The organism is Alistipes sp. Marseille-P5061, assembly GCF_900290115.1.
GTDB lineage: Bacteria > Bacteroidota > Bacteroidia > Bacteroidales > Rikenellaceae > Alistipes > Alistipes excrementigallinarum.
Genome location: NZ_LT985748.1, coordinates 865,074 through 922,744, shown reverse-complemented (window position 1 = coordinate 922,744; position 57,671 = coordinate 865,074). Strand labels below are relative to the sequence as shown.

Here is a 57,671-nt window from a genome sequence, read left to right as displayed (position 1 = left end):
GCGGGGCGAGTTCTTGAGCGCACGTTTCACCTCTTCATACAGCGATATGTCGGCAATCTTGAGGGGCCGGACGTTTGAGACCGAACCGTCGCGCTCGATTACGCACGTGCAGATGATGCGCCCTTCGATTCGCTTCCTGAGCGCTTCAGCCGGGTAGCGTATCTGTGTCTGGAGCCACTGGGAAAAGGCATGTGGGTTTCCATCCCGGAAGAGGGGCATCGTATCGACTTTCAGATATGGGATGTCTTCGATTGGTGGTATCACGTCATCTTCTCCATCGAGGACAATGGGAGTCACAATTGAGATTGGGGGAAGCTTGAAATCCACCGGGACGACCAGCTTCACGCGGACCGTTTTGCCCTTCTGCATGCCGGGGGTCCAGCGGGGTGAGGTTGCAAGCACGCGCCGCACCTCGTCGGTGAGCAGCCGGTCGGGTGACTGCAGTGCCGTGATGTTGGAGACCGAGCCGTCGCGCTCGACGACGAACGAGCAGACGACGCGTCCCTCGATTTGCTGTTCGATGGCCTTGGCCGGGTAGCGCACCTGAGTCTGGAGCCATTGGCGGAACTTTCCGAGGTCACCGCCCTCGAACGAAGGCATCGTTTCACCCCCGGGGAAGGGGAAGCCCTCTGTCTCCCGGGCCATCTCCCGAATGTTTTGGGTCCTTATATCCACTACGCCGAAGCGTCCCCGTTCCTCGCCGTAATTATCCACGGCTATCTCGGCCGGAATGATGGTCAAATTATAGATGTTTGTCGGAATGTCGTTGGAGTCGGTTTCGATGCCGTCGACCAGGTAGAGCGGTGTTCCCGCCACGCCATTCTTGTCACAAAAGTCGGTGGACCGAATACCTTTGGCCTGTTTGGGCTGTCGGGCCTCGTTGTCCGTATCGCCGGCGCTTTTGTCGAGTATGACAGACTGCGAGAAGCGCTCCTCGCGGGGAACTTTGACCAGTCGGGTCTCATAGCCCGTGCGGGAGACCTCGAGCAGGTGCCCCTGCGGTACGGTCAGTTCGACCACCCCCTTTTTGTCGGTGACCGCACTCAGCGTGGAGCCCTTGACGCGAACAATCACCCCCGAGGCGTCCCGTTTCGTCGTGGCGTGTTTCCCGTTCCGAGTAAAGTCCCTCAAGGCGACTACAAGGTGTACGCGGCAGCCCTTGTCCGAGGGCCAGACCTCCGGCGTGGCAGCTGCGGGCTGCTGCAGGTTCATTTCGGTGGTGACGGCGGGAGTCTCGGCCGTGGCAGCAGGTGTTGCAGCCGGTGTAGTTGCGGCGAGTGCGGCCGGTTCGGCGGTCTCGGCCGGCAGAATGACTGCGGCTCGTGAGGTGAAGGCAAAGGCGCAGAGCAGTCCGATGATGAAGGGCAGTGTGGCCGCAAGTCGGAGCCGTGCATGACGGCTCGGGGTCTTCGAAGTCATCATTTTGAGTCGTTTTTTGGTTAATGAACTGCGCAGCCCGTTGGCTATTTCCGGACTATAACCGAAAAGCTGCATGAAGAGGGTATCTATGTAGCTGTTGAGTGCATATCCCGATGCGAGCACGTCGCTGTCGGCCTCGTACTCCTCGACCTCGACCAGCCGCCGTGCGGCGAGCCAGACGAAGGGGTTCCACCACAGCGCCGCCTTGAGGAGCTCCATGGCGAGCCGCTCCAGCGAGTGTCGGCGGCGGATGTGGCTCGCCTCGTGCAGCAGCACCGCCTCCAGCTCGCGGGGCGGGAGCTGCTCCCAGACGTAGACCCTGCCGAAGAGGGAGAACGCGGCGCACTGCTGCCGCGTGCGGACGAGTGTCATGCTGCCCGTGCGGGTGACTGCGGCGCCGTGGCCGAGCTGCCGGATGCGCCACAGCTGGGCGGCGGCGGCTCCGAGCACCGCGGCCGCACCTGCGGCGTAGAGCCATGTGAGGAGCTCCCCGGCCGTGATGCGTTCCGCCTCGACCACCGTTGCAGGCATCGCCTCGGCAGGGACGGGGAGCCCGCTCTGCGGAGCGGGCGCTGCCGTGAGGTAAATCACCTCGCCCGGATAGAGGGGAATCCGCAGCAGCGGGATGACGGCGGCGAGCAGCGGCAGGGCAAGCAGCCAGCCGCGGCACCAGCCGAAGGCGACGCGGCGGTCGAGCAGCAGGCGGTAGCAGGCGTAGAGTACGCCGCCGCAGGCGAGCGATTCGAGGAGGTAGGTCGTCAGCTCCTTCATGGTTTGTCCGTTTTTGAGGTTGGTTGACTGAGTGCGGGGAGTCGGCGGCTCCGGGCGCTATTTGCGGATGGAGTGCATGATTTCGAGAATCTCCTCCATCTCCTTGATTGAAATCTGTTCGTGCTGCGAGAAGAAGGAGACCATCTGAGCCAGCGAGCCGTTGAAGTAGGAGCCCAGCATCGACTGCATGACGTTTCGGGCGTAGGACTCCTTGGCCACGAGCGGGTGGTAGCGGTGGCTCTTGCCCTCGGCCGTGTGGCCGACAAAGCCCTTGTTCTCCAGAATCTTGAGGAACGTGGCCACGGTCGTGTACTTGGGGTGCGGCTCCCGGGTGCAGGCAATCACCTCGTTGACCGTCGCCTCGCCCAGCTGCCAGAGTATCTGCATGATTTCCTCCTCGCCGCGCGTGAGCGACTGGGCGGGGGTGCTGTTGTTCGTCTTTGTATCCATGGTTTTTCTACGTTTTTTATGGTTTGTGAGCTCTCGGACGGAGCTGCTGTTCGTCGGGTTCAGGCTCCTTCCTGCCCGCTTTTCGGGGTGGGGCGGTTGCGTTGAGGCCTTCCGTTTGCCGGGGTGGTGCTGGTTGCCATCCGTCCTTTCTGCTTCTGACGTCGGTACGGGTTGTTTTTCCCGCCCCTCTGTCCGATGCGCCACCGTGTCGCGCTTTCTGCACTTTCTCACGCTGCGACGGGTTGCTTCTTCCGCCCCTTCGTTCGGTGCGCTGGGGGCTTATCTTTCTCTGCTGTGTTCTCCCCATGCAAATATTCTACTAATTTTTTAGAAATGCAAATATTTCTTCTAAAATTTTAGTAGACTGAGCGCTTTTATCCGTAGAGAGTGGGTGAAGGGGACGGGCATGGAGGCGGAGGGTTGTTAAGGAGGGAATGTCGAGGCTGTTGGGAGGCTGTTCGGAGGCAGTTCGGTCGCATGAAGGGGCGCGGAGCGGTTCAAGTGGGGTGGTGTGTCGTCGGCCGGTGGATAAGGTGAGGTTGGCGCAGCTTCGAATGAAGGGGTGCAGCTCCGAAGACAGTGACGCGCGGTGGAAGGGCAGTTTGGATGCGGGGTTTGTCAGGCGCTCAGCCCGGGCAAAAAGAGCCCCGGCGGGCGGACTGCCCGTCGGGGTGTGGTATTACGGGATAATGGGGCGGTGCAACAGGCCCTCCGTATGAGAAAGGCGTCCTCCCGAACGGTCTTACCGGCGGCGCTCCTCCTCGTTGTCCTTTTCGAGCTTTTGGTCCTCCTCCCAGTCGAACCAGGGGAAGTCGCGGCGCCCGCCCAGCGAGAAGCGGGTGTAGGTGATGGGGAGCCCCTTCTCGAGAAAGAGCGTCTCGTAGGCCGTCTTGACCGAGAGCGTCTCGTCGGCAAAGCCCGAGCCGTAGATGTCGGGTTCGGAGACTTCGCACGGCAGCGCGAAGCGGCGGATAACCTCGTTCGTGTAGGCGTAGAGGTGTTTCGAGTCGGTCTTGAGGTTGAGCCACCCGTCGGGACGCAGCAGTTGGGCATAGCGCTCGAGGAAGAGCGGCGAGGTGAGGCGTTTCTTGGCCCGGCGTGTCTTGAGCTGCGGGTCGGGGAAGGTAATCCAGATTTCCGAGACCTCCCCCTCGCCGAAGAGGTGGTCGATGAACTCGATGCGCGTGCGCAGGAAGGCGGCATTGGTCATGCCCCGCTCGGTGACCGTCTTGGCGCCGCGCCACATGCGGGCCCCCTTGATGTCGATGCCGATGAAGTTGCGCCCGGGCTCGCGTTCGGCCAGCGCCACGGTGTATTCACCCTTGCCGCAGCCCAGTTCGAGGACGATGGGATGGTCGTTGTGGAAAAAATCGCGCTGCCAGTGCCCCTTGAGCGGATGGTCGCAACGGAATATGTCGTCGAATTCGGGCTGCACAAAGCACTTGAAGGTGAGGTTTTCGCTGAAACGGCGCAGTTTGTCTTTTCCCATGACGGATTGGTCGGTTTATTCTGTTTTTACGATGTTGATGCCCACCGCCTCGATGCCGCGCTGCGGCGTTGCGGGGGCGATGACGAGGCGGTAGCGGCCCGTGTCGGGCAGCACGACCCGGCTCCGGAAGGGAGCCTCGCAGACGCGGCTCCGTGCGGCGGGCAGCTCGCTGCGCTCGGTGCGGAGCACGAAGCGCTCCTCGAAGCGGAGCGAGTCGGGCGAGAGGAGCATCACGCGCAGCGGCAGCGAGTCGGCCTCGAAGCGTTCGTTGCAGCGGATGAAGAGGTGCAGGTCGCGCAGCGTGGTGGTGTCGCTGTTGGTAAACGACAGGAGCGCCGGCCGGCTCCAGTCACGAGCGTCGACATCGACTGCGACGCTCTGCGTGTGGGCCATGCAGCCGCCCGCGGCGGCGCAGACCGTCGTTGCGGCGAGCAGCATCCATCCCCGGCGCATCCCCGTGCGGAGGGCTTTGCCCGCGCATGAGGCGACGCTCCATACGCTCCCTGCAGCCCCCGCATGCTCCGCCGCGCGCATGTTGCTGCGCTGTGCGACGGTCTCAGCCGTGCTGTACGGTCGATTCTCTCTACGGCTCGATGCCTTCATGATTGTTCCTAGCGTTTGCCCGCTCCATGTCCGGTTTTCGTCTGGATGGCGTGCGGGTTATCAGGCTTCCTCCGCCTTGCGGCCCCCTTCGGGGCGGCTCTTCGTGCGGCGCTCGTCGCCTCCGGCGGCTCCGTTCGGACGCGGGCGGTTGTGTCGGCTGCGGTTGCGGTTCTGACGCGGACGGTTGCCCTGAGCCTCTCCCTCCGCACGCTGTTCGGCCGGGGCGGCGGTGCGCTCCTCGCGGTGCTCCTGACTGCCGTTGGCTCCGTTGCCATTGTTTCCATTGCCTCCGTTGTTGCGGCGGCGCGAACGGTCGTTGCGGCCGTGTCCCTTCTCGGCACCGCCGCGCTGCGGCGCTGCGCCGTTCTCAGCCGTCGGACGGGCCTCCTCGGCCGAGCCTTCGGCCTGTTGCGCGGCGGCTCCGTTGCCGTTCTCGCGGCGGCTGCCGTGCTGACCGTTGCGGCCGTTTTCACGGCCGTTTTCGCGGCGGTTGCGGTTGCGGCGGCTGCGGCGTTTGGTGTTGTCGAAGCGCGTGATGCTGTCCTCCTCCGAACGGAACGACGGTTCGTCGGTTTCGGGTTCGAGGTCGCTGTCGTCCTGCAGCTGCTCGGCGCGCTTGCCGGCACGGTTGAGCGCCAGAATCTCCTTCACGCGCGAGACGGGCAGCGTGATGATGTTGGCCATCGAATCCTTGCTGCTGCTGAACGACATCGTTCCAGCCAGAATGTCGCTCTTCACCAGATGGAACTCCCCTTCGTCGGTCAGCAGCGGCTCGCGCAGCCGCGGGAACTCCTTGCGGGCATCGGCATAGGCGTCGTATTCGTACATCAGGCAGCACTTGAGCTTCGAGCACTGTCCGGCGAGCTTCTGGGGGTTGAGCGAGATGTCCTGCGTGCGGGCGGCTCCCGTGGTGACGCTCGAGAAGCTCGACATCCACGAGGCGCAGCACAGCTCGCGGCCGCAAGCGCCCAGACCGCCGATGCGGCCCGCCTCCTGGCGCGCTCCGATTTGCTTCATCTCGATGCGGATGTGGAACCGCTCGGCGAAGACCTTGATGAGCTCGCGGAAGTCGACGCGCTCGTCGGCTATGTAGTAGAAGATGGCCTTGATTTTGTCGCCCTGGTACTCCACGTCGCCGATTTTCATGTTCAGACCCATGTCGGCGGCGATTTGCCGCGAGGCAATCATCGTCTCGTGTTCGAGGGCGATGGCCTCCTGCCAGCGTTCGATGTCGTAGGGCTTAGCCTTGCGGTAGATTTTCTTGTACTCGCCGTTGTAGGGGGTGAATCCCGTGCGGCGCATCTGGCGGGCCACCAGGTCGCCCGTCAGCGAGACGATGCCGATGTCGTGGCCCGGCGAGGCCTCGACGGCGACGATGTCGCCCCGCTTGAGGTCGAGGTGGTTGACGTTCTGGTAGAACGAGCGGCGCGTATTCTTGAAGCGCACCTCCACGATGTCGTTCGGCAGGTTGACGGGATAATCCTCGAGCCACGAGGTTTCGTGGAGCTTGAAGCACCCCTCGCAGGGGAGCGCCTCGCACTCGGAACCGCAATCGCAGAAGCTGCAGCCGCGTCCCATTTCGGGTTTGCAGCAGTTTTTATGGTGGTTTACGGTTTGGTCCATGGTGTAAAATTTCCGTAAAGATACAAAAATTTTCCGATTCCTTACGCGGCCGTGCGCAGGCGGTGAACGCTGCGTCGGATGCGGAGTATCAGCATGAGGGCGGCGGCCGAGAGGCCGAACGAGAAGCCCACGAAGAGGCCCGAGGGCCCCATGCCGAGCGTGAAGCCCAGCAGATAGCCCACCGGCAGGTTGAGCACCCAGTAGGAGACCAGCGCGATGGGCATGATGATGTGCACGTCCTGGATGCCGCGCAGGATGCCCACCGAGACGTTCTGCACACCGTCGGCCAGCTGGTAGAGCGCCGCAAAGAGCATCAGCTCCGAGGCGATGGCGATGACCTCGCTGTTCGAGGTGAAGAGGGTGGGAATCCAGGCGTGGAGGGCGATGAAGCAGAGTGCGGCCAGCGTGTTCCACGCCAGCACGAGGTGGTACGAGGCACGTGCGGCCAGCGTCAGTTCGCCGATGTTGCCCCGCCCGTAGCAGTGCGAGACGCGGATGGTCGTCGCCGCGCCAATCGAGAGGACAATCATGAAGGCGCAGTTGCCCAGCGTCATGGCTATCTGGTTGGCGCTGAGCGCCTCCTTGCCGAACCAGCCCATCATGATGCCCGTGCCGACGAAGGCCGACGATTCGAGGAACATCTGTGAGGCGATGGGCAGTCCCATGCGCAGCAGCGAGCGGATGTCGCGGCGGTTGAGGCTGCGCAGCGAGAAGCCGCGCAGGTAGAGTCGGTAGCGCGGGCGCTTGAGGAAGTAGCCCACCATCAGCAGCGGGGCGATGGCGCGCGAGAGCAGCGTGCCCAGACCGGCGCCTTCGGCCCCCATCTCGGGAAATCCGAGGTTGCCGTAGATGAACAGGGCGTTGAAGCCGATGTTGCAGAGGTTGGTGAAAATCGTCACGGCCATCTCCACGCGCGTGTTGCCGACCCCTTCGAGGAACTGCTTGAAGGCGAAGAAGAGCATCAGGAAGGGCATGCTGTAGACCAGCATGTGGTAGTAGGGGATGGCCATGTCGACCACCTCGACGGGCTGCCCGAGGCGGTAGAGCAGCGGTGTGGCGGCATACTGCAGCGCTCCGACGGCGAAGCCCAGCGTCGTGTAGAAGAGGATGCCGTTGTGGAGCAGCCGGGCCGAACGCTCGCGCTCCCTGCGGGCGTAGAGCTCGCCGACGAGGGGCGTAAGTCCCAGCGCGACCCCCACGGCCGCGATGAAGAGGATGAAGAAGACCGAGCCGCCAAACGATACGGCGGCCAGCGGCGTGGAGTCCTCACCGCCGTAGCGGCCGACCATCAGGTTGTCGGCCACCTGGGTGAGAATCTGTCCCACCTGGGTCAGCACGACGGGGAAGGCCAGCCGCAGGTTAGCACGGTATTGCTCCTTGTATGTTGCGAATCGGTACATGCGTCGTATGGCAGTAGGGCTGCAAAGGTACGAATAATTCTCCCGAAAACCGACCATCCTTCAAGATTCGTTCCTGCCCGCATACGGCAAAGGCCGGACGGGAGCGACTCCCGTCCGGCCTTCGTCACCTCGCGTAGGCCGGTTTCCGCATGTCCGGCCTCTACGATTGTCGCCTCTCAGAGAACCCGGACGCAGCGTACGCTGCAGCCCGAAGCCCGCTTGTTCGAATTGAACATCACGTAGTTGGCGTTGAAGTCGACCATCTTCGAGCTTCCTGCGTCAACGGACGAGGTCCAGTAGTATCCTTCGCGTCCCTGGGGGCCGGGAATGAGGCGGAGGACACCCGAATTGTTGGCCATCTGTCCCGCGGCGGGGAAGAACGAGTGGGCGTTGGTGAAGGTCCAGCCGTTGTTGAACGAACCATCGGAGAGGATGGACGACGAGTCAAATGCTGCAGCGCCCGTTGCGGTGAAGCCCGTGAAGACCTTCAGAGGTGCCACCATGTATCCCTCGGGGCAGGGGTCGTAGATGGTCTTGACGGGGGCCGTCTCGTCGGGGTTGCCCCAGAGGTGGTCGTTGCGGTGGGTGAGCGTCTCGGCATCGTCCGAACCGCCCAGACCGTACCAGTCGAACATGTTGTTGTAGGTGCCCGTGAAGAACATCTCGGGATACTGGATGGCCTCCTGCAGCGTGGCGGCATCCGACGTGGTCGAGGTGGCGTATCCCACCATGGGCTGGTAGTCCGTGTCGGTGTAGACGACCGAACCATCCATGAGTGCGCCTCCGCTGTTGAAGCCTACGTAGGGGTCCTTTCTGCCCCACTGGTACTTGAGGCCGTCGTACGAGGAGAGGCTCCCTTCGGGCTGGGTCCATTCGCCCAGGTTGCGGTCCATGATGGTGAACTGCTCACCCTCGGCGTTGGTACAGGCCACATCCTTCACCTCGCTGTTTGCCCAGATGTGCCAGCTCCAGAGGATGGTGCCCCGCTTGCGCGGATAGGGCTCCGTGACGGGCTCGCCGTCCGTTACGGCGATGACGGCGTTGCCGTTGATGGTTCCCGAGGTGGTGAAGAGCACCTTGCCCTCCTTCGTCAGCTCGACGCTGGCGATGACACCGCCGGCCTCCGAGCCGGTCTCCCACAGCACCATCACATCCTTGGGTTCCAACTTGACGGGGGCATCAAGACCCGCAGTAGCGATGCCGTTGCCCATGACGGTGGCATCGAACTGATAGGTGGTGTTGGGCTGCGTGACGATGTAGCAGTTGGCATAGGCGCCGTTGGCGTTCAGGTCGACGGCATCCGCCACGGGAGCGGCAATCCGGACGCCGATTTCACCGTAGGCGCTCAGACCGGCGGCCGAGAGGGCGATGACCGAAACCTTGCCCTCCGTCTCGGCGAAGGTGTTCTCCTCGACCGGGGCCGTAATCTCGATTTTATCCTCCTTGAAGGCTACCTTCCAGCCGTCGGGCTTGCTGATTTGGGTATTCACGGCGCCCGTCATGGTGTAGTCGACGGCGACGGTCTCGCCGAAGGAGAACTCCAGCGGACCCTCCGTGTCGAATGAGAAGCTCAGCTGCTGGGTGACCGGAAGGTTGACAACGGTGCCGTCCATCAGCTCGATGACCAGCATGCCGTTCTCGAAGCGGACATCCTTGAAGAGGCTCTTCCCGTCTTCGCCCGAGGCTGCGACGCCGGTATCCTCCCACGTCACTCCGCCGTCGGCCGAGATTTCCCACGTTTCGGTCTCGGGGTTGATGCGTACGCGGGGCGCCACGGCAGCGGCCGGAATGCGGTTGCCCTCCTGGTCGGTCAGGAAGACAACGGTGCCTTCGGGGTTCTTGTAGGCCCACCAGTAGTCGCCCTCCTCCTCGACGACGATGATGGCCGGGGACCAGTCGCCCGAACCGCTCATGTCGATGGTGACGGTCGTGCCGTCGGAGAAGGTGATGGTCCATCCGTTTCCGGTCTGCACGGCCGAGTCTACGGTGACCTCCTTCTGGTTGAGTTTTTCGATGATGGTTTTCAATGCGTCAATCTCCTCCTGCATCGACTTTTCCAGTTGGTCAAGCCGCTCCGAAAGTCCGTTTACAGACTTCCAAAGGTCCGAGTCGTCGTAGGAGCAGAAGGTCAGTGAGAGCGTCAGCATTGCCGCCAGCAGGCAGCGCAGCAATTTCATTGGGGCAAGCTGTTTCATAGGTAATATATGTTAAGATGGGTTTCGTATACAAAGTAAATGATTTATACGCAAAAAATCGTTAACCTAAGTTCATGCCTCCAGATTTTGCATTTTCGGCAGATTATGGTTAATATTGCGTGCATGAACAAGGATTTGAAACAACTGGTCAAGGAAGAGTGTAAGTTCATGCCCTCCGACGCCCTTGTGGAGCGCTTTCTCGGGGCGATGGAGGAGATTCAGGTCAAACCGCGCCGCCGCATCATCGATTTCGGAAAAATCTGCACCGACGTGTTCTGCGTCAAGAGCGGCATCGTGCGGCTTTTCCATGTGGACGACGCCAAGGAGTCGACCTTCGGCTTTGCCTCTCCCGGTACGATATTCATGTCGCCGCTCTCGTTTTACCTCGACGCACCGGCCTTTCTGATGGCCGAAACCTGCAAGATACCCGCCACACTGCTGCGGATGAACCGTGCAACCTTCTATTCGTTCATCAACGGCTCGGACGAGTTCGCCCGCTGGATGTTCAGCCTGGCATCGGCCCAAATCTGCATCTGCGAGCGGAAGCTTTCGCTCATCAACGGCTCGGCCATGGAGCGTTATCAGGCCGTGCTGAAGAATCGGCCGGAGATTGTCGAGGCGGTAACCGACCGCGTGCTGGCCTCCTATCTGGAGATTACGCCGCAGCACCTCTGCCGGCTCAAGCAGCAGCTCCGCGACAAGCATTCATAGTCACCCGTTCGCCCCCCTCCGGCGATTCGTCTTTGGCGATTTGCCTCCGGCGATTTGTTCCGGTATTTGTCCGCAACTCTCTGCCCGGCCTGTCTGTCCGCGGCATTTGTTTTCGCCTGCTTATCCGCCTGTCTGCCAGCGACGTTTGTCCGCGCCAGTTCGTCCAAGACTTTTTGTCTGCGGTGTTTGCCTACGCCTGTTTGCCCGCGCCTGTGTCGCTGCCATTATCCGATGTTCGCTGCCCGGGATATTGTTCCGGAGAGTTGCCCTGTGGTGGGGGATTCCGGTTGCTCCGGACTCTTTTTGCCGCCGAGAGCAGTACGGAAAAACAAAAAGACCCGATTTCAAGTTGAAATCGGGTCTTTCGTGTGGTACCACCAGGAATCGAACTATGCGATCAAGTGTCTGTATCTCTTTGAATTGGATTTCGGCAAAAGGGACTGTCTCCCGCGGTTGCTCCACCGAAAAACCGCACCATTTTGCAGGGTTTCACGGGGTCGATTTCCTATTACGTTGCAAAGATAACCTTTTATTTTGAAAAGCAAGCAGATGCCTTCCGATTTTGCTCCGCTTTTTATCGTCCTTTCCGAGTTTATAATGCGATGCAATTCTGATCCTGATTTCAGAGTGGAAGTTAGAATCTCTTGTACGGAACCATAGTATAGTAATAGAAAGAGCCAGAATACATTGATTCTGGCTCTTTCTATTTTCCCATCTCAATACCGCCGAAGCAGTAAAATTTAGATTCGGCAAGTAGCCCGCAAGCTGAAAAGGCTCAATGCGTCTCAATACCGCCGAAGCAGTAGAATTTAGATTCGGCAAGTAGCCCGCAAGCTGAAAAGGCTCAATGCGTCTCAATACCGCCGAAGCAGTAGAATTTAGATTCATATCGCCAATGCCGAGTATGTCGTCTTAGCCAGAAAGTCTCAATACCGCCGAAGCAGTAGAATTTAGATTCATATGAATTTCCGGTAGGTACCCTCATCACTGCGACAGTGTCTCAATACCGCCGAAGCAGTAGAATTTAGATTCGATCTTCTGGCCTTGAGGAGCACTCCGAAAGAAAAGTCTCAATACCGCCGAAGCAGTAGAATTTAGATTCCACTGGGCTATTCTGGAAGAAGTCGGTCGTATGAGTCTCAATACCGCCGAAGCAGTAGAATTTAGATTCTTACCTGCTGCACTCCGCAGCCGAGCGTTCTCAAGTCTCAATACCGCCGAAGCAGTAGAATTTAGATTCATTAGCGAATTTTGTGGTCCGGACCGGCGCTACAAGTCTCAATACCGCCGAAGCAGTAGACTGCGAATAATCCATCCACACGTATCGAATGCCAAAGAACCTCCGACCCGTCTTCCAAATTGGGAATCGTTCCAAAAACAAATATAGGCATAAAAAATCACTCCTGCAACTGTTTTCGTGTGTAAAAGGTTGCATGGGCAGCCAAAAAACCGTATATTTGATATATCCATCCTGACCCTGACCGATGAAACCGCGCCGCATCATCCTGATCCGGCATGGCGAGTGCCATGCGAACAACGACGAAAGCAAATTCGCCACGGAGCCCGACTATACAATCGAACTCACGCCAAAGGGTGTGAAGCAGGCCCGTCAGGCCGGACACGCATTGAAAGAGTTGCTGGGTGACGAATCGGTCTATTTCTACATCTCGCCGTTTTGGCGAACCCGCTCGACCTTTGAGAATATTGTCCGCTCCTTTCCCCGGAGCCACGCTTCAATGCTGTACGACACACCTAAAACACAATCTGCTGGGCCGCGTGTGCAACGACAACAAGGAGGGAAGAGCAGGTCGAGGATCTGGGCAGGTCTTCCGCACGGGAGACTGCAGCTATACGATGAAGAGCCTGGGGAACAATGGCAGGTTCTCTGTGAGAAATGGGGTCACGATTATCGCAGTTTTCGACAACTAGCCGATAATCAGGCATTCAAGGCCAGCTTTACCTAATCTGAATTACGAGGCAAGGATTCAGTTGATGATCTATACGACGAATTGGGTCGTGTGTCTGCAGAAGGACTTTCGATGGGTCATACGCATGCGGGTAGCCATGCTCCTACCTGAGACCGGTTCCACAGATAGATCTGGATCAAAAATTATTCCCTAATTGAAAGTGAAAAAGAAAAGAGAAAAATAAGATCAACACCTGCGGCATGTTAATCTGAATCTAAGAATCACTATATTTGCATACCTAAAAGATCTGAGAGCCCTCCCCTCACACTTTTTGAAACACTAGCAGTTGTAAAAGTTGTTGGATAATTCTACTATGAATTAAAATAATACAAAGGTCTTTGATTCGAAGACTTTTTATGCGGTCTTATATTCGCAATGATTGAAAAAAGCAATATTTGACAACTCAAAATCGTGCTCAACGGCTAAAATGGCGTGATAATATGCCATGATTTATAACATCTTTCCCCAGTCCAATGCCTAACGGGAGCGATAAATTTGTCCGAAAATCAAGAGTCATGGAAATCATTTGACATCCTTTATAAGAATAAGATCCCATAACGATTGACCCTGGTCGAATAGTTACCCAAAAACGATGTTCGATTTGCCAATTAACACCTTTTGCAAATGAAATAATATTACCTGTAAGAATAGCTTCAAGCTCCGCCAACCGTTCTTCTTTGGATTCTAATTCTTGCCAAGTCTGGTAATTTTTCTGATTGAGAGGAATCCAGTGTTTAATATGGTATTCTATAGGCGCATCCAATTCTTTTAGGCAAAATTCTTTAATTCGGACATTTTCAACGCTTAGCGGTCCTCGTTTTATATTGTTCAGAAAAATATGGTCAATTAAAAAGTTGCTGCTAAAAAGAAATTGTATTTGCTCTATACCGTCATTGATACATAGGATTGCGGCCTTACCATTAAGAATTCGATATTGAATGAGGGGGTAGTGGTAAAGGTATCCCTTTTCACTGTGGTTGTGGTATAGCGTATGTTCCTTACCTACAGCTTGAATAATAGCTCCACGGAAGGAATCTAATTCATCATACCGCAAGGGTAAATCGAATTGAATAGTCATTAATCGAAGAGTTGTCATATCAATAATACCGGAATCTAACAAATTGGAATCGTGATATTTTTGCGCCATCAGCTTGATATGATATGATTCTTTCGGTAGTAGACGCAACTACGGAATAACCGGATTGTAATAAACGTCCTACTAAATGGAAACAGAATACATGCTCTCCGGTGACATGAAAGACCGTATCGGGACCATATTTAAGAGCTTCGATTTGGCATTGGTTGAAAAAATCTTCAACCATAGGAAGTAGCTCCTCTCGGGATAATTCAGGATTGATTGAAGGGAAAGCAATATCCTTGATAGCTCCCCAATGCTTAATAGCATTCTGTTTTTGTACCTTTCCCCATTGCTCATGGGGATGATTGGATACATTGATTAGCATATTATTCTTTTATCCGAATATCAAAAGTTTATACTTGTTTAGATAGTTTGCCAAATCCTCAATCATTCTCTGAGGATTGTCAGCATCGCCTCTTCTGTTATGGGCAATGGCGTTGCGATTACTCGAAACCTCTTTGAACAAATATGCATAAGCGGTTAGATTTGCTTTGTCCGCAATTATTGCTTCTATTCTTTTTTTTGCATCAGACTTATGATCTTCTGGTTGACGTAAAATGCCAAATAGATGTTTCATACTTTCGCGCCTGCCATAATCAAGAGGATCTCTGCCATCTTCTTCACATGCTCGTGTTACAATGGCTTCGTTGAGCGAAATATAGGCTGCTGCATAGTTGTGGTTGTCATATTGCCAGCAAGCCAGATGATATTGAAAGTTAGAGTGCCTGTATGAATCATCTGCTTTTATATTCAATTGTTTTATAAAATTCTCAATAACTGGCGAAATAACCATTTGGGCAATTCGGGGCAGGTGCTCATTCTTGCGAATAGACAATAATTGTTGGCATTGATTCTCGAGGGCTGCCAGATAATTGAGATTCTTAACATTGGAGAACTCCACAAGTTTTTGTTTTAGATTCTCATCAATCGATCCAAGCAGTTCTGCTATTTTATACGCATCGCCAAACTCCAGGAAACTATATGCTCCGGATATCCAATCATTGGCTTCCAATATGTTTTTCATTTCGACTATGGGTGAATAGCCTAACTCGGAGACCATTTCCAACATACCGTAACAGATGTGACTGATGCGAATCTTTTTTTCACTGACATTCCTCAAATATATAAGCAGATTCATCACATACATTGGTAATGAACGGAATGAATGTGTAATATCGATTATTAATTCGTCCTCTTTCTCAAGATAATGTTCCAATCCTAGAATGATATTGGAGTTTTCGCGGATTTCTTGACTATTAAGCCCATACCGAATTGGAATAACTTTCGAGCCATTACCCAATGCCGCCTCAATATGCTCAATATGGGGTATTGTCAATTCACTCTTATGATTGGCTGCGGTACAATAATCACTGATTTCACACCAAATATTTTCGTCAAAATGATTATTCTTGCTTCCAAAGTAACTATATACCTCATCCCACATGGAATGAACAGTGCCAAGCAGGAAGATTTTGTCTACCTGGTATTTAGTATGAATAGCGGCAGCTACGAATGAATATCGGAAGTCTTTATCAGAGTCATCAAAACGATAATTTGCCACTCGATATTGTCGTGCGGATCGGTCTCCTATTAGAGCACCTGTTCCTAAAAATGAAATCAATACACGTGCCATATGCTACAAATTTATATCTAAAAATACAGATTTTTTATTGTATAACTATTTCTTTTCGAAAAAAACTTTATCTTTGAGAAAGATAAGTTATTTGTAGGAAGTTTAGTAATATATTTCTACAATGCGATAATCAGAAGGTAATATAAAAATGGCTCTTTGATATGTTGTTCCCCTCCGAAAAACGTATTTTTTGCAACTAAAAATCGAAGAAACAGATTGCTATGCAGTATCTTGCGCCTTACAGGCGTAGCCATATCCATTATAACAAGGATTACAACTAAATTTCGTGAATGTATCTCCAGCCGATAGGTGTAAGTCATATCCATTATAACAAGGATTAACCGGGACGTAATCAGAGGAAACAACAGATTGAAGAGGGAGGGAAATCCCGTCGACCTATACAAAAGAACACAAATGACCGAACATCTGTTTCATACGCTGCAAGAGGAGCATCTGCTCGATGCAAAAATTCCGGTGGATGCAGGCGATGCGCCTGCTAGGTGGCTTGCGGCTGCGGAAAAGCCCGTTGCAAAGGAGCTCATTGAGGAGGTTGTTGCTATCGGAAGCCACGATGCATGGCCTCCGGTCGATACGTGGATGACGCTGGCCGAGAAACTTCTTTCGCCGCTCCACTCGACAATCAATCCTTCGCAGACGGTTTATGACCGCTTGCGGGGCCGTATGTTGCTGGCCGACAGCGACGAGTTTCTTGTGGTAAAAGGTAGTTTGAACGGTATTCAGCGCTTCATCTACGATGTCCGTTCGACTGGAGCACTCAAAAACCTGCGGGGCCGCTCCTTTTACTTGAATCTGCTGCTCGATGCCGTAGTAGAGCGCTTGCTCTCCGAGTTCGGATTAACACGGGCTGCGGTGCTTTACAATTCGGGAGGAACGTGTTGTCTGTTTATCCCTTATGCGGCGGAAACCGAAGCCCGTTTCGAAGCGTTGGCTAACGAGATCCGACAGCGGGTTTTTGCCTGCCATGGCGAGCAGTTGGTGTTGCTGAATGCTGTACGAGCTACACGGCAGACGATTCAAAAGGATCTGTCGTCACTTCTGTCGGAGTTACAGAATCGGAAAAACCGTGACAAATACGCACCGTTGCGCGGTTTTACGACCGAACAATGCCAGCTACTCTTCTCTCCGCAGAGACCTGTTGAGGAGTCTTCAGCCCGCTATGTGGAACTTGGCGGTCGGCTTCCGCAGATGGAATGTATGGCGGTGTGCCACATTCCGCAGTCGATCCGCACGGACGGGGTGGAGCCCGGCGGGCTGGGTGTTTACTATTATCTGCTTCGACGAAGTGAGGTGGCTGCATTTACGATGGAGGGGACGTCGCTGGTGCTCTTCAATTCGTATGAACTGCCGCGGGTTACCGTGCCGGTACGCTGTGAATTTGTGGCCGGATGTGGTACTCGTGTCCAGTCGTTTGAGGAATTGCTCGGAACCGATTCCGACCTCAAGCGGCTCGGAATTCTACGTATGGACGTAGACAACCTGGGGCGGATGTTCCGCGAACTAGGACAGGGTACGGATGCACTGCTTCGCTATGCTGCCATGAGCCGACGACTCGATCTTTTTTTCAAGCGGGATCTCAACACCCTTTGGGTCGATGGATTCAGCCGATCGACGGTCATCATTTACAGCGGAGGTGACGACCTTTTCATTGCCGGAGAATGGACCCAGACCCTTCAGTTGGCCCGAGAGATTCACGTCCGGTTCGAGAAGGCGTTTCGGGATGCAGAGGTCGGGGTGTCGGGCGGCATGTCGCTCGTGACGGCCAAATATCCAATCATCCGGGCGGCTGAATTGAGTGCTGAAGAGGAGAGTCTTGCCAAATCGTTCGACTATCGCGGAGAGGCAAAGAATGCGCTCTCGCTATTCGGCGTGCCGATGCGCTGGAACGTCGAGTATGATGCCGTGAAGCGGGCCGGAGAGAGCATGGCTACATTGATTGAGCAGCAGGTACTGGACAAATCGTTCATCACGCGATTGTTGCGCTATTATGAGAATGCAAGTTTCGAAAATCAACGAGTTTCTCCGCTTCGTTTAATTTGGTTGATTATGTATGATTTTAATCGGCTGGCAGAACGGAACAAAAATAACACACGAGCAGTAACGTATTTAAAACAATGTATAAATGATATTGCAACTGGAGTGTCTATTGGAGGAACTAAAGTCACATCTCCATACCATTCTTTACAGTTGCTGTCTGTAGCAGCTCGTCTGGCAGAGCTAAATTTGAGAACAAAACAAATATAATATAAATTATGGCTTACTATTCATACGACAACCAGAGAAAAGGGAATTAGCTGAATTCAACTTGCAAATGCAACAGAATTCTGATTAATAATTTGTTTAAATTTTTCGTTTGGCGTGAGGTATCCAAGTCTTTTACGAGGTCGATTATTGAGTTTATTTTCAATCCACTTAATCTGTTTGTTGGTTACTTCACTAAAGTCCTTACCCTTTGGGATATACTGCCTGATAAGCCCGTTGGTGTTTTCATTGGCACCACGTTCCCATGAGTGGTATGGTTTGCAAAAATAGAATTTTATTTCCAATTTTTGCGCAATTTCCTCGTGCTTTGCAAACTCCTTTCCATTGTCAGCCGTAATTGTGTGTATTAAGTTTTTCACTTTCCGCAGTGCCCATACTGCAATCTTAGCTACCGGGATGGCTTCTTTTCCCGACAACTTGCGTATCCAGACCCTGCTTGTTGCTCTGTCGTTAATGGTAAGAATGGCACCTTTGTGGTTCTTACCAATAATTGTATCTATCTCTAAATCACCAAATCTCTCCTTCAGTTCCACTATCTCGGGACGCTCATCAATATCCACCCTGCCTGGGATAAATCCTCGCCCTGCATTTTTAGAACTACGTTTGGCATACCTGCGACCTTGTCTGCGAAGATATTTGTGCAGTTTGCCACCCCGCCGCTTATCCTCCCAAATCCAGCGATATATCGTTTCGTGAGATACCATCGCAATTCCCTCCAAGCGGCTCCTGCCGACAATCTGCTCCGGGCTGAATCCTTTCTTCAACAGCTTTATTATCCGTTTTCTCATTGCCGGTGTAAGCACTTCCTTGCGATGTTTTTGCTGCTTGCGCCTGTCTGCTTTTCGCTGGGCAAGCTCCATGCTATAGCTACCACTTCGGGCGTCGCAATTGCGCTTTATCTCCCTGTAAACAGTGCTTTTATCTACTCCGATAGCTTCCGCTATTGCTTTTTTGCTCATCGGTATTTGCAACATCATAGAAATTGCATACCTTTGTTCCTCGGTTATATGTTTGCTCATCTGCAACTTTTTTTTCTTTGGACGGACAATTAAAGCAAAGATAGCAAACTTTATCCATTCAGAGTGAGAGAAAGGGGGACATTGTCTCTCTTTCCTCTCTGAAAAATAAATGTTTTTATTGCTTATTATCCGCACCCAAAAAGTTGCATTTATAAGTTGAACTCAAGTTATAATAAGCATACATCTGCTGGTAATCAGTCTATTGAACAACAAAAAATTCTAGCGTTATTCCGTGATGAATGGATAACAACAGGTATAGATGATGCAGGTGTTGATTTTTGCAGTCAGACTGCCCAATATCTACAAAAACAAAGGATGTCTGCATCATATGTGCGTAATATATTTGGAGAATTAAAGCGAATTGAAACGAGAGGTTTTGAAAAAAATCGAATAGATTTTTATATGCTTCGTCCCAAGGTTGCATACGCAACAGCTCGAGCCAAGGAGCGTAATATGGATATGTCTCTTTTATATGAGGTCTATAAAAAAATGACTCCCTGTGTGTGTGATGCACGAACCTTCAAAAATATGGTAAATATGATTGAAGCGATTATAGCTTTCCATAAGGCATTCGGAGGCAAAGAATAATTTTAATCTTAAAACAATTAGAGATGGAAAGACTGATCAAAAAAATTAAATATACAGCAGAAATCGAACTGTTAAGCGGTTTACATATTGGTGGCACCAATCTTGCAATGGCTATTGGCGGGCCAGATAAATTGGTGGTTCGCAATCCGATAGATCAGAAACCCTATATCCCGGGCAGTTCGTTAAAAGGCAAATTGCGTTCGTTGTTGGAAATTGCACTTGGGCAGTATCAGTATGACGAAAAAAAAGGCAAGGCTGTGCCTTGCAGCGATGCATCAATGACATGCGGACATCTTTTCGGAACGGCTGCTACTGGCGATACCTCTCAACCATCGCGGGTGATTGTACGCGATGCCCTGATGACGACCGCTCCTGAGCTCCTTGCCAATACGGATCTTTTCCTGACCGAGGCCAAAACCGAAGTGGCTATTGACCGGATAACGGCCCATGCTAATCCCCGAACGAATGAGCGGGTTCCCAAAGGCGTTTGTTTCCGTTTTGAGGCTATTCTCAACATCTTCTCCGACGATAACGAAGAGGAGTTGTGTAAAAGTCTTGAAAAAGCCATACATCTGCTTGAGGACGATTACTTGGGAGGCAACGGCTCACGAGGTTATGGGCAGATTGCTTTCCGTAACATTCGGACTGAAGAGAAGTCCGTCGAAAGTTATTAGCCATGCCCGAGAACATAAAGATAGCCTGTCTGCAGTTTGATTCGGGCTTCCATCTTGGCATTGGACAAGGAGAGGAGCGAGATCGAAGTATTGCAATTTTGCATTCGGATACGATAGCTGGAGCCTTGTGCAGCATTCGAGCCGAGATGGGTGAGGCGGATATTCGTGGATTCCTTGACAGTTTCCGAGTTAGTTCCGCCATGCCGATATGGCGCGGGCGATTGTTTCTGCCGCTTCCTCCCGACAAAAGTTGTATTCGGGTGCGCGGCAACGATCCTATGCTCAAGCGGCTCAAGCGACTGCAATGGATCGAACAACCCTTGTGGGAACAGCTGGCCCGTGATGGTAAACTCGAGATCAAACCGGCGATGATCAGTCGTTGTGGCACGGCCGTCGCTTGTGGCAGGGGCCAGGAGATTCTTCTGCTGCGAAATTCCCTTGAACAGAAGGTCTGCGTCGGCCATCATGAAGGAGACGCCAATCCCTATTTTTTTGATCGTGTTTTTCTGGGCGATGGCGTGGAGTTTGGCGTTATATATCAAACCGACAATGAAGCGGTATTCCGTGCGACGTGGAACGTATTGTCTGATGTCGGCATCGGAACGGGCAAGACTACGGGTAACGGCCAATTTCGGGTCGACTTCCGGGAGATAACGATTCAAACGCCGGATTCGGATGCCAGTCAACTGCTCTCGATGTGGATACCTTCGGCTGAAGAGTTGGAGCGTGGCTTGGATCCTCGCAGTAGTTATCAACTTCTGAAGCGCGGTGGTTACATGGCCGGCGCATCGACCCCTGCGCTTCGCCATTTTGTTAAAAATGAGGTCTGGATGGTTACTCCGGGAGCAGTCCTTGTCGGAACGAATCCCAAGGGTGTCGTCGTCGATTTGCGACCGGAAGGGGTGAACTGCCATCCTGTTTGGCGCGATGGACGTGCCATGAGCCTGCCTTTCAAATATACGGAAAGTCATGGAAAATAATCTGATGATACGAACAACATGCAAGCTGAGTACACTGACTCCTTGTCATGTTGGTTCTGGAAATATACTCCTTCGCAATCAGGAGTTTGTCACTGACGGTAACAAACTTGGGATAATTAATCCTCGTAAGATTTACGGAATCTTCGGAGAAAACGGAATCGACGCCTGGTGTCGTGCGGTTGAGAATCAAGAAGATATTTACGCAACACTCTGTAAGATAAAGCCTAATATCCAGTTGCGAACCATTTGTAGCCGTATTATGTCTCTTTACGGCGGTTCTGACCAAGTGACGGAATTGCGTGAACAGTTTAGAAACGGAGGAGCAGCGAGTATTCCTGGTAGTTCGATTAAAGGCGCAATTGTTACGGCAGTTTTAGCTTCAAATCCTGATGATCGTAGACTGGCTCTTGATAACATTCGCCCCTCAAATAATCGAATTGTTGATCGCTTTTTCGCCTCGCCTGAGAAATATAATCCCCAAAGTTCATCGCTCCGTTTTTTGCGTGTAAAAGATGCTAATTTTGAGAATGATTCTACAACTGTAAGACATTGTCTTAATTTAAACATTCGTTCATCAAAAGATAACCTTGTTGATGACAAAGCTCGTCAATACGTTGAATGTATTTATGCTGACGCTCCCGCTACATGCGAAATCGATCTGATCAATCGTCAAAGCGATTATTTCCGTGATATGGCTTCCATTGTCAGAAAGATTCCGGAAGCGTTGACCTCCATCGAGGCATTGTTCCGTTGTCTGACAGCCCATACTCGCTCGCTGCTCGAAGAGGAGCTGGACTTCTGGCAAGATTACGATGCAGACGAACTCAACGATTATCTTCCGCAGATCGAGGAGCTGATCACGGAATGCGATGCCTGTAAAGACGGTAGTTCTGCAGTCTTACGTGTCGGTTATGGAAGCGGTTGGAATTTCATGACCGGAGCCTGGAGCCGTCGTCGAACCGAGTTGCAGGATCCGGATCAATGGGCAAATATTTTAGCTCAGGCTCGCAAAGACCGAATGGGGCGCTATCGGGAATATCCTTTCATTAAGACGCGCCGTGTCTTTTATGATGGGCGGAAAGAGCCTATTTTGCCGTTGGGTTTCATGAAACTTGAAGTTACAAGTTGAAACTGCGGATCAATTATTACTTTGATTTGTTTGATAGCCTCTGTATTAACAGCTTATGAAAGATATGAACATTGAGATACAATGTGCACATACCTACCTATGCGGCCATTTGAATACTAAAAAGAGTGCGTCGGATGTTGAACGTAGTGATTCGCGATGGAAACGTGAGATCTGGGACGACAAAAAGTATCGAACAACATGTAATATTTACTACGAAAGTTTTATAGATTCTCTTGTCGAGGTAGAAGGTCGGAAACCTCAGGATTTTTATAAAGGCACCGCCCATTTGACAATGGAGATTAATACTCATTGTCAATTGCGTCATCGTCGTTTTGGTGAGATTGGGTGGAACTTTATGGTATGCAGTCTCCATCTTTTCTTTTTCCCTTATGACATATGTCTTTTTGCCATCGAGATTAGTGAAGACCCAGGCTGTGATCCCGACAAATTGACATTTGCACATAACCTATTGCGAGGAGTCAATGAATATTATGAACCTCGTCCATCTGATCCGAAATCGTGGTCAATGCACGACAATGCTCCAGAATATATTAAAGCAATAACTCCGCTTCTGAAAATATGCGAGGTAGTTGATGGTGAACGGGTGGTGCATGTGCCTCGATATGCAGACTTGACTTGTACCGGAAACAAACTGAAAGCGTTTCAGATATTCAGAGTAAGCGATTTGTCGGATGAATTCTTATACGAATTGGGTTCCATGAGCCCAATTGGTTGCGTCAATGACCCTAAAAGCAATCTATCTCCTTCACAGGACTATTTTGAGCATATTATGGCCAACAATACCATATCTGCTTTCCGGAATTGGAAGGCTTTGGCTTTATTCGATAGTCTTACCGTAATACGGAAAGATGGAGAATGTACAGATATGAAGCATTGGCACGACAGTTATTTTAGATTGATTTATATTCATGCCTATTATCAAAAGACCTTGCTTTTCGTAGTTAATAATCAATTCCGGTCTGATGTGGCAAATGGCAAATGTGAGAATCTTTTGCATCAGATGAAAGAGCAAGAGCATTGGTATGCATTCTCTAACATATCCTACAACTTTTTGCCCCAAATGATATATCAAGCAATCGACACAGGGTTGGAGATTGCATCGGAGAGGGAACAGCTCCATCATTATCTTGTCCAGGAGGCGGAGCGGCAAGAGTCTTTGAATGAACGCCGTTTTGGGAAATTGCTTTCCATATTGACAATATTGACGGTATTATCTGCCCTGTACGACGGCACGTCGCTTGTCAGCGAGATCCTTGGAATTTCGTCAGGAAGTTGTCCATATCGTTGGATTGCAGCAGTATTATCTGGCGTTGTTGTCTTGATCTTTATGTGGTGGATCTGGTCAAATTATTATAAACGTCGGAATAGATTATGAAAAATATAATATTTCCAGCAGATGCCGTTTATCACTCCTTGACTCATTTTGAGGTGTTGGATAGCGCTATTCGAAAGCAATTACATGATGCGGGGTTTGATGATACGCAAATCGATGCTCAGTTGTTAGTTCCGGGATCGAAATTCTTTTCTTCATTTGCTGCATCTCCTCAAATGGTCGTTGATAAATTGAAAATGTTGTTCCCGTCGCAATTTATTAACGCACAACCGGAATCTGACGGAAGGATTCGGCTGTCGTTTGATTGTGGAGAGTATATTGGCAATCAAAACGTCGTAGAAGAACAAGCCCTGACGGATTATGAAAAGCAGACTATCCGCGAAGATATTCGCAACGGATGTCCGGTACGAACCGTGCGTATGGAACGGGTTATTCTTACGCGGATGTGTCAGTTGATTCTTACGATGCAGGATGATACCGGTTATCTGTGTTCGCTGTTCCCCGGAGAATTGGCGCCCCCACTTCCTCGTTCTGAAAACGAAGCACCCGATCCATATTGGGAAACTCATTTGTTTGTGCGATAGTTTGCCGTTTTAATAGTTAATAGACGAGAAAATGTTTGGGTAACAAGTTATGTGACTTTGTCGTTCATGTTTTCTATTCAATGAATGAATAGAAAAGGAAAGGAAAGGTCGGAGAATTTTCTCCGACCTTTTTCTTTGGCTAATTTAGGGACAGTCGTTTAATACCGTCATTATGAGTCAATCGGCAGACTGTCCCGGTAATTTTTCCGATCGAACTCATCTTTTTATATTTTCGGCTCCGTTTCGGAGCCCCTTTTTTCATTTTTGGACCCAACTGGAGCCAATACTCCAGTGAAAGGGCCGTTTCTCACTCACCTCGAACATCAGGCAGCCTGAGCAATTTCGTTGACTTCCCGCCGGACGAGCTGTACTGCATTCGCCGTGTGGATGCCAAAGAAGATGTACAGGATTTCGGTCAACTTCGTCCTTGCCTTGATGCGTTTCAGGCCATAGTGTTCCTTCTGCGTTCCGAACGAGCCTTCCATCCTCGTTGCCCTCACCCTCGCCAGCTCGTTGCGGATGATGTCGTTCTCTTTCTTTTCCAAGGACGGACGGCCACGCTTGACGAATGACGTCTGTATTCCTCTATCCTTGCAGTACCCCCTGTTGGCGCTGCCGGCATAGCCTGCATCTCCTCCGACCTTCTTCGCGTCCACACCGAAGAGCTTTCGGTGCATCTTCAGGCAGTGCGTAAGCCTGGTTCCCTCGTTGAAGGCATTGAATGACAGCTTCTCGATGAATGAGAGTCCGTCAACCTGGATGTTGTTGCACTTCGCACCAAACTCTACGCTCTTCACTTCCTTGCCTCTCACGATCGGCCTCACATACGGCTTGCTGATGCTCACTATCCTGTCCTTGACACTCTCGCGAGGATTGTTGTTCTCGAAGTGGGCCTTCTGCTGGCGGTACACTCTTGTGATGATTTCAATATCGCTCTTCTGTCTGGCTGTCAGCAATTTCTCCGCGCCTGCATTCTCCCTCTCCAGTGTGCGGGTCTGCTTCAGTATCTTCCCCAAAAGGTTGAGCAGGCGTCTGGTCAGTTTCCTGGTCTGGACTTTCGTATGCCTGCGCCGCTTCCTGTACGACAGGTTGGCCTTCTCTACGTCTACGTACTTCGTCCTCGGACGGTGCACATTCAGCTTGGCACTCAGAGTGCACATTATCTCATATGACTTCTCTATTCCTTCCCACAGAAGCTTCGCATCCGTAGGATAGCGCATCTCGCTCTCGTAACAGGTTGCATCCGTATACATCGTATCCAGGTCCTTCATGTACGGTTTCCAGGCTCTTGCCAGTATCTCCTGCTGCTGTTGGATCTTCAGCCCGCGGGCCAGCTCCGAAAACACGTCGTCCAGAAGTTTGTAGTTCGTCAGAGGATGCATCGGGTCTATTCTCACATCGCAGAAGAGCTGATAGTGGACGTTGCCGTTAAGATGCTCCATCAACCTCGGGCTGCTCAGACCTGTGTACATCTTCAGGAACATCAGCGCAACCTTGCCCTCCGGGGTGAAGTATGTTTTTCGCCCTTTCTTCGCTCTCATGCTCTTGCTTATCAGTCCAAAGTTCTCTGCCATCTCACCAAGCGGCAGCCTCTTCCTGATTTTTCCCAGCTCGCTAGTCTCGAACGTCCGCCTATACAATTCATAAAAATCGAACTCCGTGAAAGGAAGATCGGGTGATATTTCAGAGAAATTTTGTACCTTAGCCATGCAGATTAATTTTTGCGATACCTCCAAATTTGGCTTTTCTAGGGCAATTGGAGGTATTCTTTTTATCTTTAGCTAAGATACAAATTTTATATTACATTGGCAATCAATTCGTTATAAAGTTTTTATTCTTTTTACGACAGTCCCTAATTTATCGCGATAATATTAAACAAAAGATAGTATCTGAAAAGAAAATGGGTAGGCTTATGCCTACCCATTTTCTTTTGTCTCAATACCGCCGAAGCAGTAGACTGCGAATAATCCAACCACGTGTATCGAATGCCAAAGGACCTCCGGCCCATTTTCCAAATTGGGGATCGTTCCAAAAACAAATATAGGCATAAAAATCACTCCTGCAACTGTTTTCGTGTGAAAAGGTTGCATGGGCAGCCAAAAATCCGTATATTTGATATATCCATCCTGACCCAGACCGATGAAACCGCGCCGCATCATCCTGATCCGGCATGGCGAATGCCATGCGAACAACGACGAAAGCAAATTCGCCACGGAGCCCGACTATACAATCGAGTTGACAGCAAAGGGCGTGGAGCAGGCCCGTCAGGCTGGGCGTGCGTTGAAGGAGTTGCTGGGTGACGAATCGGTCTATTTCTACATCTCGCCGTTTTGGCGAACCCGCTCGACCTTTGAGAATATTGTCCGCTCCTTTCCCCGGAGCCAGTTTCGCTACAGCGAGGAGCCGCGCCTGCGGGAGCAGGAGTGGGGTTACCTGCGCACCTACGGGGAGTTGAAACGGCTGAAGGCGGAGCGAACAGCATATGGCGCCTTCTACTACCGTTTCCCGGGCGGCGAGGCCGGCACGGATGTCTACGACCGCATCAACGACCTGCTGGGTTCGCTGCACCGCGATTTCCGCGACCCAGACTATCCCCGCAACTGCGTGCTGATTACCCATTCGCTGGCCATCCGGCTCTTTGTCATGCGGTGGTTCCACCTGACGGTCGAGGAGTTCGAGGAGATGCGTTCACCCGCGAACTGCGTCCTGACGATTCTGGAACTGGACGAGACGGGCGACGAATACCGGCTTCTGACCCCGTTGGCCCGGAATCCCGAGGCGCCGATCCGCCGTCGTCCCATCCGCCTGCTCGAGCCGGACGAAGCAGAATAAACCAGCACATAAATTTCTCTAAAATACTCAAGAAAACTTATGGAAAACACATACCAATCCATCGGCCTGTTTATCGATGGAGGCTACTACGCCAAGGTGAACGAGGCGCTTGCCGCACAAGCGTCGCTCAATATCGACATGGGCAGTCTGATGTATCTTGTGCGCCAGCAGGTGGCCCGCATCGGCGGCCACGCTTTGTCGGATTGCCACATTACCGAAAGCCACTACTTCCGTGGCCGTTATCGGGTCTATGATGCCAACAACAAGCACCTGCTCTACAAGGAGCGGCGGTTTGAGGATGCGTTGATCGAGAACGACGTGATCTTCCACTACAAGCACCTGCGCGAGGTGCAGCACGACGGCGAGACGACGGTTATCGAAAAGGGCATCGACGTATGGTTTGCGTTGGAAGCCTACGAGTTGTCGGTCATCCGCAAATTCGACTATGTGGTGCTCATCACGGGCGATGCCGACCACGAAATGCTGATCCGCAAGTTGAAGGCGTTGAAAATCCATGCCGTACTGCTCACGTGGGATGTGGACAGCGACTCGTCGGCTACGTCGAAGTTGCTGAAGGACGAGGCCTGCACGCATATTGAGTTGAGTGAGCTGGTTGCTGCCGACCGCGAGCTGCTCGGGCGTCTGTGCCGCCGCGTGAAGAGCGAGTAAGAGGAGCATAGAGGAATGCAATGAGAAGCAGAAAATATTCTGATGAAATGTCGACTTACTTGCCGGTGTTGTGCAATATCGGACGTACTTGAAGAGCTAACAATCAAGTAAGTTAAATGTGAAACAATGTTTAATATGGTGGTTTTAAGCATATTAACCACATAATGGATGCGCTGAATTATATGAGTTTTTCCGCATTAATTTACACGATATTTACATAAAGAAAGATAGAAGATGGATGAAATATTACCAACCCTCTCTGCGTGCCGTCTCACCGTGCGCTTCTTTGCCGGGGAGCGCACGGCGATGCGCCACTGGATCGGTGCCGTGCTGCGCAATAACTTCCTCTATGCGGCCGACAGCATAACGGATGAACACGGCACCTCCCTGCGGCAGATCATCGACACGCTGCCCCTCCCCGACGACCATTTCCTCTACGACAGACTGAAGGGCGGATTCCCCAAGGGATTCTTCTTCGACTGCTCCGACCTGCCCGTTGAGGGCTCCGGCTTTGAACTTGAGGCGAACCGGGTTTACACCTTCGCACTGGTGCTGATCGGCAGCCATGCGGCATACAAACCGCTCTATGTCGAGGCGCTCCGGCAGATGCTTGCCCGGGGATTCGGCCATCCGGCTGTGCCGATGACCCTTGTCGACATCACCGAAACATCGTCCGATACGCCATCGACCTACTCCCCCGAGACCGGACCTGCGGAGGTGCAGCTGCGTTTCAAAACCCCCGTATGCCTGATACGGATGTCGAATGCGGGCGGCAACGGCTTTCAGGACAAACTCAACAACATGCCCTCTTTCTACCAGTTCGCGCGGTCGCTGACCTACCGGCTGGTGACGTTGGGGATACTCTATGGGGAGCCCCTTCCGTTCGGGACGCGGGACGAAATGGAGCGCTGGATCGAACAACAGGTATCTCCGGCCACGCAGGCCATCCTGCTGCGGGCCAACCTGCTCTACGAACGGCTGCGGAGTACGCCGCGCGTCGGTTCGAATACCGTCTATGTGATGGGCGGCTATGCCGGCCGACTGATATTCGGGAACGTCCCTGCCGGGCTCCTTCCAGTATTGGCTGCCGGCACGGCTTTCGGGGTCGGTGCCGACATCAATTACGGACTGGGACAGTTCGGCATGGAGTGCTGGAACGATAAACCGAAAAAACGGGAAAAATAAGGTGCGAACCGTTGTTTTATACGGTTTTTATCGCTATTTTTGTTCTTGGAACAATCCCTCATGCCGGGAGACGGGCCGGAGGTTCTTTGGCATTCGATACGTGTGGATGGATTATTCGCAGTCTACTGCTTCGGCGGTATTGAGACAATTCTTCATCTCTACTTTTCTACTTTGTTCATAATTGAGACTCGCGGATTTCCGCAATAATGTTCGTTTTCATAATGTGAATCTAAATTCTACTGCTTCGGCGGTATTGAGACTTCTCAAGATAGCCCATAACTTTTGATTATTTAGTTAGAATCTAAATTCTACTGCTTCGGCGGTATTGAGACAAAGATGGCTAAGAAATACTGAAGAAACTGGTTTAGAATCTAAATTCTACTGCTTCGGCGGTATTGAGGCAAAAGAAAAGAAAGGGGTAGGCACAAGCCTACCCCTTTCTTGGGTATAAATGGGATATTTACCGGGCGGTATGGCGGTTGTTATGGAATGCCCGAACGGGAGCCACAATGCGGCGAGGTGTCCGGACGCCCGTCATAGGCCGGATTATGGTTTTACATACCCGATTCGCCGCGTATCGACCTCTTTCCAGACATAATGTTCCACATCGCATAACCGCACCGTGCCGTCGCCGTGCGAATCCCCGGTGCTGATACGCAGCAGGGAGTTCTCGGCAATCGAACGGGCGAGTTTCGACATGGTGCGCGCATTGGCATAGCCGAGCCGGCGGTTCGCGCACAGCGAATGGATGTAGTCGGCCATATGTCGGGCCGCCTCGGGTGAGAGCCGGAGCCGCCTGCGCTGCAGGCACTTCCCGAGAATGGCCAGCAGTTCCTCCTCGGTATAGTCCGCAAAGTGCAGCGTGTGGTCGAACGAGGTGATGCCCCCTTCGCGCAGGCTGCGGGTCAGCAGGTGCGGTGTGCCTTCGTTTTCGGCAATGACCAGCGCATAGGTGCCGGGCAGCTCCATCGTCATCGAACTCAGCTTGAAGCGCAGCACTTCGCTGTTGAAGCGGGAGTCGGGGTGCTTGAAGACGGGAGCATCGCCGTCGATGAACAGCAGCCCCTGCTCGGAGCGTTTCATCGCCTTGTGCAGCAGCTCCTCGGCCTTGAAGTCCGAAACATTGTACAGCGTCTCGGCCTTGAGTTCCACCAGATGCCCCTTCCCGAGAAGGTGCATCGCCCGGAGCAGTTCGGCCATGATGCCCGCCACGGTGCTCTTTCCCGTGCCCGTATTCCCCGTGAAGTTCCAGCGCAGGGGTTCGTTGTCCATCCAGTTACCGCCCTGCGAGTGCATGTAGCGGCTCACGTCGACGAAATCGTGGATGCTGCGCTTGACCTCTTCCAGCCCCACCAGGGCATCGAGCTTCTTGAGCGCTCGGCTTACGGCGGCTTCATCGAATCCGACCTTCTGCTCGCGTGCCGCATCGTCCTCCGTTGACGGAATATCCTCCTGACAGATCAGGCAGAGCCGGTTGCGGTCTTTCTGTTTATCCGCGGGCAGTGCGGCCAGACGCGAACTCATGGCCGGCAGAATCTGCGACGAGATAAGCCGTGTGATATAACGGGCATTCCCCCAGCCGGCATCCTTGCCCGCGAGTTTGAACTCGACCAGTTCACGCAGCTTGCGGCGGGCGGCGGGCGAGAAGCGGAACTGCGAGCGTTCGGCCACCTGGTCGGCGATCTGCATCAGTTCGTCGGCCGTGTAGTCGACGAAATGGAATGTATATGGGATGCGTGAACGCAGTCCGCGGTTGGATGCGAGCATCTCCTCCATCTCCTCCTTATATCCGGCCATGATGACCAGCATATCCACCGACTCCCTGCTCAGTGCCGAGAGCAGCACCTCGAGTGCCCGCGGGCCGAAGTCCTTGTCGTTGCCTTTGGGGGCCAGCGTGTAGGCCTCGTCGATGAACAGGACGTTGCCTTTGGCCCAATTTAGGACATCCTCGGTGTTTTTCTCCGTGTCGCCGACGAACTGGCCGACCAAATCCTTCCGCTCGACATAAATTAAATCACCCTTTGACAGCAGCCCCATCGAGGCGTAGATCTCTCCGATGAACGACGCCACGGTGGTCTTGCCCGTGCCCGGATTGCCCGTGAATACCATGTGCAGGGGCGGCATGGCCGTTTCGATGCCCTGCTCGTTGCGCAGCATCATCAGCTTGACCATGTTCAAATGGGCCTCGATGCTCTTTTTCAACGCTCCGAGCCCCACCATGTCGTAAAGTTTGCGCATGGAGCCTTTATAGTCTTTCACGTGCGGTGTCGGAATATCCTCCCGCTCGATGGTCAGCATGTCGAACAGCGATACAGGATTGCGGCGGGCAAGGCGTGAGGCCATGGCCGGGAGAATCTCCGTCTGGAGGAGAGTCGCGATGTAGCGGGCGTTGCCGAACTTCTCGTCCCGCAGCCGATAGTCGTGGCGGATCTTCATGCGCAGCGCCTCGCGGGCCTCCTCCGAGAGGAAGTAGTTGTGTCGGATGCAATAGGAATCGGCAATCTGCATCAGCTCGTCGGCCGTGTAGTCCTGAAAGTGGTAGCGGTTCCGTTCCGGAATACGCGACGGGAACCCTTGGTCGACAGAGAATAGGCGTGTGATGCCGTCGGGATATCCGGCTAGCAGCAGCGCCCAGTCGTTCTTTTGTTCGTCGCTCAGGGTCGTGAGCAGGGTCTCGATGACATTCTTGCCCGGATCGCGAGGGTCGTTCGGGTTGTATAGGTTGTGGGCCTCGTCGATGAACAACACCCCGCCTTGCGCCTCCTGGATAGCCTGCAGGGTCAGCTCCTGCTCGCTGGAGTAGTTTTGGCCCGTCAGCGAACTGCGCTCCTTGTAGACGACATGCCCCGAACTCAATAGTCCCAACTCTTTGAGCATCGCCCCGTAAAGCCGGGCCACCGTCGTTTTGCCCGTTCCGGGATTACCCATGAATGCAGCATGTAAGGAGATCGGCGGCACGGACAAACCGTTCTGCCGCCGCTGGATGGCCATGCGGATCATGTCCCGATAGGTGGCCATCTGTTCCTTTACCTGCGACAAACCGATCAGGGACTTCAGCATCTCGAAAGGCTGTTCGGGCATGTTGGTAATTCCCGAACCTTCGGACTTGTAATAGCCATGGACATCCCGCTTCCCGACATGGAACGTGACGGGCGCGACCATCCGGTCTCTGTATTTTAGCTCAATCACATAATTGCCTTGTGCCCAGCGGAAAGTCTCGTCCTCGTCGAACGAGCAGCACAGAAACAGTTCCGTTATGTATTCAGTATGGGCTACGGAGGGAAAGACCTCTTTGTGTACCAGTAATTGGCCCGTTTCGTCGTAGAGATTGACCGACATCTCGCCATAATGGCATCGGGACAACCTGCTGCTGGCCTCAAAGGCGAGACACACCGATTCCAACCGCCGGACATCGAATGCCCACAGCGACTCCTGCGGAATACCCTTATCCGAACCCAACGGCCCTCGGAACAGGCGTATCGACTTTATCTTCAGCTCACTGTTATTGTCCGTTTTGTTGATTACATTCTCGTTTTCTTGGTTCTCTGCCCCTTTCGTCTCCGAACCTGACAGGTCGCTGAACGGGAAGTCGGAATCCGAGTCCGTGCCGGCATCTGAATCTAAATCGAGGTTGTTTTCTGAGAATTCATGCTGTTTCTTCGAGTTAAAAACCTTCTTCATCAACTCCGGAAAGGCCTTGTCCAAATCCGATTCTTCAGTCTGGATGGAAGCAACGGCTGCAGCCTTTACCAGCAATCGCTTGTCGTCATCGGACGGGCGAAATACGTCTGAAATCGTCTCGTCGATTTCATGAATAACAGTTACCCCGATTTCTTCCCATGCCTCCTCCATCATTTCATAATTAACGATTGAGTAGTTGCATACAAGCAACATCTCAATCTCAGCATCGGGAAGAAGCAGTGCGAGAGCGCATTTTACCCGCTGCATCTCATAGACCGGGGAGACGCGGGGGTCACTTTGTGAAAAATACAACGGCGGCTCAAGCCCGCAACTCTCTTCATCGGCCAACCAGGACTGGCCCCCTTTGGACGCATCGAAGAAATCGAATTTGACCAACAGGAACGAATGATCTTCGCCGACGTATGCCACATCGACCGGAGTTCCGAAAAGAGGCACCTTGCGCACGGACGCATGGCTGTTGAGTTTGTCCAAAACTTCGGACAAACCCTTGCTGTCGGTTTGATCCAATTCGGACAAAAAGGTCTTGAAAAAACTTGCTTCGCTCATGTCGGACAAATATAGGGGAGTAGTCTCTACAAAGTTAACAAAAAATCGCAGTCTGACGCCGATGTGGATCAAAACCTTATGTTGCCCCCGGATTTTGTGCCGCATGAATGCCGAACCGCGAATGATGTTGTCTGGCAATATTGTTGGAAAGCCGGACTTTTCATGTGAATTTTGCCGCAAAAATCGGTGGCCGTTGGCGGTTTTCCGATTTAATTTCCTATTTTTGTAGACGGTTCCGCGCCTCTGCGGACGGAGCCGGACATATTTACGAACGTTTCGTTACGTTTTCTTTCACACTCAAACTTCGCAAATTTGATCTCTTGAAAGAAATGTAACAGGACGCTCCGTGAACGTACGTATTGTGCGGCGGGTTTATGGCCTGCTTTGTGCAATACGCGTTTCGCGTGGGCTGTCCGTGTTGCTTATTTCAAGAGGGGCAGCGAAGGCCTGAGTGTGGGGTAAGTCAATGCGGCAACCCACGTTTTTTTATGGTTTTCGATTACGATTACACGGGCAATCCCGCCCTGCTCGACCGCCGGAAGGTCGCCTTCTTCGCTTCACGCGTCGTCTCTCCGGCTGTCGAGGAACAAGCCTTGCGCTGGGCCAAGGCGTGTTGCGCAACCGATCGCGTCGTTATCAGCGGCTTCCAATCCCCGCTCGAAAAATTTGTCTTTGAACTCCTGCTGAAAGCCCGTCACCCGGTGATCTGGGCTCTCGGGCGTGCCCTCTACCGCTGTTACCCACCTGCCGTCGAAGAGGCCTTGGCCGAGCTGCGCATCTTGATCTTTTCCGTTCGCAACGCTCGCCGAACGGGTTGGCAAACGGCCCAAACCCGCAACTACACCATCGCCACAATGGCCGAAGAGAGCGTCTACGCCCTCCGCTCGGACGGCCGCCCCAGCTCGCTCGATGTCCTCTGCGGGCTGGAGTTGGGGCGCAAACCAGTGCATTGTTTTCCGCAATAAACGTCCCGTTTCGTGGGAAAATTAGTACTGAAATCGCTTCAAAAACTGGCTCTGAATGGCCAAAATTCTGCAGAACTGGACGCCGGAAGCGGACAAATTCCACTGCTTTTTATGACGCAAAATGTCGGATTAGAGGCTCTCAATTGGATGAATTGAGGGCTTAAAAGCACGTCCAAATTCGTGAAATTTGTCCAAAATTTTGCATCCTTAACCGCCCAAAATCGGTCGAAACGGGCTTTTTGAAGTCTGATTTGAGGCGATAAACCGCCACTTTACCACGCCAAAATGGCCGGATCTTCCCTGTTTTCTGGCGAAGGGGTCTCGAAAATCCTTCGCCGGCCAAATTTCGGGTCGGGCCACGGTGGCCCCGGTAAAAAGCGACGACTTCGGAGGAGTTTCCCCCCCCCTTGCGGGCAAGCTGTTTTCTGTTACGAAATCTATTTCGCGTAACGGAAAACACAGCTTGCCGGGGGCAAAACATATAATGTTTCTGCCCCCCCCAAAACGGGTCGAATATCACGCCTCGTTCCCGCTTGTTCGCCGGCCAATCTGAAGAGGCGAACCGCCCGTTCCCGAAGCCGACATCGGGAACAAAACTACCCTGAAACAGAATGAATAACTCTTGAGCTCAAGCCATCATGAGATAGTGATGCCAGGAAATCAATACGGATTGAAGTCTTGGCGTCTTGATCTCCAGAAGTCAAGACCCCCTGATGTCCCGAAATCATGAGCTCTTGGAGTCATGAGCTCCAGAGATCACGAACTCATGACCTCAGGAGTTCGTGATGCCCGGGCTTCAAGAAGTTCTGAAATCTGGAGCTCACTCCCTGCTGAAATCTTGGATTCATGGATTCTTGATCTCTTGGCCTCAAGAACCCTTGACGCCTTGTTTCCCTGAGTTCATGATGCCTTGGGTTACGGATCTCTTGTCCCCTTGATCTATTGGTGTCTGTAGGGGACTTTATATTGAGGGAGCAGAGGTATTAGGATTGCCGCCACCGCCCTTGTCGTACTGACAATCTCCTTCTTCAGTCCGCTCAAAAGCAGAATGTCAGATTTTCTTTTTGGCACGCCAAAGGAATGTTTTCCAATACGCTATTTGGACTCTCACCGACGCCAACCTGTGCCACACCGACGCCAACCACTGCCATAGAACGCGAATGGTGGAGAAAACGCCTCCGCTACCTCTATATTCGCTCTCGAAACCATAAAAGCCAATCATTATGCAAGAACAGAAGAATGAACTTCGGGGCGACAGCCGAACGGTGTCCCTCGATTCCGGGACTTTATCGAGAAAAGTCTCCAACTATGAGCGCCTCTTCCTGCAGCCGGTCAAGACCGCAGCTCTCCACGGCAAGGCCATTTATGTCCGTCCGGAGTTTCACCAACGGATCCTGCGAATCGTGCGACTCCTCGACAACGACAAAGTCTCGATGTACAGCTATCTGGACCGCGTGCTGGAACACCACTTCGCAACCTTCGACGACGAAATTACGATCTGGTGCCGCAGCCGGATCCAGGCTCTTTCCCGGGATCTTAAAACGACTCTGCCATGGGAATAGTCAATGTGGAATTCCGGACCTTCGAGCGGATGCTCGCGCGGTTCGAGGCGTTTGCCCGACGGATGGATGCGCTCTGCCATGCGCACCGTATCGGCGAACCGGAGCCGTGGCTGGACAACCAGCAGGTCTGCCAGCTGCTGAATATCTCCAAACGGACGTTGCAGACCCTTCGCGGCAACGGGTCGCTCTCCTACACGCAGATCAACCACAAGATCTACTACCGGGCAGAAGATGTGCGGTCGTTCCTTGCGGTGCTGGAGGCACGACGCAAGCACGAGCAGAAGCGCAGAAACGGAGTATAAACAGTGGAATCCGGATCATGACACTCTCGTGGTAGTGTCAGGTCGAATCTCGCATCAAACAGACGGAAAATGGGCAATGAATTGATTACGGAGCATGACGAGCGGATCCGCTCATACTTCCAGGCGCTGGAGCGTCTTTCCAAAGCGTTGGAGACGTTGTTTTCGAAGCGCAAATCCTCGTTGGACGGCGAGAGCTTCTATACGGACGAGGAGCTTTCGCAGCGGCTGAAGATCAGCCGCCGGAGTCTGCAGGATTATCGCAATCAGGGACGGATTCCCTACATCAAGCTGGGCGGCAAGATCCTCTACCGTCCCTCGGATGTCGAGCGGATGCTGGAGGAGGGGTATCGTAACGAATTTCGGTAGACAAGGGGCAGAACGAGGTTGCAAGAACAGACAGAAGACAGAAAGGGAACATGGGTAACCGAGCCATCACGGGGTGCAGCCGTTCATGGTTTTTCTCCTTTTCATCGGTAGCATCTTCCAAAACGGGCCGGAGCGAATACGACAACCTTTTTCCCGGGGAGCATCTCCATCTGCGGAGGCTCCTACCGGGAAAACCCCTTCGGGGCATGAGGTTGGCATTTCGCTCCGGCCCATTACCTTGCTGCCGGATGAAAGGAGTATCGTGTGTCACCTATCGGGTATAATAGGGATGATTAAATATAAATTTATACCCGAAAGGGTGCAAAATGAAAAATATTTGATATATTTGTACCCAAAGGGGTATAAATCATGAAACAGACATCTCTATCCAACTCGGTCAAGTCGATGCGCCGACAATATCATCTGACACAGGTGGAACTTGCCGAGAAGTCCGGTGTGGGACTGCGTTTTATCCGCGAACTGGAGCAGGGCAAGCCGACACTTCGTCTTGACAAGGTCAACCAGATTCTGAATCTGTTTGGCTATGAGGTGGGAGCCGTACCGATGACTAAAACCGATGAATGATGAAACAAGCTGTTGTATTTTTTCAGGATCGACGGGCCGGCATCCTGACTGAAGACGAGAACGGTTATACATTCGTATACGATACCGGTTATTTGGCTGCACCGGATGCGCAGGCTGTGAGTCTGACCCTTCCGCTGAGCGATCGTCCCTATCGGGATAAAGTGCTGTTCCCGTTTTTTGACGGGTTGATTCCCGAGGGCTGGTTGCTGGATATTGCCGAAAGGAACTGGAAAATCGATGCCCGCGATCGCATGGCCTTGCTTTTGGCCTGCTGTAAGGATTGTATCGGAGCTGTTGGAGTTCAACCTGTAATCACCAAGGAGGAGTAATCGATGGCGGTATGTTTGTATTGTTACGGGGAGTTGACCGCGGGTGAAAAGGATTTTCACAAGCGTTGTTCCCAAAAAATATTCGGGACGTCGTGTCCTCCCGAACTACCCTATACGCGCGAAAATCTGACAGATCTTGCCCGACAGGTAATTCGTAGCCAGACGACACTTACGGGGGTACAGGCAAAATTGTCGCTCGATATTCTCAAGGGTGGACGAAACGAGGTCGACCGTTTTACGATTGTCGTGCTGTGGGGACGGTACATTCTGAAACCACCAACCGAACGATTCGCCCATTTGCCCGAGTTGGAGGATTTAACGATGCATTTGGCCGAACTGGCCAGAATAAGGGTCGTGCCTCACAGCCTGATTCGCTTTGCTGATGGCGAACTGTGCTATATCACACGCCGTATAGACCGCACTTCTCAGGGTGTGAAATTACCCATGGAAGATATGTGCCAGTTGACCGGGCGTCTGACCGAGCACAAATACAAAGGTTCGTACGAACAGATCGACAAGACCATCCGGAGATTCTCTGCAACCCCCTTGCTGGATCAGGTCAACTTTTGGGAGCAGGTCGTGTTTTCGTGGATCACGGGAAATGCCGACATGCATCTGAAGAACTTCTCGCTTTATAGCGAGGTGCCGGGTAAACATCTGCTTACTCCGGCTTACGACATGCTCTCCACAGCGCTGGTCATGCCGGAGGATAACGAGGAACTGGCGTTGACGCTCAATGGCAAGAAGCGGAAAATCAGGAAAGAGGATTTTATCGCTTCCATGCAGGCTTCGGGTTTGGGCGACAAGGTTATAGAAAACATCTTTCACAAGTTTCGGAAGTCACAGGACGTCTGGTTCGCATATGTGGATCGATCGTTCCTGCCGCAAGAGATGAAAGAGGAGTACAAGGGGATCATCCGAGACAGGATCAGCCGGTTGGTATAGCCATGACATTGAACAGCCCGGAGATGCTTATCCCCGGGCTGTTTTGTGAATTTAGCAGGGCGCATTCCGCTATCCCAGTTTGGAGATGGCTCTCTCCACCTGCATCATGTCCCGGAGAATGGAGCTGTCGAGAACCCGGGCATAGTGCTGCGTCATCTTGATGTTGGAGTGGCCCAGCATCTTGGCCACATTCTCCAGACTGACGCCGTTGGCCAGGCAGACCGAGGTTGCATACGAGTGCCTGGCACAATGCGTGGTCAGATTCTTGCGGATCATGCAGATGTCGGCAATCTCCTTCAGATAGCTGTTCATCTTCTGGTTGCATGGAACCGGCAGCAATACGCCCCTCTTCCGGCAGGTGGGGTGGTCGGCATACTTGCGCAGAATCTCCTGCGGAATATCCAGCAACGGGATGTTGCACATGTTTTTCGTCTTCTGACGGGGCTTGCGGATCCAGAGATTTCCGTTGTTGTCCCGGACGATATGCTCCGGGGCTAACTGCTGCACGTCGATGAAGGCCAACCCCGTGAAGGCGGCGAAGATGAAGACGTCGCGGACCAGCGTCAGCCGCTCCAGCGGGAACTCCTTGCGGTAGATGGTCTGCAACTCGTCCATCGTCAGAAACTCCCGGACGACCGCCTTCTCGTGGAAACGAATCCCGAGGAAGGGGTTCTTCGCCATCCAGTCATTGGCCCGGGCCAGATTGGTAATCTTTTTCAGACACTTCATGTAGCGGATGACGGTATTCTGCTGGCATCCCTTTTCCGTCTTCAGATAGAAGGCAAAGGCGCGGACCAGCTCGCCGTTGACCTCCGTGAGGGGCAGATCCTCCTTCCCGTAACGCTGGCGGATCAACTCGGCCAGATAACGTCGGCAACTCTCGTAGCGGCGAACCGTAATCAGCGCATAGTCCGTGCCGACCAGCGCCCGACACTGGTCGTTGTGCTCCTGCATGGTCCCCAACAGCGTGCGGACCTCTTCCGGCTTCTCCTGCCCGAAGAAGAGCTTCTGCAGCAGATGAGCCGTGACGGGGCGGTTCTGCTGCTCCAGTTCGCAAAAAATTTGATACAGCTTGATGCGGGCCTCCTCGATATAGGTGTTTAGGTCGCAGGCGCGGCGGCTCTTGCCGCGGGCCGTCTCCTTGGCCTGACTCCACAGGGCAGGGTCGATGCTCTTGCGGATGTTGTTCTCGACGCGCGTCCCGTTGACGGTGATGCGCATGCAGACGGAGGCTTCTCCGTTTTTCAGCAGCCTGGTCTTCTTGAGGAAGAACAGCACGCGAAACGAATCTCTTTTCATGGTTCCTACTTGCTCTTTGACTGGTTCGACAAATGTAGGAAATCCGACCCGATTTAACGTCATGCAAAATATTGCAATTCAGTGAGAAAGGCGCGAATTCGGTGGAGATAAATGGGGTGGTTTTCATCTCCACCGATTGCTCCACCAAAAGGTGCCGAAAACCGCTGTTTTTTGCACTGCCGACAAAAAGAGAAAACCCTGATTTCGTTTGGAAATCAGGGCCTTGCAACTTTTTGCTTCTCTTCAAAGTGGTACCACCAGGAATCGAACCGGGGACACAAGGATTTTCAGTCCTTTGCTCTACCAACTGAGCTATGGCACCATCCGTTACGAGGTTACACGGTGTGTTTCTCTCGTATTGTGGTGCAAAGATAGGCATAATTTTCGAAACTGCAAGTCCTCGAGCCTCTTTTTTGTCGTTTTTGTCTCTTTTTTATTTGGTGAATGAGTTTATTGCCGGATTATCTATCTGTAAAACAGCTTTTTGCTCTGCACAGAGTGTCGTTTGGCTGATGCTTCGCGGAAGAGCCTGCTCGGATTTTCCCGCTGCCGCAACGAGGTGTTCGGCTCAAGGGTAGCAGGTTTGCGCTTAAAACTTATATAATATAGGTGTACCCTATTTGTCCTTTGCGAGCGTTTTGGAAACGGCCTTGCCTGCGCAGTCTGTTGCATGTAATGCCGGAGGCGGGCTCCATTCCGGCATTGTGCGGTAGCATTGTGTCGCGTGAGTGGTTCTGTTTCCGCCCGGCAGCTCCGAGCCCCTTTGAACCGCTGCCCATCGCCAGGAGTGGGGCGGCCGAATCGCTTTTGCCAACTTCGGGTTCCCGGATAAGGCGGCTCCGCGGCGGTAATCCTTCCGGGCCATTCCCGTATTGTCTGGCAAGCCCGCTTCCGGTCAACGGCAGTGGCTGGTACAACTGCCGGCCGAGGCAGGTCTTGAATCGCGCCGGCATTGGCTGGTGCTTGCATTCTACTCTTCCCAACTCCCCTTTGCCACGACGGTTGCCCTTGTCCGGGACGTCGCCAACAAGGCAAATGGCCAGTTTCGGGGTCATGAAAACATCCGGACCGCAAAAATTTATACGTTGGTTACACATTCGTACCTGCGTGACGGGCTCGAACGCCCTGCCTGGCGTCAGGATGAAGTTTCGGGAGCCCGGTTTTGTTCTGTAGGGTTGGTTTTAAGTTCGATTTATCGCCAGTTGCGGGGCGGCTCCGTCGCTCGGTGGTCGAAATAGCTCTATTATGGGTCAAAATGGTGATTACGGATTGTAACCTCATTTTTTACATCTAAGAAAAAATTGTAATTAATGCCTTCAAAAAACGCAAATAATTGTAAATTCCTTAAAATTTAATAAAAATCACTTGCAAATTATATATTAGTTTCATATCTTTGACATTGAACTTTTATTCTAAAAAACCAATTAAAAACAACGCTTATGGTTAGAAAAATTGTACTATCGTTCATTGCTGCGATGGGCATCTTCGCCTTGGCGAGCGCTCAGCAACGGCAAGTTTCCGGTACAGTGACCGGGCACGATGGGAGTCCCATCGCGGGTGCGACAGTTCTTCTTGACGGCACCTCGATTGGTACAACGACCGGCGCCGACGGTTCGTTCGCAATCTCGGTTCCGGCAGACGGCACACTGGCCATCTCCTTCATCGGCTACCAGGCCGTGAAGGTCCCTGTTGCGGGAAAGACCCGCATCGATGTCACGCTGCATGAGGATACGACGGACATCGACGACGTGATTGTCGTGGCGTTCGGTACGGCCCGCAAGGAAGCGTTCTCCGGTTCGGCTTCGGTGGTTAAATCCGAGGATATCGCCAAGATGCAGACGTCGAACGTCGCTCAGCTGCTTTCGGGTACTTCGCCCGGTGTTCAGCTGCAGACCACTTCGGGTCAGCCCGGTTCGGCTCCCAAGGTGATGATTCGCGGTATCGGCTCCATCTCGTCGAGCACCGACCCTCTGTGGGTTGTCGACGGTATCCCCTACGACGGTGACCTGGCCCTCATCAACTCGAACGACATCGAGAACCTGACCGTCCTCAAGGACGCTGCCTCGACGGCCCTCTACGGTTCGCGTGGTGCCAACGGTGTCGTCATGGTGACCACCAAGCGCGGCAAGGGCGGCGATGCAATCGTTACGGTCGATGCCAAGGTGGGTGTCAACTCTCGTGCCGTTCGCGACTACGAGTACGTGGACAATCCGGCTCTCTACTACGAGACGATTTACGGTGCCATGTATGATTATGGTGTCAATGAACTCGGTTACGGAGCTTCGGCCGCTCAGCGCTACGCCAACGACGAGCTGATTCGCAGCCTCCGTTATCAGGTTTACAATGTGCCCAAGGGCCAGTATTTCATCGGCTCCAACGGTAAAATCAACCCCAACGCCACGCTGGGCAACGTCTACACGGCGTCGGACGGCAACCGCTACCTGCTGACTCCCGATGACTGGGAGGATGCCGCTTTCCACACCTCGGTGCGTCAGGAGTACAACGTCAACGTGTCGGCTTCGAACGACCGCGGCAGCTTCTACGGTTCGTTCGGCTACATGAACGACAAGGGTATCGTGACCAACTCCTACATGAAGCGTTACACCGCTCGACTGAAGGCCGACTACCAGGTAAAGAAGTGGCTCAAGGTGGGTGCCAACGCCAGCTACGCCAACTACGACTCGCAGAGCGTATTCGAGGAGGCCTCCTATGGCTCGAACTCGGTATCGAACCTCTTCGGTGTGGTAACCCAGATGGGCCCTATCTACCCGCTCTACGTTCGTGACGAGAACGGCAACATCCTGCGCGACCAGTACGGACACCTGCGCTACGACTATGGTTCGGGTGAGGCCGAGGACGGTATTGCCGGCCTGCAGCGTCCCGTGATGACCGGTTCGAACGCCATTGCCACCCAGCAGCTCGACATCGAGAGTCAGGCTATCGGCAACGCCTTCACCGGTACTGCATTTGCAGAGGCCACTTTCCTCAAGGACTTTAAGTTCCAGTTCAACGTCGGTGTCAACCTCGACGAGACCCGCTATACCAACTTCACCAACCCCTACTATGGCGGTTACAAGGACATGAACGGTATTCTGGGTAAGGAGCACGACCGCTTCTTCTCGTTCAACATGCAGCAGATTCTCAGCTACAACAAGACTTTCAACGACAAGCACACCGTCGACATCATGATTGGTCACGAGAACTACAAGCGCAAGAGCTCGGTGCTCTACGCCTCGTCGTCGAACATGTTCTCGGACAAGCTGCTCGAGCTGGCTGGTGCAATCGTTAAGGGTACGAATACCTCTTATGAGAACGGCTACAACACCGAAGGATATTTCGGTCGTGCCGAGTACAACTACGACAACAAGTACTTCGTCAGCGGTTCGTATCGTCGCGATGCATCGTCGCGCTTCCATCCCGACCACCGCTGGGGTAACTTCTACTCGTTGAGCGCCGCATGGCTTATCAACAAGGAGAACTGGTTCAATGCTCCCTGGGTCGACATGCTGAAAATCAAGGCTTCGGTAGGTCAGCAGGGTAACGACGGTATCGGTGAGTACCGCTACACCGACCTGTGGCAGATTCAGTCTGCAGGTGGTGAGGTTGCCGGTACGCTCTATACGAAAGGTAATCCCAACATTACGTGGGAGACCAACACCAACGTCAACGCCGGTGTTGACTTCAGCCTCTGGCAGGGCCGCTTGAGCGGTACGGCCGAGTACTTCTACCGCAAGACTTCGGACATGCTCTTCCGTCTGCCCGTGCCGCTGTCGATGGGTTATTCGTACTACTACGACAACATCGGCGACATGCACAACGCAGGTGTCGAGTTGACCCTGAACGGTACGGTAATCCGCACGAAGAACGTGCAGTGGGATTTGAACCTCAACATGACCCACTACAAGAACGTCATCGACCGTCTGCCGGCCGACCTCATCGAGCATGATGCCGGTTATCAGAGCGGCAACTTCTGGATGGCCGAGGGCAAACCCCTCTACAACTGGTACATCAAGCGCTATGCAGGCGTTAATCCCGATACGGGTGAGGCCATGTACTGGGCTTGGGAGGACAAGAACGACCATTCGAAGGGCATGAAGAAGGTGAACAACACCAGTGAGGCCGACTACATGGAGGTTGGCAAGACCTCGCTGCCCGACCTCTACGGCGGTTTCGGTACGACGGTTGCTTTCTACGGCTTCGACCTTTCGGTTAACTTCACCTATTCGATTGGCGGTTACGCTTTCGACTACGGCTACTACAGCACGATGGGCTCGCCCGGTACGTCGGGTGGTTTCAATATCCACCGCGATGTGCTCAAGTCGTGGACTCCCGAGCATAAGAATACGGATATCCCGCGTTATCGCTACCAGGACCTCTATACGGCCGGTTACTGCGACCGCTTCCTGGAGGATGCAAGCTATCTGAACCTGCAGAATATCAACTTCGGTTATACCTTCCCGAAGAGATGGCTCAAGAAGCTCTCCATCGAGTCGCTGCGTATCTACCTCTCGTGCGAGAATGTCTTCTACTGGTCCAAGCGTGAGGGCTTTGACCCGCGTCAATCCTTCTCGGGTGACGATGTCAGCAACACGCGTTACTCTCCGATTCGTGTGATTTCGGGTGGTATTACGCTGAAATTCTAAACCATAAAACTGAAGGACGAATATGAAAATATTGAAATATCTTGTTGCGTTCGGTGCCGTTGCATCCCTTACGACGGGCTGCATCAAGGAGGAGCTGCCGACCAGCTACGTTTCCAACGAGCAGATGGCCGAGTCTCCTGCCGCACTGGTAAACGGTATGAATGCCTGGCTTACAACGTACGATACGATGGGAGCCGGAGCTCACTACGATTTCGGTTGGCCCGGTATCTGCATGGGTACCGATGCTCTGACGCCCGACGTGGCTGTAACGGATTACGGTTATGACAACGGTTTCCTCAACTGGCGAGGTGTTACTCCTGAGCTGAGCCAGGAAGGAGCGGCTCCCCGTTTCATCTGGAACTTCTGCTATTCGCTCATCAACATGGCCAATACGCTCATCGGCCAGATTGACCCCGAGAACATGTCCTCGACCCAGCGGGAGTACCTTGGTCAGGCGCTTGTTTATCGCGCCATGGCCTACTTCCATCTGGCTCGTATTTTCGAGTACAAGGGTACGGAGCACGGCGCATGGGACGGTCTTTCGGTCCCCATCGTCGATGAGAATACCTCCGAGCTGATGGGGCGTCGCAACCCCCGCGTCGAGACTGACAAGCTCTATGATGAGTTGATTCTTCCCGACCTTCAGAACGCTGTCAAGTATCTTGAGGGTTACACGCGTTCGGCTAAGAACAAGGTTGACCAGGCCGTTGCCTACGGTATGCTGGCCCGCGTATATCTGCAGCGCGAGCAGTGGAAGGATGCAGAGGAGGCTGCTACCAATGCCATCGAGCTGAGCGGTGCCACGCCGCTGACCGAGGCTCAGTGGATGAGCCCCACCACCGGCTTCAACGACATCTCGACGCCTGCATGGATGTGGGGTATCATCGTAACGGCCGACAACCGCGTCGTAACGACCGGTATCTGCAACTTCGTATCGTTCATGTCGCCCGAGGCTACCTATGGCTACAGTGCAGCCGGTGGCTGGTCTTCGGCCAAGCAGATTGATGCGGCGCTCTTCGCCAAGATTCCCGATACGGACTGGCGCAAGCGTTCGTGGGTGAACCCCGACCGTGAGAAGTATCCCTACTCCTACTATCAGACGACGCTCGACAAGAAGACGTGGGAGAACTCGATTCAGGACTACACCGGCTTCAAGTTCCGTCCCGGCGAGGGTAACGGCGTTACCTTCAGCGTAGGTTCGGTTGCCGACTTCCCGCTCATGCGCGTTGAGGAGATGTACCTGATTCAGGCCGAGGCTGCCGGTATGCAGAACCTTTCGCGCGGCAAGCAGCTCCTCGAGACGTTCGTGCAGACCTACCGAAACCCGAGCTTCCGTTCGGCTGCTTCCGATGGCAAGGGCCTTCAGGATGAGATTTTCCTGCAGCGTCAGATTGAGTTCTGGGGCGAGGGTATCATCATGTTCGACTACAAGCGTCTGGACAAGCCGCAACTCAAGGGCTATGCCGGTACGAACCACTTCGCGGAGTGCCGCTATAACAGCCCCGACGGCAATGCACCCTGGACGACGCTGCCGCTCCCGCTGGCTGAAGTCAGCGCCAATACGATTCTCAAGGACCAGCAGAATCCCGACCCGGTTCTCTATCGTGGTACCCTGTGGCGTTAGTAACGTGTAATTTGTAAAACAGATAACTCATGAAAGCTATCAAGAAATTATTATATTTTCTGGCCGTGGCCGGCACGACGATGTTTGCATCGTCGTGCACGGAGGAGATGGACTACACGCCGGCACCGCGTCCGGCGGGTCAGCAGGTCTATTTCGCTACCGACATGAGCGAGACGGTCAACCTGGAGGAGAACTCTTCGTCGGTTACGATTCCCGTATACCGCGTTGTCGCCGATGAGGCAGCCTCCTTCTCGATTTTCGCAACCGAGGAGAGCTCACTCTTTTCGATTCCCTCGACGGTGGATTTTGCTGCCGGTGAGAACTCTACCAATCTGGTTATCACTTATGATTATGCGAAGCTGACGCAGGACCAGATGTATCCCTGCACGCTTACCATCGGTGATACGGAGAACACGTCGCCCTACGGCATGAGTTCGTATGAGTTCTCGTTTGTTGCACCTGCTCCGTGGACCTCGCTGGGTATGGGTACCTATACCGAAGACGTCATTACGGCAGCCTATGGTATTGACAATGTATCGTTCGAGGTTGAGGTTCAGCAGTCCGACAGCAATAAGGGTCTCTATCGTCTGAAGAACCTCTACCGTGCCGGTACCGGTCTGTTTGCGATTTACAACTTCGCAGATGCTACGGGTGCAGCTTCGGACTACTACATCACCCTTGATTGCTCGAATCCCGAAGCCGTAACCATCGCCGAGCAGCCTCTGGGCTTCTCCATGGAGGGTTATGGCGAGCTGAAAATCTTCAGCAACGCTCCGGGTACGTTGGCTAATGGTGTGATTACCTTCCCCAAGGATGGCCTTTCGCTCAACATCCCGACCCTCAGCAACAATTATCCTACGAATGCTTCGGGCAAGTTCAAGCTCGTTCTTCCCGGTGCCGTGGATATCAATCCGACTGTAGCTGTTGAGTTCGTAGGTACCTATACGTCGTCGGACAATACCTCTTCAGCAATCTTCAAGCTGACCCCCAACGATGATGTGGCTTCGTATAAGTATGCCTATTTCGAGGGCGTAGCTTCGGCAGCTCAGGTTGAGGAATATGTTGAAGGTATCATCAACGGTACGATTGAGAGCTCGGAGATGGAGAGCTCGGGTGCCGAGGAGAATCTGCTTGTTTCCATCGCCAAGTCCGGTCGCTATACTCTTGTAGTCATTCCTTACGGCACGGCTGCTGGCGCCGCAGTTGCGGGTACTCCGACCTCTCTTGCCTTCAAGTATAGCGCAGGCGGCGAGGAGGTTCCCGATGCTCCGGCTCCCGAACTGACGCTCGAGACCATCCCTGCATACGAGGGCTACGACGAGGCGACGAGCTTCTTCTATCGAATCAAGGGTGCCAATATCTCGGCAGGCAAGATTTATCTGAACAAGACGAGCGTCATTGAGGGTTCCGGAATTGACATCAAGGATATCATCAACGAGTATGGTGAAGACCTGTCTGATTCCGAGATTGAGGAGATTGTTTCCGAGAATGGTTACGAGAACGGCTACATCAAGTTGGAAACCGGCACCTCTTACACGTTTGCTGTTCTTGTACAGAACATCGACGGTGTTGAGTTAATCAAGACGCTGGAAAAGACTCTTTAGCGGCAGGAATATCACTCCGCAAGTTGATAATGAAAGACCACTTCCCCAGGAAGTGGTCTTTTTTTGACGGAGACGTGAGGACGTTGTCTTGTCGGCGTTCTGTGTTCGGCTCTTCCAAGCCTGTGGCGCCCCGAATTGGTTAATCCGCCTCGGAAAATCGTCTATGTTCGTGTTTTTTAGCTCAGTTTGCAAAAAAATGCTATTTTTGCAGCAAAATAAAGTTTCGACGTTATGAAAATCACGGAAATCATTCCCGGAATCCATTACGTGGGCGTCAACGACCGCACCACGACCCGCTTCGAGGGGCTCTGGTCGCTCCCTTACGGCGTCTCGTACAACTCCTACCTCGTTGTCGACGAGCAGGTGGCCCTCATCGATACGGTCGAGGAGGCGTTCGGCAGCCGTTTTGTCGAGAACATCCACGAGGTGCTCGGTGACCGAACGGTCGACTACCTCATCGTAAACCACATGGAGCCCGACCATTCGTCGTCGATTCGGACGCTGCGTCTGCTCTATCCCAAGATGCTGATTGTCGGCAACGCCAAGACGCTGCAGATGCTTGCGGGTTTCTATGGCATCACCGACGGAACGCTCGAGGTCAAGGAGGGCTCCACCATCCAGCTCGGTGCGCACACCCTTCAGTTCCACCTCGCCCCGATGGTTCACTGGCCCGAGACGATGGTGACCTGGTGCCCTGAAGCGAAGGTGCTCTTCTCGGGCGACGCCTTCGGTACGTTCGGTGCGCTCAACGGCGGCATCACCGACTCGCAGCTCGAACTGGACCACTTCTGGGACGAGATGCGCCGCTACTACGCCTGCATCGTGGGCAAGTATGGCGCTCCGGTGCAGAAGGCGCTGCAGAAGCTGGGCGGACTGCCCATCGAGACCATCTGCGCGACGCACGGTCCCGTATGGCAGCGCGAGATTCCGCGTGTGGTTTCGATGTACGACCGTCTGAGCCGCTACGAAGGCGAGCATGGCGTGGTGATTGCCTACGGCTCGATGTACGGCAATACGGAGCAGCTGGCCGAGCGGATTGCCCGCGAGCTGGCCGAGCGTGGCGTGCGGCCGATTGTGATGCACAATCTGACGACGGCCGACATGTCGATGGTCGTGCGCGACGTCTTCAAGTACGATACGCTGCTCGTCGGTTCGCCGACCTACAACGCCGAGCTCTTCCCCGAGGTGGAACACCTGCTGCGCAAGATTGAGGCGCGCTGCGTGCCGACGCGTAACTTCGGATTCTTCGGTTCGTTCTGCTGGGCCGGTGCCGCCGTGCGCCGCATGAAGGAGTTCGCCGAGCGGATGAAGTGGGAGCCCATCTGCACCCCCGTGGAGATGAAGCAGGGCTTCGACGCCCGCAGCTACGACGCCGCCCGGACGCTCGCCGAGCAGGTAGCAGCCCGCTTCAACGAGCAGTAGAAGCCGCGCGGCTGTGTACCTCTGCCCGTGCCGTGGTGTTCGCGGTCGATGGCGGCGGGGCAGCGGGTCCGTGGAGCCGTTGGCAGTAAGCCAAACGGGAGACCTTCTCGAAAGAGGGTCTCCCGTTTTTTTGTTCGGAGCCGGACTGAACGGTAGCGTGCCTCCGGTCAAAGGCCGCTACGTGTCCGGCTCGGAGATTCAGAGGCTCAGAGGGTCGGAAGTGCGGCGCGGCGGGCGTTGAACTCCTCGACCAGCGAAGCGACAATCTCGCCTGCCGACGGCAGGTCGCGGATGAGCGAGGCGATTTGTCCGATTTCGAGCTCTCCCTCCTCGAGGTCCCCCTCGAAGATGCCCCGTCGTGTCCGACCGAAGCCTATCAGCTCGCGCAGTTCGTCGGCCGAGGCTCCGCGCGCCTCGGCTTCCTCCATGTGGTGGTAGAAGGCGTTGCGGATAAGCCGTGTGGGGCTCAGCCGCTTGAGTGCGAGCATCGTATCGCCCTCCTGCAGCGTGATGCAGAGCCGTTTGAACTCCTCGCTGGCCGAACTCTCGGCGCTGAGAGCAAAGCGCGTCCCCATCTGAACGCCCTCGGCGCCCAGTGCGAAGGCAGCCAGCATGCCGCTGCCCGTAGCGATGCCGCCGGCCGCGATGAGGGGGAGCGTCACCGCCTCGCGCACCTGCGGGATGAGGACCATCGTCGAGCTCTCCTCGTGTCCGTTGTGGCCGCCCGCCTCGAAGCCCTCGGCTACGACGGCATCGACCCCCGCAGCCTCGCTTTTGCGGGCAAATCGCGAGCTCGAGACCACGTGGGCGACCTTGCACCCGGCATCGTGCAGCCGCGAGGTCCAGGTGGCCGGATTTCCCGCCGAGGTGAAGACCACGGGGACCCGTTCGTCGATGATGACCTGTATGAGCTCGGCGGCGTAGCGGTACATGAGCGGTACGTTGACGCCGAAGGGGCGGTCGGTCGCCTCGCGGCATTTGCGGATGTGTTCGCGCAGCAGTTCGGGAGTCATCGAGCCCGAGCCGATGAGGCCGAGCCCTCCGGCGCGGCTTACGGCGGCGGCGAGCCGCCAGCCGCTGCACCAGACCATGCCGCCCGAGACAATCGGGTAGCGGATGCCGAATATTTGGCAGATTCTGTTCTCCATGTTGCAGTGTGGTTTTTCGCAAATGTAGCAAAAATCGGGGATTTTCTCTGCTCGGCGGCTCACTTCGTTTTGGAGCCGAGTCGCCACGAATTCGGCGTTCGATTTGGCGTTTCTCCGAAAAATGGCGATTTTTGCAGCGTCTAAATCCGATTACGCATGCTCTATACCGACGATACGCGCATCGAGGCGCTGGCGCTGCACCTCGTGGGCAACAAGATGAAGGACGAACCGCTGCTGCTCTCGCCCGGGCCTTCGACCCAGACCGGCGACGAGGAGCTCACGCGCATTCTGGTAGCCTACTTCCTCGGGGGCTTCAAGGGCGAGGAGACCTACAACCTCTTCCACGAGAGCGACCTGGAGTGCAACGAGGTCTACCGCTTCGCCTGCCGGATTTTCGACGATGCGGAGCACTTCTACGACCACTCCGTAGCGCTGGCGCGCCACCTCTACGAGGCGGGCGGCCATCCCCAAATCAAGGGCGGCGAGTTCTACGTTGTCTGCTTCTCGGGGTGCCGCCTCGGCGGGGAGTCGCTCGACGCGGTGGGGCTCTTCAAGTCCGAGACGCGCGATACGTACCTCGACGTGAGCGAGCAGCAGGAGGGGCTTCACATCTCGGCCTTTCGCGGCATCAACGTCGACCGGCTCGACAAGGGGTGCCTCATTCTTGCCTCGGAGCGCGAACAGGGCTTCGTCGTGCGGGTGGTCGACAATACGAACCGCGTCGAGGCGCGCTACTGGACCGACGACTTCCTCCACGTGCGTCCGCGTCAGGACAACTACCACAATACGAACAATGCGCTGGCGATGTGTCGCAGCTACGTGACGCGCCATTTGCCGTCGGAGTTCTCCGTCTCGAAGGCCGACCAGGCCGAGCTGCTCAACGAGACGATGAACTACTTCCGCGAGCAGGAGCACTTCTCGCTCGACGACTTCTCGGAGCAGGTCATCCGCCAGCCCGAGGTGGCCGAGAGCTTCGCCCGCTACAAGGAGGAGTACGAGCGCGAGCGCGACATCCGCATCGAGGACGAGTTTGCCATCTCGGACCCCGCCGTCAAGCGCCAGGCGCGCAACTACCGGAGCGTCATCAAGCTCGACCGCAACTTCCACATCTATGTCCACGGCAACACGAACCTTTTGGAGCAGGGCGAGGACGAGCGGGGCAAGTACTACAAACTCTACTACGAGGAGGAGGCGTAGCGTCGTGACTGTTTCCAGAGAGTTGATACCCCCGTCGGACGACCTTCCGTGGCCGCTGCACCGCCTGCCGCTCGAGGTTGACCCGGCAACGCTTCCCGAGCGTTTTACCTGCCCCTTCTGCTATCGTCCCCACCCGCTCTGCGTGGCCGCCTCGGCGAGCGTGCAGGCCTACATCGCTTCGCGCGCTGAGTGGCGCGACGAACTTGCGGCCGGTAAGATGTTCGGCGTGCTCATTGTCCGGGACAGAGGGGGAGCGGTTGGCTTTCTGGCCGCCTTTTCGGGTAATCTGGCCGCAAGTAACCACCATGCCTACTTCGTTCCTCCGGTCTATGACATGCTGCAGCCAGACGGCTTCTTTTTGCGCGAAGACCGCGCCATCTCCGAGCTCAACGATGCGGTTGCGGCGCTCGAGCAGGATGCCCGGCTGCTCGAGGCCCGGCGCGAGCTGCACCGCCTCGAGCAGGAGTCTCAACGCGAACTCTCCGAGGCTCATGCGGCCGAGGTGCGCGCTCACGAAGAGCGGGAGCGGCTTCGGGCGCAGACAACCGATGCCGCCGAACTTGCGGCCCTGACACACGCCAGCCAGCACGAGCACGCCCTGCTGCACCAGTTGAAGCGGCAGTGGGCCGAGCGGCTTGCCGAGGCCTCGGCGGCTGTCGCCCCGCAGCTCGAGGAGCTGCGACGCCTCAAGGCCGAGCGCCACAGCCGCTCGGCCGAGCTGCAGCAGCGGCTTTTTGCCCAATTCCGCATGCGCAACGCCCGCGGCGAGGTGCGCGACCTCAACGAAATATTCGCCGCCACGCCCCACCGGGTGCCTCCTGCCGGCGCCGGCGAGTGCGCCGCCCCGAAGCTGCTTCAGTACGCCTTCACGTCGGGGTTGCACCCCGTGGCGATGGCCGAATTCTGGTGGGGCGTCTCGCTGCGAAGCGAGGAGCGCCTCCAGGGCGAATACTACCCGGCCTGCAGCAGCAAGTGCGGCCCCATCCTGCGCTTCATGCTCCAGGGACTCGACGTCGAGCCCAATCCGCTCGAGAAAGCCCCCCTCATCCCGTAATTACTCTTCCGCTGCCGTTTTTGCATCGGTGTCGCCCGGTCGGGGCCCTGCAGCTCGCGTGCGGGCATAAAAAAAGGAGGTTCACTCAAGTGAACCTCCTCTCTTTTTGCGTGGAATCAACTCCTACTCGCCGTAGATGTAGATTTCGCTGAAGAGGCAGTTCTGCCCCGTCGCATAGATTCTCAGGTAGCGGCACGTAACGGACTTGGTGAACGAGAAGTCGAAGTCGCCGGCTGCCGGAAGCTCGATGTCGCTGCCCTGGAGCGACCAGCTGCTGCCGTCGCTGCTCGTGTAAATCGAGACCTTGTCGGGAGCATAGGCATCGCCCCACTGGTTCGTCGTCTTGAAGCCGGTGACAGTTACCTCCTTGCCGAGGTCAACAACAACCTCCAGGTTGTTGTAAACGTACATGTACGAGCTTTCGTCTCCATCGGTCAGGGTATCCGTTTCAGCGCCGTTGCACGTTACCGTCCAGCTCGAGCGGTTGGTCAGCTCGTTGCCCGAGGGGGTCTCCAGCGAGACGTTCTTCAGGTCGACGGGCTCCTTGTTTACGACAATCGTCAGCTCGTTCAGATTCGTCGAGAGACGGGTAATGTTCGAAGGCGTTGCTGCCGTGACGGTAATCTTGGTAGTCCACGTTTGCGAACTTACGACGTCGGTTGCATAGGACCAGTCGCCGTTGAGCGTCGTCGTTGCGGTAATCTGGCCGGCGGGAATCACAACCTCCTGGGTTTCGAAGGTCCAGGCCTCTTCGCAGTCCGACTCCATGGCGAGCGTTGCGGTGATGTCCTGCGTTGCGGGGCGCGAGAGCTTTACCGTAACGGGAACCGAAGCCTTGGCCTCGACCTCTGCGGTCGGGTGGTTGATATTGAGCGTCAGCGTGGAGACGCCCAGCTTCGGGCGCTCGATGCCGACATAGATGGCACTCCATTCGTTTACTTCGGACGAGCTGTCATCCGAGCAGGATGCTCCGCAGAGCGCAAGGGCGCAGGCAAAGGCAAAATAGAATATCTTTTTCATGGACAAGGGTTTTTGGTGTTGTGTGTTTTTTACAGCAAATACTGCGCAACTCTACGGTTGCGCAGTATTTGTGTTGCTGGCTATTCCGGCCAGGCAGTCTCGGTGTCGGTCGAGAGGATATTCTCCACCCAAACGGGGTCCTGCTCGGCGGTCAGCGTGTGGCCGTTGCCGGTGCAGTCCTCGAAGGTCTTGCCCTCACCGTCGTTCATGCGCCAGTAGCCAACCAGGCCCTCCGATTTGGCGCTGGTGGTGGTCATGTTGTTCTGAATCTGAGCCTCGGTGCGGCATACCGACCAGATACGGAGCTCCGAGCAGAGAATCTTGCAACCTGCCCACCACGTTGGGTCGCTCGTTCCGTGGGCATCGCTGCCGCCGCCGCCGAACCAGCCGGCGAACTCGAAGTTCGGGTCAATGGTGCCCTCCTTGCTGCCGGCGAATGCGCCGTTGACGTAGATGGTAACCTTCGAGCCGTCGTAGGTGATGGCGTAGTGCTGCCACTTGTTGGGCGTAATCGAAAGCGACGGGTTGAGGAACCAGCCGTTACCCTGGAACTGAATCAGCGAGTGAGCCTTGAAGCCTGTGGCGGGGTCATCGTTCTGCGGGTCCTCGAAGCGGAGCAGGATGTTGCTGCCGCTGCAGAAGATGTCGCGGTTGCGGTTGGCCGTGTTGCTTACCTGGAAGCGGCACTCTACGGTGAACTGGGGCAGCGAAACGGGGAAGCCGGCAGCCGACAGACCCGAGCGTCCCGTAAACATCGGCAGTGTGGAGCTGATGATGCTCTCGGTCGTGATGACGAAGGTCGACGTCTTGGTGGTCGTCGGCATGTTGCCGTCCACGCTCTCCAGACGCAGAGGAATAGCGTAGGTCTCACCAATGTACTCGGCCGGAATCGGGTTGATGTGAATCGTCACGGGGTTGGCGCTGAACGAACCTGCCTCGATGGTAATCTTGTCGGGCATCGTGAAGATTTCCGAAGGCATCGTCACGTAGCTCGATGCCTGCTCTGCATTGTAGGTTGCCAGAACCGCATCGTCCACTACCAGACGGAAGTCGTAGTTGCGGTCGGCCTTCTCGCTCAGGCAGACGGTCAGCTGAGCTTCGGCGCCGTTGCTGGGGTCGATGGTGACCTTCGTGCTCGAAGCCGAGGTGCTCTCGTTGATGAACGCGTGGGTTCCGAGCGTTCCGTACTCGGCATCGTTACATCCCGTGGCAAATGCTGCGAGAAGTAATGCGGCCGCGATATTTAATCCTTTTTTCATGGTTTTCATTGATTGACGTTAATTACTTCATTGTCGGGTTCTGAGCCTGAATGGCCGTGCGCATCCACTTGTATGCGGGGCTGTTCGTAGCCTCGTAACCGAACTGGTATGCGCCGAAGCCACCCTTGCGGTAGCCGTTGAGCGGCTCCCAGCGGGCCATACCTACCAGCGACGGGCAGACGGCCTTGTCCTGCGTAACACCGTCACGTGTCCGCCAGTAGAAACCGCCGTTCAGACAGTCGGTCACACTCTCGCAGTTCTCGCAGATGACGTACTGGTTGGTAATCTCCTCTTCGGTCATTGTCGAGGAGAACTTCGAAAGGCAGGTCTGCAGACGGCTGTCCATGTTGTCCTCGCGGCCCGTGGCCGAAGCCGAAGGCGAACCGCCCGAGACGGTGTAGGCCTGAACGACGAAGTAGTCGATGTAGGGACCGCTCTCGGCGTTGAGCGTCTGCGGCTCGCCGTCGAGCAGCAGGAGCTTGTCGGGATTGGGCGATTTCGGGCCGATGTACTTGTTCAGCTCGACGAGCAGCGTATGCATGCGGTCGTTGTGGCTGGCCAGCTTGCCTCCGTAGCCGTAGTTGGGCTCGAAGTCGATGTCAAAGCCATCGTAGTCATACTTGAAGACCGTGTCGGCAATCGCCTTGGCATACTTGGCAATGGCGGCGTCGATGGCAGCCTGGTCACCGTCAACCCAGCCCCAGAACTGCTCGCGCGTTGCCTCGTCCACATCGTACTCCGCAGGGGTGAGGTTCTGTCCCACGTACGAGGTGAAACTGCAGAATACAACCTTCGTACCCTTCTTCTCCTGGACGTAGCGCAGGTCCTGAAGCTTGCCGGGGGTGAGGTTGGTCCACTGGCCCCACAGCGATACGATGTCCATCGAGTCGGGAATACCCGTCAGCATGTTGGTCGTGTTGGTGGCAGGTTCGCCCCAGCCGCTGAACCATCCGAACGAGATGGCATGGTCGGTCTTCTTCCACTCACGCAGGGCCTCATAATAGGCCTCGGGCTTGTTGGACTCGGTCAGACCGTGCTCGAAGATGGTTTCACTCTCCGTTTCGGTCCAGTCGCTGCAGTGCACCATGGCAAGAGCCGTGAGTGCCAGAGCAGCCGCTTTTCCAATATTCTTGATTTTCATGGTTTCAGTTTGTTTTGAGGGTGATTAGTCTTTCTTGGCCCAGAAGAGGTCCTTGGCCTGCGTGTCCTGACCTCCGAGGAGGTTGGCTACGGCGTTCTGATAGTTCGTCGTATTGTAGTCACGCTCCGAGATGGGGTAAACCAGACGACGTGCGCCGCGGCGGGTATCCACACCGTCCGTGCTCAGGTTGTCGAGCGACGGAGCCAGCTCAGGATAGCCCGTACGACGGTACTCGGCCCAGGCCTCGATGCCCATCGGGTAGTTGGCAATCCACTTCTGCGTGATAATCTGCTCGAGGTGCTTCTCGTTGGTCGTCTCGGCGTCCCAGGCAATCTTCACGGTGGTTGCACGGTCGTAGTTGTACGTTGCGCCGCGCGGGTCGCCCGTGTGGTCGGCCGGGGTGCTCTCAGCGTCGGCAATGTAGTTCGTTACATCGTCGCCCGAGACTCCGTTCTGCTCCATCGAAAGGCGGATGCCGGCCTCGTAGTAGCTCTTCGCATCACCCGAAGTCCACCCCTTCAGCGCTGCCTCGGCCAGCAGGAACTGCGTCTCGGCTGCCACGAAGTAGGGCAGGTAGGAGGCTGCCGTCAGGTTGGGAAGCGAGTAGCTGGAGACATCGGCCTTGTCGAACTGTGCCTCGCCCGAACGCATGCCGATGTACTGGTCGGTATAGCCGGGGAAGGAGCACTTGGTGAAGTAGGCGGCACGGCGCGGGTCCTTGTAGCCGTTCATGTAGTCGGTAATCGACGAGCTGACGCGCAGGTCACCCCACGATGCCGATGCCAGCTGATAGGGGTTGCCCTGTACGCCGGGGTTCACCATGGCGTTCTGGGCGTTGGTCGTAATCAGACCCACCTGGTTGGCGATGGCGGTCTTCACACCCTCCTCGTTGCCCGTACGCATGGCGATGCGCAGCGAGAGCGAGTTGGCCAGACGTGCCCATGCGGCGTAGTCACCGCCGTAGATGGCGTCGTTGGTGAAGGGCTTCGACGAGGGATACTGCGTTGCGTAGTCCGAGAGCGTCTTGGCCGCATTCTGCAGGTCGTTGAAGATGTTCGTGTAGACCTCCTCGTGTGAGTCGTAGGGTACATACATCAGACCGTCCTTGACCTGGCTGTAGGGAATCGGGCCGTAGGTATCCGTCACGCGAATCATCGCGGCGGCACGGACGATGTTGGCGATTGCCCACCAGTGTCCGGACTCCTGCGAGAACTCAGAAATCTTGAAGAGGTTGGGGTAGATGTCCTGGAAAATCAGGTTATAGGCCTGCTGGTTCCAGTCGGCCGAGGGGTTGAACGTATCGAAGTTCATGCCGCCCCAGCGGTTCGAGCAGGTGAGGTAGCCGCCCAGGGCACCCACCATCTGGTCGACCATCTGCGAGTCGTTCTGCTGAACATACATCAGCGCCTCGACCATCGTCGGGAGCAGCATGTTCGGGTCGGCCTCCTGCGGGGCATACGGGTCGGTGTTGTACTCCTCGAAGTTGCTCGTGCAACCAATCGCAAGCCAACCCGACAGGAGCGTCAGGAATGTATATTTAACTATTTTTTTCATAGGTCCGTGCGGGTTTAGAATTGCAGTTTGACATTGAATCCGAGGTTACGCATGCTCGGGAGCATGAAGTAGTCGACGCCCTGGTAGTAGTTGCTGCCCGTAACGGCCGACATTTCGGGGTCGAACGGAGCCTTGCAGTAAATCATCCAGAGGTTCTTGGCTACGAAGCCCACGCTCAGACGAGCCTTGTTGCGGAACCACTTCGCGGGCAGCGTGTAGCTCAGCGAGAGCTCCTGCAGACGGACGTTGGTGGCGTCGTAGAGGTAGTATGCTCCGTGACCGCCCTCGGCCGTTGCGATGGTCTGGTAGTAGGTCTGGGCATCCACCGAACCGAAGTTCACCGGAATGCCGCCGCGGTCGCGGGCTGCGGCCGAAGCCTCCGATACGCCATAGTAGTCGAGGATACCCTGCGTTGCCGAGTAAACCTTGCCGCCGAGGCGTGCCGTGAAGACGATACCCAGGTCAATGCCCTTGTAGGAGAAGTTGTTGCTCCATCCGAGGTTGCCCTTCGGTGCGAGCTGGCCGACCTTCTGGGGCTCGATTTCGGTCATCGAGAGCTTGCCCGTCGAGGGGTCAATCAGCACGTTGCCGTTCAGGTCGCGTGCAATCTCGTGGTTGATGTAGATGTCGGTCATCGAACCGCCCTCACGCAGAATGACGCGCGGAGCCACGTCGGTCTGGCCCAGCCAGTCCTTGCGAATCTCCAGCATG

Annotated in this window: 46 protein-coding genes, 1 tRNA gene and 1 CRISPR repeat array (2 of these 48 cut by a window edge); of the genes, 26 read left to right on the top strand and 21 right to left on the bottom strand. The window is 54.5% G+C overall.

The window, feature by feature from the left end; translation table 11 throughout:
* From C8267_RS03675 to C8267_RS03645, 7 genes are all read right to left on the bottom strand, one after another.
* Positions 1 to 2,190, bottom strand: the 5' portion of a protein-coding gene (locus C8267_RS03675) for a M56 family metallopeptidase (protein ID WP_106633662.1). Its footprint begins 138 nt before the window's first position; only the first 2,190 of its 2,328 coding nucleotides appear in the window; the start codon lies at positions 2,188 to 2,190; its stop codon lies beyond the left edge, outside the window.
* Between the two features lie 57 nt (positions 2,191 to 2,247).
* A complete protein-coding gene (locus C8267_RS03670) occupies positions 2,248 to 2,640 on the bottom strand; it encodes a BlaI/MecI/CopY family transcriptional regulator (protein WP_106633661.1) in 393 nt (130 codons plus the stop codon).
* A gap of 742 nt (positions 2,641 to 3,382) precedes the next feature.
* Positions 3,383 to 4,129 carry a tRNA (guanosine(46)-N7)-methyltransferase TrmB gene (gene trmB / locus C8267_RS03665; protein ID WP_087362682.1) on the bottom strand — a complete coding sequence of 249 codons (747 nt, stop codon included), beginning with the start codon at positions 4,127 to 4,129 and terminating at the stop codon, positions 3,383 to 3,385.
* 15 nt (positions 4,130 to 4,144) lie between these two features.
* On the bottom strand, positions 4,145 to 4,732 hold the full coding sequence (locus tag C8267_RS03660; protein WP_158699691.1) for a hypothetical protein: 588 nt from the start codon (positions 4,730 to 4,732) through the stop codon (positions 4,145 to 4,147).
* 60 nt (positions 4,733 to 4,792) lie between these two features.
* Positions 4,793 to 6,355, bottom strand: a complete 1,563-nt coding sequence (gene ricT / locus C8267_RS03655; protein ID WP_106633659.1) for a PSP1 domain-containing protein — start codon at positions 6,353 to 6,355, stop codon at positions 4,793 to 4,795.
* A gap of 41 nt (positions 6,356 to 6,396) precedes the next feature.
* On the bottom strand, positions 6,397 to 7,755 hold the full coding sequence (locus tag C8267_RS03650) for an MATE family efflux transporter (RefSeq protein ID WP_087362679.1): 1,359 nt from the start codon (positions 7,753 to 7,755) through the stop codon (positions 6,397 to 6,399).
* A 176-nt stretch (positions 7,756 to 7,931) separates the two neighbouring features.
* A complete protein-coding gene (locus C8267_RS03645; RefSeq protein WP_158699690.1) occupies positions 7,932 to 9,932 on the bottom strand; it encodes a PL29 family lyase N-terminal domain-containing protein in 2,001 nt (666 codons plus the stop codon).
* 141 nt (positions 9,933 to 10,073) lie between these two features.
* Between C8267_RS03645 and C8267_RS03640 the strand changes: the two genes are divergently transcribed.
* Both C8267_RS03640 and C8267_RS03635 read left to right on the top strand, forming a co-directional pair.
* Positions 10,074 to 10,661, top strand: coding sequence for a Crp/Fnr family transcriptional regulator (locus tag C8267_RS03640; protein ID WP_087362677.1), 588 nt, complete (start codon positions 10,074 to 10,076; stop codon positions 10,659 to 10,661).
* A gap of 713 nt (positions 10,662 to 11,374) precedes the next feature.
* Positions 11,375 to 11,971: a CRISPR direct-repeat array (repeat unit 35 nt; unit sequence GTCTCAATACCGCCGAAGCAGTAGAATTTAGATTC).
* 174 nt (positions 11,972 to 12,145) lie between these two features.
* Positions 12,146 to 12,625 carry a phosphoglycerate mutase family protein gene (locus tag C8267_RS03635; RefSeq protein ID WP_106633656.1) on the top strand — a complete coding sequence of 160 codons (480 nt, stop codon included), beginning with the start codon at positions 12,146 to 12,148 and terminating at the stop codon, positions 12,623 to 12,625.
* A gap of 418 nt (positions 12,626 to 13,043) precedes the next feature.
* Here C8267_RS03635 and C8267_RS10860 read toward each other — a convergent pair whose 3' ends face one another.
* From C8267_RS10860 to csx2, 3 genes are read right to left on the bottom strand one after another with little or no spacing between them, the layout of a single operon-like run.
* Positions 13,044 to 13,706: a CRISPR-associated endonuclease Cas6 gene (locus C8267_RS10860; protein WP_158699689.1), complete on the bottom strand. Its 663-nt coding sequence runs from the start codon at positions 13,704 to 13,706 to the stop codon at positions 13,044 to 13,046.
* Between the two features lie 19 nt (positions 13,707 to 13,725).
* Entirely contained in the window at positions 13,726 to 14,091 is a 366-nt protein-coding gene (locus tag C8267_RS10855) for a CRISPR-associated protein (protein WP_158699688.1), read from the bottom strand.
* A 9-nt stretch (positions 14,092 to 14,100) separates the two neighbouring features.
* On the bottom strand, positions 14,101 to 15,399 hold the full coding sequence (gene csx2 / locus C8267_RS03630; protein ID WP_106633655.1) for a TIGR02221 family CRISPR-associated protein: 1,299 nt from the start codon (positions 15,397 to 15,399) through the stop codon (positions 14,101 to 14,103).
* A 414-nt stretch (positions 15,400 to 15,813) separates the two neighbouring features.
* On the opposite strand from csx2, the gene cas10 reads away from it, so the two are divergent.
* Complete coding sequence (gene cas10, locus C8267_RS03620) at positions 15,814 to 17,661, top strand: type III-A CRISPR-associated protein Cas10/Csm1 (RefSeq protein WP_106633653.1); 1,848 nt, start codon at positions 15,814 to 15,816, stop codon at positions 17,659 to 17,661.
* Positions 17,662 to 17,717: 56 nt separating this feature from the next.
* Here cas10 and C8267_RS03615 read toward each other — a convergent pair whose 3' ends face one another.
* Positions 17,718 to 18,698, bottom strand: a complete 981-nt coding sequence (locus C8267_RS03615; protein WP_106633652.1) for an IS30-like element IS4351 family transposase — start codon at positions 18,696 to 18,698, stop codon at positions 17,718 to 17,720.
* Positions 18,699 to 18,854: 156 nt separating this feature from the next.
* On the opposite strand from C8267_RS03615, the gene csm2 reads away from it, so the two are divergent.
* The 6 genes from csm2 (at position 18,855) to C8267_RS10840 (ending at position 24,007) form a co-directional block, all read left to right on the top strand.
* A complete protein-coding gene (gene csm2 / locus C8267_RS10850) occupies positions 18,855 to 19,286 on the top strand; it encodes a type III-A CRISPR-associated protein Csm2 (RefSeq protein ID WP_158699687.1) in 432 nt (143 codons plus the stop codon).
* Positions 19,287 to 19,309: 23 nt separating this feature from the next.
* Complete coding sequence (gene csm3 / locus C8267_RS03605) at positions 19,310 to 19,960, top strand: type III-A CRISPR-associated RAMP protein Csm3 (protein ID WP_106633650.1); 651 nt, start codon at positions 19,310 to 19,312, stop codon at positions 19,958 to 19,960.
* A 2-nt stretch (positions 19,961 to 19,962) separates the two neighbouring features.
* Positions 19,963 to 20,940 (top strand): type III-A CRISPR-associated RAMP protein Csm4, encoded by a 978-nt coding sequence (gene csm4 / locus C8267_RS03600; RefSeq protein WP_106633649.1) that lies wholly within the window; start codon positions 19,963 to 19,965, stop codon positions 20,938 to 20,940.
* Positions 20,930 to 22,069, top strand: a complete 1,140-nt coding sequence (csm5, locus tag C8267_RS03595) for a type III-A CRISPR-associated RAMP protein Csm5 (RefSeq protein ID WP_106633648.1) — start codon at positions 20,930 to 20,932, stop codon at positions 22,067 to 22,069. Before csm4 ends, csm5 begins: the two co-directional genes overlap by 11 nt.
* 64 nt (positions 22,070 to 22,133) lie before the next feature.
* Positions 22,134 to 23,465: a hypothetical protein gene (locus C8267_RS10845; RefSeq protein WP_158699686.1), complete on the top strand. Its 1,332-nt coding sequence runs from the start codon at positions 22,134 to 22,136 to the stop codon at positions 23,463 to 23,465.
* Positions 23,462 to 24,007, top strand: coding sequence for a hypothetical protein (locus tag C8267_RS10840; protein WP_158699685.1), 546 nt, complete (start codon positions 23,462 to 23,464; stop codon positions 24,005 to 24,007). Before C8267_RS10845 ends, C8267_RS10840 begins: the two co-directional genes overlap by 4 nt.
* A gap of 323 nt (positions 24,008 to 24,330) precedes the next feature.
* Here C8267_RS10840 and C8267_RS03575 read toward each other — a convergent pair whose 3' ends face one another.
* Positions 24,331 to 25,716 carry a transposase gene (locus C8267_RS03575; protein ID WP_199792066.1) on the bottom strand — a complete coding sequence of 462 codons (1,386 nt, stop codon included), beginning with the start codon at positions 25,714 to 25,716 and terminating at the stop codon, positions 24,331 to 24,333.
* 430 nt (positions 25,717 to 26,146) lie between these two features.
* On the opposite strand from C8267_RS03575, the gene C8267_RS03570 reads away from it, so the two are divergent.
* The 3 genes from C8267_RS03570 (at position 26,147) to cas6 (ending at position 28,693) form a co-directional block, all read left to right on the top strand.
* Positions 26,147 to 26,839 carry a histidine phosphatase family protein gene (locus C8267_RS03570; RefSeq protein WP_106633644.1) on the top strand — a complete coding sequence of 231 codons (693 nt, stop codon included), beginning with the start codon at positions 26,147 to 26,149 and terminating at the stop codon, positions 26,837 to 26,839.
* A gap of 39 nt (positions 26,840 to 26,878) precedes the next feature.
* The gene (locus C8267_RS03565; RefSeq protein WP_106633643.1) at positions 26,879 to 27,508 is read left to right on the top strand and encodes an NYN domain-containing protein; all 630 of its coding nucleotides are present in this window, start codon (positions 26,879 to 26,881) and stop codon (positions 27,506 to 27,508) included.
* A 234-nt stretch (positions 27,509 to 27,742) separates the two neighbouring features.
* Positions 27,743 to 28,693, top strand: coding sequence for a CRISPR system precrRNA processing endoribonuclease RAMP protein Cas6 (gene cas6, locus C8267_RS03560; protein WP_158699684.1), 951 nt, complete (start codon positions 27,743 to 27,745; stop codon positions 28,691 to 28,693).
* Positions 28,694 to 29,239: 546 nt separating this feature from the next.
* Here cas6 and C8267_RS03555 read toward each other — a convergent pair.
* The gene (locus tag C8267_RS03555; protein ID WP_158699683.1) at positions 29,240 to 32,941 is read right to left on the bottom strand and encodes an AAA family ATPase; all 3,702 of its coding nucleotides are present in this window, start codon (positions 32,939 to 32,941) and stop codon (positions 29,240 to 29,242) included.
* A 488-nt stretch (positions 32,942 to 33,429) separates the two neighbouring features.
* Between C8267_RS03555 and C8267_RS03550 the strand changes: the two genes are divergently transcribed.
* The 8 genes from C8267_RS03550 (at position 33,430) to C8267_RS03520 (ending at position 37,995) form a co-directional block, all read left to right on the top strand.
* Positions 33,430 to 33,906, top strand: coding sequence for a DNA-processing protein DprA (locus C8267_RS03550; RefSeq protein ID WP_106633640.1), 477 nt, complete (start codon positions 33,430 to 33,432; stop codon positions 33,904 to 33,906).
* Positions 33,907 to 33,918: 12 nt separating this feature from the next.
* Positions 33,919 to 34,062: a hypothetical protein gene (locus C8267_RS10835; RefSeq protein ID WP_158699682.1), complete on the top strand. Its 144-nt coding sequence runs from the start codon at positions 33,919 to 33,921 to the stop codon at positions 34,060 to 34,062.
* A 1,067-nt stretch (positions 34,063 to 35,129) separates the two neighbouring features.
* Positions 35,130 to 35,468 carry a DUF3408 domain-containing protein gene (locus tag C8267_RS03545; RefSeq protein WP_106633639.1) on the top strand — a complete coding sequence of 113 codons (339 nt, stop codon included), beginning with the start codon at positions 35,130 to 35,132 and terminating at the stop codon, positions 35,466 to 35,468.
* Positions 35,459 to 35,770, top strand: coding sequence for a helix-turn-helix domain-containing protein (locus tag C8267_RS03540; RefSeq protein ID WP_106633638.1), 312 nt, complete (start codon positions 35,459 to 35,461; stop codon positions 35,768 to 35,770). The genes C8267_RS03545 and C8267_RS03540 overlap by 10 nt, the downstream gene beginning before the upstream one ends.
* Before the next feature lie 69 nt (positions 35,771 to 35,839).
* Positions 35,840 to 36,136 carry a helix-turn-helix domain-containing protein gene (locus tag C8267_RS03535; protein WP_106633637.1) on the top strand — a complete coding sequence of 99 codons (297 nt, stop codon included), beginning with the start codon at positions 35,840 to 35,842 and terminating at the stop codon, positions 36,134 to 36,136.
* A gap of 369 nt (positions 36,137 to 36,505) precedes the next feature.
* A complete protein-coding gene (locus C8267_RS03530) occupies positions 36,506 to 36,721 on the top strand; it encodes a helix-turn-helix transcriptional regulator (protein ID WP_044054011.1) in 216 nt (71 codons plus the stop codon).
* The gene (locus C8267_RS03525; RefSeq protein WP_106633636.1) at positions 36,721 to 37,050 is read left to right on the top strand and encodes a HipA N-terminal domain-containing protein; all 330 of its coding nucleotides are present in this window, start codon (positions 36,721 to 36,723) and stop codon (positions 37,048 to 37,050) included. Before C8267_RS03530 ends, C8267_RS03525 begins: the two co-directional genes overlap by 1 nt.
* A 3-nt stretch (positions 37,051 to 37,053) precedes the next feature.
* Positions 37,054 to 37,995, top strand: a complete 942-nt coding sequence (locus tag C8267_RS03520; protein ID WP_106633635.1) for a HipA domain-containing protein — start codon at positions 37,054 to 37,056, stop codon at positions 37,993 to 37,995.
* 69 nt (positions 37,996 to 38,064) lie between these two features.
* Here the strand turns inward: C8267_RS03520 and C8267_RS03515 are convergent, their stop codons facing one another.
* Positions 38,065 to 39,294 (bottom strand): site-specific integrase, encoded by a 1,230-nt coding sequence (locus tag C8267_RS03515; protein WP_106633634.1) that lies wholly within the window; start codon positions 39,292 to 39,294, stop codon positions 38,065 to 38,067.
* Positions 39,295 to 39,543: 249 nt separating this feature from the next.
* Positions 39,544 to 39,616, bottom strand: a tRNA-Phe gene (locus C8267_RS03510).
* A 1,117-nt stretch (positions 39,617 to 40,733) separates the two neighbouring features.
* On the opposite strand from C8267_RS03510, the gene C8267_RS03505 reads away from it, so the two are divergent.
* From C8267_RS03505 to C8267_RS03490, 4 genes are all read left to right on the top strand, one after another.
* Positions 40,734 to 43,937 carry a SusC/RagA family TonB-linked outer membrane protein gene (locus tag C8267_RS03505; protein ID WP_106633633.1) on the top strand — a complete coding sequence of 1,068 codons (3,204 nt, stop codon included), beginning with the start codon at positions 40,734 to 40,736 and terminating at the stop codon, positions 43,935 to 43,937.
* 22 nt (positions 43,938 to 43,959) lie between these two features.
* On the top strand, positions 43,960 to 45,561 hold the full coding sequence (locus C8267_RS03500) for a RagB/SusD family nutrient uptake outer membrane protein (protein ID WP_106633632.1): 1,602 nt from the start codon (positions 43,960 to 43,962) through the stop codon (positions 45,559 to 45,561).
* Between the two features lie 29 nt (positions 45,562 to 45,590).
* Positions 45,591 to 47,165, top strand: coding sequence for a hypothetical protein (locus C8267_RS03495; RefSeq protein WP_106633631.1), 1,575 nt, complete (start codon positions 45,591 to 45,593; stop codon positions 47,163 to 47,165).
* A 231-nt stretch (positions 47,166 to 47,396) separates the two neighbouring features.
* A complete protein-coding gene (locus tag C8267_RS03490; RefSeq protein ID WP_087361230.1) occupies positions 47,397 to 48,587 on the top strand; it encodes an FprA family A-type flavoprotein in 1,191 nt (396 codons plus the stop codon).
* A gap of 206 nt (positions 48,588 to 48,793) precedes the next feature.
* Here the strand turns inward: C8267_RS03490 and C8267_RS03485 are convergent, their stop codons facing one another.
* Positions 48,794 to 49,735, bottom strand: coding sequence for an NAD(P)H-dependent flavin oxidoreductase (locus C8267_RS03485; RefSeq protein ID WP_106633630.1), 942 nt, complete (start codon positions 49,733 to 49,735; stop codon positions 48,794 to 48,796).
* A 156-nt stretch (positions 49,736 to 49,891) separates the two neighbouring features.
* Here C8267_RS03485 and C8267_RS03480 point away from each other — a divergent pair, with 156 nt between their 5' ends.
* Both C8267_RS03480 and C8267_RS03475 read left to right on the top strand, forming a co-directional pair.
* Positions 49,892 to 50,932: a nucleoid-associated protein gene (locus C8267_RS03480; protein ID WP_087361226.1), complete on the top strand. Its 1,041-nt coding sequence runs from the start codon at positions 49,892 to 49,894 to the stop codon at positions 50,930 to 50,932.
* 4 nt (positions 50,933 to 50,936) lie between these two features.
* Positions 50,937 to 51,986: a hypothetical protein gene (locus C8267_RS03475; protein WP_158699681.1), complete on the top strand. Its 1,050-nt coding sequence runs from the start codon at positions 50,937 to 50,939 to the stop codon at positions 51,984 to 51,986.
* A gap of 123 nt (positions 51,987 to 52,109) precedes the next feature.
* On the opposite strand, the gene C8267_RS03470 is transcribed toward C8267_RS03475, so the two are convergent.
* From C8267_RS03470 to C8267_RS03450, 5 genes are all read right to left on the bottom strand, one after another.
* Entirely contained in the window at positions 52,110 to 53,006 is an 897-nt protein-coding gene (locus C8267_RS03470) for a discoidin domain-containing protein (RefSeq protein WP_106633628.1), read from the bottom strand.
* Between the two features lie 80 nt (positions 53,007 to 53,086).
* Positions 53,087 to 54,265 carry a DUF1735 and LamG domain-containing protein gene (locus C8267_RS03465; RefSeq protein ID WP_234025673.1) on the bottom strand — a complete coding sequence of 393 codons (1,179 nt, stop codon included), beginning with the start codon at positions 54,263 to 54,265 and terminating at the stop codon, positions 53,087 to 53,089.
* Positions 54,266 to 54,287: 22 nt separating this feature from the next.
* Positions 54,288 to 55,406 (bottom strand): glycoside hydrolase family 18, encoded by a 1,119-nt coding sequence (locus C8267_RS03460; protein WP_106633626.1) that lies wholly within the window; start codon positions 55,404 to 55,406, stop codon positions 54,288 to 54,290.
* Positions 55,407 to 55,430: 24 nt separating this feature from the next.
* Positions 55,431 to 56,960 carry a SusD/RagB family nutrient-binding outer membrane lipoprotein gene (locus C8267_RS03455; protein WP_106633625.1) on the bottom strand — a complete coding sequence of 510 codons (1,530 nt, stop codon included), beginning with the start codon at positions 56,958 to 56,960 and terminating at the stop codon, positions 55,431 to 55,433.
* 14 nt (positions 56,961 to 56,974) lie between these two features.
* Positions 56,975 to 57,671, bottom strand: the 3' portion of a protein-coding gene (locus C8267_RS03450) for a SusC/RagA family TonB-linked outer membrane protein (protein ID WP_234025672.1). The gene runs 2,327 nt beyond the window's last position; the window shows 697 of its 3,024 coding nt (coding positions 2,328-3,024); its start codon lies off the right edge, out of view — the gene reads right to left on this strand; the stop codon is at positions 56,975 to 56,977.

Excerpts from the sequence above, each read along its gene's own strand:
- trmB (WP_087362682.1), bottom strand. The coding sequence starts at position 4,129 with ATGGGAAAAGACAAACTGCGCCGTTTCAGCGAAAACCTCACCTTCAAG.
- C8267_RS03650 (WP_087362679.1), bottom strand. The coding sequence starts at position 7,755 with ATGTACCGATTCGCAACATACAAGGAGCAATACCGTGCTAACCTGCGG.
- C8267_RS03515 (WP_106633634.1), bottom strand. The coding sequence starts at position 39,294 with ATGAAAAGAGATTCGTTTCGCGTGCTGTTCTTCCTCAAGAAGACCAGG.
- C8267_RS03575 (WP_199792066.1), bottom strand. The coding sequence starts at position 25,716 with ATGGCTAAGGTACAAAATTTCTCTGAAATATCACCCGATCTTCCTTTC.
- C8267_RS03480 (WP_087361226.1), top strand. The coding sequence starts at position 49,892 with ATGCTCTATACCGACGATACGCGCATCGAGGCGCTGGCGCTGCACCTC.
- cas10 (WP_106633653.1), top strand. The coding sequence starts at position 15,814 with ATGACCGAACATCTGTTTCATACGCTGCAAGAGGAGCATCTGCTCGAT.
- C8267_RS03670 (WP_106633661.1), bottom strand. The coding sequence starts at position 2,640 with ATGGATACAAAGACGAACAACAGCACCCCCGCCCAGTCGCTCACGCGC.
- C8267_RS03540 (WP_106633638.1), top strand. The coding sequence starts at position 35,459 with ATGGGAATAGTCAATGTGGAATTCCGGACCTTCGAGCGGATGCTCGCG.
- C8267_RS03635 (WP_106633656.1), top strand. The coding sequence starts at position 12,146 with ATGAAACCGCGCCGCATCATCCTGATCCGGCATGGCGAGTGCCATGCG.
- C8267_RS03550 (WP_106633640.1), top strand. The coding sequence starts at position 33,430 with ATGGTTTTCGATTACGATTACACGGGCAATCCCGCCCTGCTCGACCGC.
- C8267_RS03485 (WP_106633630.1), bottom strand. The coding sequence starts at position 49,735 with ATGGAGAACAGAATCTGCCAAATATTCGGCATCCGCTACCCGATTGTC.
- C8267_RS03535 (WP_106633637.1), top strand. The coding sequence starts at position 35,840 with ATGGGCAATGAATTGATTACGGAGCATGACGAGCGGATCCGCTCATAC.
- C8267_RS03615 (WP_106633652.1), bottom strand. The coding sequence starts at position 18,698 with ATGAGCAAACATATAACCGAGGAACAAAGGTATGCAATTTCTATGATG.
- C8267_RS03555 (WP_158699683.1), bottom strand. The coding sequence starts at position 32,941 with ATGAGCGAAGCAAGTTTTTTCAAGACCTTTTTGTCCGAATTGGATCAA.
- C8267_RS03660 (WP_158699691.1), bottom strand. The coding sequence starts at position 4,732 with ATGAAGGCATCGAGCCGTAGAGAGAATCGACCGTACAGCACGGCTGAG.
- csm5 (WP_106633648.1), top strand. The coding sequence starts at position 20,930 with ATGGAAAATAATCTGATGATACGAACAACATGCAAGCTGAGTACACTG.
- C8267_RS10860 (WP_158699689.1), bottom strand. The coding sequence starts at position 13,706 with ATGACTATTCAATTCGATTTACCCTTGCGGTATGATGAATTAGATTCC.
- C8267_RS03455 (WP_106633625.1), bottom strand. The coding sequence starts at position 56,960 with ATGAAAAAAATAGTTAAATATACATTCCTGACGCTCCTGTCGGGTTGG.
- C8267_RS03640 (WP_087362677.1), top strand. The coding sequence starts at position 10,074 with ATGAACAAGGATTTGAAACAACTGGTCAAGGAAGAGTGTAAGTTCATG.
- C8267_RS03505 (WP_106633633.1), top strand. The coding sequence starts at position 40,734 with ATGGTTAGAAAAATTGTACTATCGTTCATTGCTGCGATGGGCATCTTC.
- C8267_RS03465 (WP_234025673.1), bottom strand. The coding sequence starts at position 54,265 with ATGAAAAAAGGATTAAATATCGCGGCCGCATTACTTCTCGCAGCATTT.
- C8267_RS03520 (WP_106633635.1), top strand. The coding sequence starts at position 37,054 with ATGGCGGTATGTTTGTATTGTTACGGGGAGTTGACCGCGGGTGAAAAG.
- C8267_RS03570 (WP_106633644.1), top strand. The coding sequence starts at position 26,147 with ATGAAACCGCGCCGCATCATCCTGATCCGGCATGGCGAATGCCATGCG.
- C8267_RS10855 (WP_158699688.1), bottom strand. The coding sequence starts at position 14,091 with ATGCTAATCAATGTATCCAATCATCCCCATGAGCAATGGGGAAAGGTA.
- csm4 (WP_106633649.1), top strand. The coding sequence starts at position 19,963 with ATGCCCGAGAACATAAAGATAGCCTGTCTGCAGTTTGATTCGGGCTTC.
- C8267_RS10845 (WP_158699686.1), top strand. The coding sequence starts at position 22,134 with ATGAACATTGAGATACAATGTGCACATACCTACCTATGCGGCCATTTG.
- C8267_RS03645 (WP_158699690.1), bottom strand. The coding sequence starts at position 9,932 with ATGAAATTGCTGCGCTGCCTGCTGGCGGCAATGCTGACGCTCTCACTG.
- C8267_RS03565 (WP_106633643.1), top strand. The coding sequence starts at position 26,879 with ATGGAAAACACATACCAATCCATCGGCCTGTTTATCGATGGAGGCTAC.
- C8267_RS10840 (WP_158699685.1), top strand. The coding sequence starts at position 23,462 with ATGAAAAATATAATATTTCCAGCAGATGCCGTTTATCACTCCTTGACT.
- C8267_RS03460 (WP_106633626.1), bottom strand. The coding sequence starts at position 55,406 with ATGAAAATCAAGAATATTGGAAAAGCGGCTGCTCTGGCACTCACGGCT.
- ricT (WP_106633659.1), bottom strand. The coding sequence starts at position 6,355 with ATGGACCAAACCGTAAACCACCATAAAAACTGCTGCAAACCCGAAATG.
- cas6 (WP_158699684.1), top strand. The coding sequence starts at position 27,743 with ATGGATGAAATATTACCAACCCTCTCTGCGTGCCGTCTCACCGTGCGC.
- C8267_RS03495 (WP_106633631.1), top strand. The coding sequence starts at position 45,591 with ATGAAAGCTATCAAGAAATTATTATATTTTCTGGCCGTGGCCGGCACG.
- C8267_RS03470 (WP_106633628.1), bottom strand. The coding sequence starts at position 53,006 with ATGAAAAAGATATTCTATTTTGCCTTTGCCTGCGCCCTTGCGCTCTGC.
- C8267_RS03500 (WP_106633632.1), top strand. The coding sequence starts at position 43,960 with ATGAAAATATTGAAATATCTTGTTGCGTTCGGTGCCGTTGCATCCCTT.
- C8267_RS03530 (WP_044054011.1), top strand. The coding sequence starts at position 36,506 with ATGAAACAGACATCTCTATCCAACTCGGTCAAGTCGATGCGCCGACAA.
- csm3 (WP_106633650.1), top strand. The coding sequence starts at position 19,310 with ATGGAAAGACTGATCAAAAAAATTAAATATACAGCAGAAATCGAACTG.
- C8267_RS03490 (WP_087361230.1), top strand. The coding sequence starts at position 47,397 with ATGAAAATCACGGAAATCATTCCCGGAATCCATTACGTGGGCGTCAAC.
- C8267_RS03525 (WP_106633636.1), top strand. The coding sequence starts at position 36,721 with ATGAAACAAGCTGTTGTATTTTTTCAGGATCGACGGGCCGGCATCCTG.
- csx2 (WP_106633655.1), bottom strand. The coding sequence starts at position 15,399 with ATGGCACGTGTATTGATTTCATTTTTAGGAACAGGTGCTCTAATAGGA.
- C8267_RS03545 (WP_106633639.1), top strand. The coding sequence starts at position 35,130 with ATGCAAGAACAGAAGAATGAACTTCGGGGCGACAGCCGAACGGTGTCC.